General features: G+C 58.2%; 41 protein-coding genes and 4 pseudogenes. 38 read left to right on the forward strand and 7 right to left on the reverse strand.

What is annotated here, in order from left to right; all coding sequences use genetic code 11:
• Positions 1 to 95: 95 nt before the first annotated feature.
• From WMO64_RS14675 to WMO64_RS14690, 4 genes are all read left to right on the forward strand, one after another.
• A complete protein-coding gene (locus tag WMO64_RS14675; protein ID WP_349232471.1) occupies positions 96 to 1,097 on the forward strand; it encodes an AAA family ATPase in 1,002 nt (333 codons plus the stop codon).
• A 482-nt stretch (positions 1,098 to 1,579) separates the two neighbouring features.
• The gene (locus WMO64_RS14680; RefSeq protein ID WP_349232446.1) at positions 1,580 to 2,854 is read left to right on the forward strand and encodes a vWA domain-containing protein; all 1,275 of its coding nucleotides are present in this window, start codon (positions 1,580 to 1,582) and stop codon (positions 2,852 to 2,854) included.
• 188 nt (positions 2,855 to 3,042) lie between these two features.
• On the forward strand, positions 3,043 to 3,330 hold the full coding sequence (locus tag WMO64_RS14685; RefSeq protein WP_349232447.1) for a hypothetical protein: 288 nt from the start codon (positions 3,043 to 3,045) through the stop codon (positions 3,328 to 3,330).
• Positions 3,331 to 3,394: 64 nt separating this feature from the next.
• On the forward strand, positions 3,395 to 4,099 hold the full coding sequence (locus WMO64_RS14690; RefSeq protein WP_349232448.1) for a hypothetical protein: 705 nt from the start codon (positions 3,395 to 3,397) through the stop codon (positions 4,097 to 4,099).
• Between the two features lie 152 nt (positions 4,100 to 4,251).
• Here the strand turns inward: WMO64_RS14690 and WMO64_RS14695 are convergent, their stop codons facing one another.
• Positions 4,252 to 4,548: a hypothetical protein gene (locus WMO64_RS14695; RefSeq protein WP_349232449.1), complete on the reverse strand. Its 297-nt coding sequence runs from the start codon at positions 4,546 to 4,548 to the stop codon at positions 4,252 to 4,254.
• 36 nt (positions 4,549 to 4,584) lie between these two features.
• Between WMO64_RS14695 and WMO64_RS14700 the strand changes: the two genes are divergently transcribed.
• The 12 genes and pseudogenes from WMO64_RS14700 to WMO64_RS14755 form a co-directional block, all read left to right on the forward strand.
• Positions 4,585 to 5,229: an amidoligase family protein gene (locus WMO64_RS14700; RefSeq protein WP_349232450.1), complete on the forward strand. Its 645-nt coding sequence runs from the start codon at positions 4,585 to 4,587 to the stop codon at positions 5,227 to 5,229.
• Positions 5,230 to 5,261: 32 nt separating this feature from the next.
• Positions 5,262 to 6,197 carry a DUF932 domain-containing protein gene (locus WMO64_RS14705; RefSeq protein ID WP_349232451.1) on the forward strand — a complete coding sequence of 312 codons (936 nt, stop codon included), beginning with the start codon at positions 5,262 to 5,264 and terminating at the stop codon, positions 6,195 to 6,197.
• Between the two features lie 70 nt (positions 6,198 to 6,267).
• Positions 6,268 to 7,212, forward strand: a pseudogene (locus WMO64_RS14710) (YqaJ viral recombinase family nuclease).
• Positions 7,213 to 7,225: 13 nt separating this feature from the next.
• On the forward strand, positions 7,226 to 8,002 hold the full coding sequence (locus WMO64_RS14715; protein WP_349232452.1) for a hypothetical protein: 777 nt from the start codon (positions 7,226 to 7,228) through the stop codon (positions 8,000 to 8,002).
• Between the two features lie 85 nt (positions 8,003 to 8,087).
• The gene (locus tag WMO64_RS14720) at positions 8,088 to 8,477 is read left to right on the forward strand and encodes a hypothetical protein (protein ID WP_349232453.1); all 390 of its coding nucleotides are present in this window, start codon (positions 8,088 to 8,090) and stop codon (positions 8,475 to 8,477) included.
• Positions 8,478 to 8,516: 39 nt separating this feature from the next.
• A complete protein-coding gene (locus tag WMO64_RS14725; RefSeq protein ID WP_349232454.1) occupies positions 8,517 to 8,891 on the forward strand; it encodes a hypothetical protein in 375 nt (124 codons plus the stop codon).
• 513 nt (positions 8,892 to 9,404) lie between these two features.
• A complete protein-coding gene (locus WMO64_RS14730; protein ID WP_349232455.1) occupies positions 9,405 to 9,713 on the forward strand; it encodes a DUF6788 family protein in 309 nt (102 codons plus the stop codon).
• The gene (locus WMO64_RS14735) at positions 9,710 to 10,201 is read left to right on the forward strand and encodes a DUF3990 domain-containing protein (RefSeq protein WP_349232456.1); all 492 of its coding nucleotides are present in this window, start codon (positions 9,710 to 9,712) and stop codon (positions 10,199 to 10,201) included. Before WMO64_RS14730 ends, WMO64_RS14735 begins: the two co-directional genes overlap by 4 nt.
• Complete coding sequence (locus WMO64_RS14740; protein WP_294547321.1) at positions 10,201 to 10,440, forward strand: hypothetical protein; 240 nt, start codon at positions 10,201 to 10,203, stop codon at positions 10,438 to 10,440. Before WMO64_RS14735 ends, WMO64_RS14740 begins: the two co-directional genes overlap by 1 nt.
• Before the next feature lie 2 nt (positions 10,441 to 10,442).
• Positions 10,443 to 10,655 (forward strand): DUF3791 domain-containing protein, encoded by a 213-nt coding sequence (locus WMO64_RS14745; RefSeq protein ID WP_206424065.1) that lies wholly within the window; start codon positions 10,443 to 10,445, stop codon positions 10,653 to 10,655.
• A 265-nt stretch (positions 10,656 to 10,920) separates the two neighbouring features.
• Positions 10,921 to 12,576: a recombinase family protein gene (locus WMO64_RS14750; protein ID WP_349232457.1), complete on the forward strand. Its 1,656-nt coding sequence runs from the start codon at positions 10,921 to 10,923 to the stop codon at positions 12,574 to 12,576.
• A pseudogene (locus tag WMO64_RS14755) lies at positions 12,564 to 12,848 on the forward strand (sporulation stage IV protein A); the annotation flags it as partial. The gene WMO64_RS14750 and the pseudogene WMO64_RS14755, both read left to right, overlap by 13 nt.
• A gap of 43 nt (positions 12,849 to 12,891) precedes the next feature.
• Here WMO64_RS14755 and WMO64_RS14760 read toward each other — a convergent pair.
• Positions 12,892 to 13,521 (reverse strand): Crp/Fnr family transcriptional regulator, encoded by a 630-nt coding sequence (locus WMO64_RS14760; protein ID WP_349232458.1) that lies wholly within the window; start codon positions 13,519 to 13,521, stop codon positions 12,892 to 12,894.
• 147 nt (positions 13,522 to 13,668) lie between these two features.
• Here WMO64_RS14760 and leuC point away from each other — a divergent pair, with 147 nt between their 5' ends.
• The 8 genes from leuC to pfkA all read left to right on the forward strand — a co-directional run bounded on the left by leuC (position 13,669) and on the right by pfkA (position 21,919).
• On the forward strand, positions 13,669 to 14,937 hold the full coding sequence (gene leuC, locus WMO64_RS14765) for a 3-isopropylmalate dehydratase large subunit (protein WP_349232459.1): 1,269 nt from the start codon (positions 13,669 to 13,671) through the stop codon (positions 14,935 to 14,937).
• Positions 14,938 to 14,987: 50 nt separating this feature from the next.
• Positions 14,988 to 15,473: a 3-isopropylmalate dehydratase small subunit gene (locus WMO64_RS14770; protein ID WP_294518300.1), complete on the forward strand. Its 486-nt coding sequence runs from the start codon at positions 14,988 to 14,990 to the stop codon at positions 15,471 to 15,473.
• Positions 15,470 to 16,546 (forward strand): 3-isopropylmalate dehydrogenase, encoded by a 1,077-nt coding sequence (gene leuB, locus WMO64_RS14775; protein ID WP_294518302.1) that lies wholly within the window; start codon positions 15,470 to 15,472, stop codon positions 16,544 to 16,546. Before WMO64_RS14770 ends, leuB begins: the two co-directional genes overlap by 4 nt.
• A 78-nt stretch (positions 16,547 to 16,624) precedes the next feature.
• Entirely contained in the window at positions 16,625 to 17,122 is a 498-nt protein-coding gene (locus WMO64_RS14780; RefSeq protein WP_294518304.1) for a GNAT family N-acetyltransferase, read from the forward strand.
• Positions 17,123 to 17,287: 165 nt separating this feature from the next.
• Entirely contained in the window at positions 17,288 to 17,929 is a 642-nt protein-coding gene (locus WMO64_RS14785; RefSeq protein ID WP_294518306.1) for an ECF transporter S component, read from the forward strand.
• A 165-nt stretch (positions 17,930 to 18,094) separates the two neighbouring features.
• Entirely contained in the window at positions 18,095 to 19,285 is a 1,191-nt protein-coding gene (locus WMO64_RS14790) for a pyridoxal phosphate-dependent aminotransferase (protein ID WP_494338272.1), read from the forward strand.
• A 145-nt stretch (positions 19,286 to 19,430) separates the two neighbouring features.
• The gene (purB, locus tag WMO64_RS14795; RefSeq protein WP_349232460.1) at positions 19,431 to 20,870 is read left to right on the forward strand and encodes an adenylosuccinate lyase; all 1,440 of its coding nucleotides are present in this window, start codon (positions 19,431 to 19,433) and stop codon (positions 20,868 to 20,870) included.
• 50 nt (positions 20,871 to 20,920) lie between these two features.
• Positions 20,921 to 21,919, forward strand: a complete 999-nt coding sequence (gene pfkA / locus WMO64_RS14800) for a 6-phosphofructokinase (RefSeq protein ID WP_349232461.1) — start codon at positions 20,921 to 20,923, stop codon at positions 21,917 to 21,919.
• A 127-nt stretch (positions 21,920 to 22,046) separates the two neighbouring features.
• Here the strand turns inward: pfkA and WMO64_RS14805 are convergent, their stop codons facing one another.
• Entirely contained in the window at positions 22,047 to 23,291 is a 1,245-nt protein-coding gene (locus tag WMO64_RS14805) for a 6-phosphofructokinase (protein ID WP_294518312.1), read from the reverse strand.
• 151 nt (positions 23,292 to 23,442) lie between these two features.
• On the opposite strand from WMO64_RS14805, the gene fba reads away from it, so the two are divergent.
• Both fba and WMO64_RS14815 read left to right on the forward strand, forming a co-directional pair.
• The gene (fba, locus tag WMO64_RS14810) at positions 23,443 to 24,411 is read left to right on the forward strand and encodes a class II fructose-1,6-bisphosphate aldolase (protein WP_294518314.1); all 969 of its coding nucleotides are present in this window, start codon (positions 23,443 to 23,445) and stop codon (positions 24,409 to 24,411) included.
• A gap of 117 nt (positions 24,412 to 24,528) precedes the next feature.
• Positions 24,529 to 25,035 carry an amidase domain-containing protein gene (locus WMO64_RS14815; RefSeq protein ID WP_294518316.1) on the forward strand — a complete coding sequence of 169 codons (507 nt, stop codon included), beginning with the start codon at positions 24,529 to 24,531 and terminating at the stop codon, positions 25,033 to 25,035.
• Positions 25,036 to 25,086: 51 nt separating this feature from the next.
• On the opposite strand, the gene WMO64_RS14820 is transcribed toward WMO64_RS14815, so the two are convergent.
• The 3 genes from WMO64_RS14820 to WMO64_RS14830 form a co-directional block, all read right to left on the reverse strand.
• Entirely contained in the window at positions 25,087 to 26,124 is a 1,038-nt protein-coding gene (locus tag WMO64_RS14820) for a tyrosine-type recombinase/integrase (protein ID WP_349232462.1), read from the reverse strand.
• 439 nt (positions 26,125 to 26,563) lie between these two features.
• Positions 26,564 to 27,946 carry a DNA repair protein RadA gene (gene radA / locus WMO64_RS14825; RefSeq protein WP_294518320.1) on the reverse strand — a complete coding sequence of 461 codons (1,383 nt, stop codon included), beginning with the start codon at positions 27,944 to 27,946 and terminating at the stop codon, positions 26,564 to 26,566.
• Positions 27,947 to 28,678 carry an N-acetylmuramoyl-L-alanine amidase gene (locus tag WMO64_RS14830; RefSeq protein ID WP_349232463.1) on the reverse strand — a complete coding sequence of 244 codons (732 nt, stop codon included), beginning with the start codon at positions 28,676 to 28,678 and terminating at the stop codon, positions 27,947 to 27,949.
• Positions 28,679 to 28,863: 185 nt separating this feature from the next.
• Between WMO64_RS14830 and WMO64_RS14835 the strand changes: the two genes are divergently transcribed.
• The 12 genes and pseudogenes from WMO64_RS14835 to WMO64_RS14890 all read left to right on the forward strand — a co-directional run.
• The gene (locus WMO64_RS14835) at positions 28,864 to 29,340 is read left to right on the forward strand and encodes a spore coat protein CotJB (RefSeq protein WP_349232464.1); all 477 of its coding nucleotides are present in this window, start codon (positions 28,864 to 28,866) and stop codon (positions 29,338 to 29,340) included.
• Positions 29,341 to 29,748: pseudogene (locus WMO64_RS14840) on the forward strand (manganese catalase family protein); the annotation flags it as partial.
• Positions 29,749 to 29,837: 89 nt separating this feature from the next.
• Positions 29,838 to 29,990, forward strand: coding sequence for a hypothetical protein (locus tag WMO64_RS14845; RefSeq protein ID WP_294518326.1), 153 nt, complete (start codon positions 29,838 to 29,840; stop codon positions 29,988 to 29,990).
• Positions 29,977 to 31,536 (forward strand): recombinase family protein, encoded by a 1,560-nt coding sequence (locus WMO64_RS14850; RefSeq protein WP_349232465.1) that lies wholly within the window; start codon positions 29,977 to 29,979, stop codon positions 31,534 to 31,536. Before WMO64_RS14845 ends, WMO64_RS14850 begins: the two co-directional genes overlap by 14 nt.
• Positions 31,537 to 31,609: 73 nt before the next feature.
• A complete protein-coding gene (locus WMO64_RS14855) occupies positions 31,610 to 31,816 on the forward strand; it encodes a DUF4177 domain-containing protein (RefSeq protein WP_349232466.1) in 207 nt (68 codons plus the stop codon).
• Between the two features lie 559 nt (positions 31,817 to 32,375).
• A complete protein-coding gene (gene speD / locus WMO64_RS14860) occupies positions 32,376 to 33,134 on the forward strand; it encodes an adenosylmethionine decarboxylase (RefSeq protein WP_294518332.1) in 759 nt (252 codons plus the stop codon).
• A gap of 15 nt (positions 33,135 to 33,149) precedes the next feature.
• Positions 33,150 to 34,613: an aminotransferase class I/II-fold pyridoxal phosphate-dependent enzyme gene (locus WMO64_RS14865; protein WP_494338273.1), complete on the forward strand. Its 1,464-nt coding sequence runs from the start codon at positions 33,150 to 33,152 to the stop codon at positions 34,611 to 34,613.
• A gap of 4 nt (positions 34,614 to 34,617) precedes the next feature.
• Positions 34,618 to 35,478 (forward strand): polyamine aminopropyltransferase, encoded by an 861-nt coding sequence (gene speE / locus WMO64_RS14870; protein ID WP_349232468.1) that lies wholly within the window; start codon positions 34,618 to 34,620, stop codon positions 35,476 to 35,478.
• A complete protein-coding gene (gene speB, locus WMO64_RS14875) occupies positions 35,459 to 36,319 on the forward strand; it encodes an agmatinase (RefSeq protein WP_294518339.1) in 861 nt (286 codons plus the stop codon). The genes speE and speB overlap by 20 nt, the downstream gene beginning before the upstream one ends.
• A 37-nt stretch (positions 36,320 to 36,356) precedes the next feature.
• A complete protein-coding gene (locus WMO64_RS14880) occupies positions 36,357 to 37,616 on the forward strand; it encodes a saccharopine dehydrogenase family protein (protein WP_294518341.1) in 1,260 nt (419 codons plus the stop codon).
• Between the two features lie 3 nt (positions 37,617 to 37,619).
• The gene (gene nspC / locus WMO64_RS14885; protein WP_349232469.1) at positions 37,620 to 38,741 is read left to right on the forward strand and encodes a carboxynorspermidine decarboxylase; all 1,122 of its coding nucleotides are present in this window, start codon (positions 37,620 to 37,622) and stop codon (positions 38,739 to 38,741) included.
• 18 nt (positions 38,742 to 38,759) lie between these two features.
• A pseudogene (locus WMO64_RS14890) lies at positions 38,760 to 38,957 on the forward strand (manganese catalase family protein); the annotation flags it as partial.
• Between the two features lie 87 nt (positions 38,958 to 39,044).
• Here the strand turns inward: WMO64_RS14890 and WMO64_RS14895 are convergent.
• Positions 39,045 to 42,311 (reverse strand): S-layer homology domain-containing protein, encoded by a 3,267-nt coding sequence (locus WMO64_RS14895; RefSeq protein WP_349232470.1) that lies wholly within the window; start codon positions 42,309 to 42,311, stop codon positions 39,045 to 39,047.
• Positions 42,312 to 42,471 lie beyond the last annotated feature (160 nt).

Consider the following 42,471-nt stretch of genomic DNA (forward strand, 5'->3'; position numbering starts at 1 on the left):
TGTGTCGCGACTTCATTCTACCAGAGATCTGCAAACCATGTCTCTTTTTCTTTTTGCGAAACTTATTCTACCTTATCCTGGACGTCCTGCTGAACGTGGGCCTTGTGCGGCCGGTGTTCATTTGGGGGCCTCCCGGAATCGGCAAAAGCGCCATCGTGGAACAGTTTGCTCAGCAAGTGGGCCTGCCCTGTGTGTCCCTTTTGGGCAGTCAGCTGGCCCCGGAGGACATCATCGGCGTACCCCAAATCGTAAACGGGCGGAGCATGTTCTGCCCGCCCAGGATGATCGCCCAGGACGAGCCCTACTGCCTGTTCCTGGACGAGCTCAACGCCTGCTCCCAGGAGGTTCAGAAGGCGTTCTACTCCCTCATCCTGGAACGCCGGGTGGGGGAATATCACCTGCCACAAGGCTCTATGGTGATCGGGGCGGGCAACCGAGCCCAGGACAACGCCATCACCCGCCCCATCTCTTCAGCTCTGCTCAACCGCATGTTCCATGTGGAGCTGCGGGCGGATACCCGACTCTGGCTGGAGTGGGCGGCGCAGAACGGCATCCACCCATGGGTCTATGATTATATTTGTGCCCGCCCGGATCAGCTTTGGAGCCCGCCGCCCAAGACGGAAGCGCCCTTCTCCACGCCCCGGAGCTGGCACATGCTCAGTGACGCCATCACCAGCTACGGAAACGGAATCCAGGGCAAAGAACTGTCCGTTTTGGCAAATGGATGCCTGACCGCCGCACACGCCACACAGTTCTGCGCCTACGTCCGGCAGGTGCGGGGTCAGTATTCCCTCAACAAAATCATACACGGGGAGCAGAAGTGGCCGGACAAACCGGAGGATTGGGACATTCTGTACTTCCTGGCGCAAAGTCTCCGGGCACGGCTGTTAAAGGAACTCCCCCGGAACCGGGGCCAGTTGAGCGGAGAAGCGGGTCAGTTGGCCGCCCGCGCCAAGGAGCTGCTGCTGGAACTGTCCAATCTTAGCCTGGAGATGGCGCAAATGGCGGTGACGCCGGAGGGGGATGATACACTCCCCGCCTGGTTCCTGGCGGAGCTGGTGCGGGAACTGCCCGCCCTGGCGAAAAGGCAGGGGTGACGATGGGCAAGCATCAGAAGGGCCGGCAGGCGGAGCGGCCAGCGTATGAGGCGGCCTGGGAAAGAGTCCGGGACGGGATGCTGGGCCGTCTGGCTTGGGGCGTCCACCTTCACCCAGGTAAACAGGGCCAGATGGCAAAGGATGACTGGGCCTGGGTGACGAACCAGGGAGAAGTTGTTCTAAATACTTCTCACTTGGGCACAGTGGGAGAGTGGGAGTATGTGCTTACCCACTGCCTGCTCCACCTCGGCATGGGCCATTTCCAAAAAGAGCGGATGGACGATCCGTCTTGGACCACGGCCTGCGACCTAATCGTTACAGATTTCCTTCGGAGCAGTCACCTGGGCGCCCCGCCGCCGGAGTTTCAGCAGCTGCCGCCTGTTCCGGTCAAAAGCGAGGAGCAGATATATCGTTTATTGAAAGAGCAGCCGGAATTGTTGTCGAAGTGTGTCTTCAGTACAATGGCCCATGGCCGTCCTGACATGCGGTGGACCGGAGAGCCGCCCAAAGCCTCCTTCCCTGACCTGTTCGCCCAGTCTATCCAGGCAGCGATCCAGGAGGCGCTGTGCAGTTCCAGCCGGTTAGGGAGCCGCAGTGGACGGTGGAGGCCGGACTATGTTCTGGCCCGGGACTGGTTCCTGTCCAGCTACCCACTGCTGGGGGCGCTGGCCGCCTCCTTTCGGATCGTGGATGACCGGGAGGCCGTGCGCCGCACGGGTATCCCCGTGGCGGCGGTGAATTGCCAGCTTCGGGAGCTCTACATCAATGCAGACCTCCGCCTGAACCTGGAAATATGGAAGTTCATCTTGGCCCATGAATTTCTCCATGCCGCCCTCCGGCACGATATACGCCGCCAGGACCGGAACCCCATCCTCTGGAATGTAGCCTGCGATTTCGTGGTCAACGGCTGGCTTCTGGAGATGAATCTTGGGATCATGCCCGATTTCGCTCTCCACGACATCGCATTTCGGGGGATGTCTGTGGAGAGTGTCTATGACCAGCTTTGCCGGGACATCCGCTACTATACCACGTTAGACCCTAAAGACTTACTCTACGGGGACGAGGCATGGTGGGACACTCTGGAGGGCGGAGAACTGGACGGGTACTACCGTTCTGCGCTCTACCAAGGGTTGGAGTATCACACCAGTCAGGGACGGGGCTTCCTGCCCGTGGGTCTGGTGGAAGAGATCTACGCCGTCAGCCGTCCGCCCATCCCCTGGGACGTGGAGCTGGCGAAGTGGTTTGACGAACAGTTTGCCCCTATGGAGAAACACCGGAGTTACGCCCGCCTCAGCCGGAGGCAGAGCGCCACGCCGGAGATTCCCCGCCCAGCCTGGAGAGCGGAACCGGATATAGAACGCCAGCGCATCTTCGGTGTTGTGCTGGATACCTCCGGTTCCATGGACCGGCGCCTGTTGGCCGCCGTCCTGGGCTCTATCGCCAGTTACGGCCATGCCAGGGATGTATCCCATGTTCGGGTCGTGTTCTGCGATGCTGTCCCCTACGACCAAGGCATAATGCACCCGGAGGATATTGCCGGGGCGGTGCAGGTTCGGGGGCGAGGCGGTACCCGGCTCCAGCCCGGCATCGACCTACTGGAGCACGACGCAGCCTTTCCGAAAAACGCCCCCGTTCTGATTATCACAGACGGGGCCTGCGACATGCTTCAGCTCCACGGCCGGGAGCACGCCTATCTGGTGCCCTGGGGAAAGCGATTGCCATTCCGAGCGAAAGGGCCGGTATTCAAGCTGAAATAGCGTGTTTCCGGTTTCCAGAAAAGAACGAATATAAATTATACCTATGAAGCCCCATGGAGCAAACCGCTCCATGGGGCTATCTCTATTTTGGGAGGAATTTCTATGAAGATCTCACTTACTCGACGATGGAGGGAGGAACGACAAACGAATGGGATGGGCAGTAAGCAGGTTGAGCTGGTGGCAGAGCGATGATTGAACGACTGCTTAGAGATGGCCAGTTTCTTGGCGGCGAGGGCTATCACAATGCCACGAGCCACATTCTGGAGGTCAGCGATGCCTTGGCAAGACGCTTAGGAAAAGGCTCGCAGTGGCTGGATGAACTGGAGGATGCTTATATCCAGAGGGAACAGATCGTAATGGAGGCCGCTTTCCGGGAAGGGTTCTGTCAGGCAGTTTTGCTCGCGTTGGAGGTCTGGTCACACGAAAGACAGATGCACTCACCGGAAGATGGAAAACAAAACTCCGAATCCCAATAGCGTAGCTCACTTGTAAAATTTTCAACCAATATATTTTAAGCGAATTCAAAACCGGAGGTGTTAAATGAACAAAGATTTTATAAAGGTGCATACTCTGTTGCGAGATTTGGAGCACACCGTTCCCAGCCATGTCAACCCATATCTTCATTTGGAGTATGGGCGGTGGTGGCGCTCTGCTTTCGTGTGGGATGAGAGTTTTCACAGCGAGCCGGCCGCCCGGCGAAATGCGGAACGGGAATTGTCGGCACTGTACCAGCAGGCGGAGCAGAAGTTTCACGCCTGTACCGACGGGCGTGCGCCGGACGGCTTCTTGCTCCGCTCTAAAGCCGAGTATGACCGCCGCCTGTCGGACTTACGGGAGGCGGTGGGGTGCTGCCGCACGGAAGCCACCTCGCCCATCGTCAACCGCATCGGCCTTCTCCTGGTATCGGATCATCTGTTTCAAGAGCTGGACCGTATTTATGCGGAATTGTGTGCGTCCTACGCATTGCCCAGCCTGGAGCATTATTGTCAGCACATCGTTTATGAGAGAAACGACCCTTCCGAAAACGAAGAAGGCTTCCTCTGGCTGCTCTCTAAGGCGTTGATACGCTGGGGCTATGACCTGATGCCGGCGATCCAGCAGCTGGAAGCGGACGCCAATGAACGCCTGGAAACCATTCATAAATCGTTTACCGCTCAGGCATCCCTCAGTGTCAGGAAGCACATAATCGCCCCGGTACAGGCGAAGCTTCCCATCCTGCGGGAACTCCTGGACCGGGCCGCCTGAAGGGAGCGCATGATGTGCAGATTCGTACCTTTGTTTGTGACATCTGTGGACAGGCGCGGCCGCTGGAAGAACGCACGAGATTTGACGGCCAGGAGTTGTGCGCGTGTTGTCTGGATGAACACACCGTACACTGCCGGGAGTGCGGCTCCCTCTTATGGCGGGATGACAACGCTGGGGACGCTGGTACCCCGCTGTGCCAGAATTGCTACGAAAGGAGATACACCATATGCTGTCAGTGCGGCGGCGTACTCCGGGAAAGCGAGGCTTGCTATGAGAACACAGACGAACACAACGAACACCCTTACTGCGCCCACTGCTTCCACGCCGTGGATCAGGAGCAGCTTATCCATAGCCATTCCTACAAACCGGAGCCCATCTTCTACGGGAAAGAGCCCCGGTTCTTCGGTCTGGAGCTTGAAATGGACGGTGGAGGTGAGTGTTCCGCACATGCTTCTGTCCTTCTGGCCGTTGCCAATCAGGAGAAGGTGAGAGCCTACATCAAGCATGACGGGTCATTGACCAATGGCTTTGAACTGGTCACCCACCCCATGAGTCTGGATACCCAGCTCCATAAGATGCCCTGGAGGGAACTTTGCCGCAAGGCGATTTCCTTGGGCTACCGCAGTCATCAGGCTTCCACATGCGGTCTCCACATCCATGTGAGCCGCAGGGCCTTTGGTTCCACAGAGCCGGAACAAGACGCCGCCATTGCCCGGGTACTCTACTTCTTCGAGAAGTACTGGGACAAACTGCTGAGATTCAGCAGGAGAACACCCAGGCAGTTAGACCGTTGGGCCTCCCGGTATGGCTATCAGGAACAGCCCATGGAGATCCTGGATTATGCCAAGAAGGGCTATCGCGGCGGCCGCTATGCCTGCGTCAACCTTCAAAATGCGGATACGGTGGAGTTCCGCATATTCCGTGGAACGCTGAAGCCAAACACCATCCTTGCCGCCTTGGAGCTGGTGGATTGCATCTGTAATTTAGCGGTCAATTTGTCCGACCAGGAGTTGAAAGCCATTTCCTGGAACGATTTTGTTTCCGCTATCAATACGGGCAGTTTCCCAGAACTGATCCAATATCTAAAGGACAGAGGACTCTACGGCAGTGAGGCCAGTGAAAATGACTGATAAAGATGAAATTGGGAAAGGAGTATCAATTTATGCCTGCTAATGTTGAAACCATGTTTTATGTCCGTGAAAAGCCCTGGCACGGCCTGGGTACGGAAGTCCAGGAGGCCCCCGCGTCCATTGACGCCTTGATTTACGCCGGCCTTGACTGGCGCGTGGAGCAGAGGGACGTTTACACGGGCGACGGAGCCCTGATTCCTGGCTACAAGGCGAATATTCGTAATACCGACAACGCCGTGCTGGGTATCGTGTCTGACCGCTACAAGGTGGTGCAGAACGAGGACGCCTTTCAATTCACCGATGACCTGCTGGGCGAGGGCGTGACCTACGAAACTGCCGGGGCGTTGCAGGGCGGCAAAAAGGTCTGGATGCTGGCGAAGATGCCTCACCGCTATATCATTGCCGGGGACGAGATCGCCCCTTATCTGGTGGTGATGAACTCCCACGACGGGAGCAGCGGCATCAAGGTCGCCATGACCCCTATCCGGGTCGTCTGCCAGAACACCCTCAATCTGGCCCTGAACAGCGCCAAGCGTATCTGGACGACCAAGCACACGGAAAACGTCATGAGCCGTGTCCATGAGGCCAGGGAGACCCTGATGCTGGCCGAGACCTACATGGGCGAGCTGGGCCGCAGTATTGATGATCTGTCCAAAATCAAGCTGACGGATAAGAAGGTCATGGAGTTCATGCAGGAGTTCTTTCCCATCATGGAGGACATGCCGGAGGTGCAGAGGAAAAACAACCTCCGCCTGCTGAACGATATGAAGCGGCGGTATTTCGACGCTCCCGACCTCTCTCACGTCAGCCGGAATGGGTATCGCTTTGTCAACGCAGTCAGCGACTTTGCCACCCACGCCGAGCCCATCCGCAGAACCCGGAATTACAATGAGAACCTGTTCCTCCGCACCGTTGAGGGCAATCCGATGATCGACAAAGCCTACAAGATGGTGCTGGCGGCAGCATAAGAGAGGGCGCAATACAGGGGCAGGGAGTATGTTCCCCGCCCCTCCTTTTCCGGAAAGATGAGGTCAAATGATGTCAGTCAAAATTGTAACGTCAACCGAGAACCTTCCCTATGAGGATTGGCTGGAGTACCGGAAGCTGGGCATTGGCGGGTCGGACGCCTCTGTGGTGTGCGGTATTAGCCGTTATAAGTCCCCTGTGGAACTGTGGATGGAAAAGACAGATCAGATCCCCGCGCAGGAGGCCGGGGAAGCCGCGTATTAGGGGACGCAGCTGGAATCCCTTGTCCGGGCTGAGTTTACCAAGCGGACGGGCTTGAAAGTCGAACTGGTCAGGCAGCTTCTCCAGAGCGAGGAGCACCCGTTCATGCTGGCGAATCTGGATGGGGTATGCGAGCACCCCGATCTTGGGCCCTGCGTATTCGAGGCCAAGACCGCCTCCGCTTACAAGGCGGGGGAGTGGGAAGACTCCGTTCCCGCCGAATATATGCTCCAAGTCCAGCACTATCTGGAAGTCACCGGGTACAAAGCGGCCTATATCGCAGTGCTGATTGGCGGCAATACCTTCCGCTGGAAACTGGTCGAACGCGACGAGGAATTGATCGCCATGCTGATTGAACTGGAATCCGCCTTTTGGCCGCATGTACAAGACCTTACGGTCCCGCCGCTGGACGGTTCCTCTGCATCGGCAAGGTTCCTCTCCGAGCGATTCCCCAGCAGCGTGCCGAAGTCCGAAATCGCTCTTCCGGATACCGCCGCTGAACTGCTGCTCCAATATGACGAAGCCTGTGAGCAGCTGGAGGCCGTCATCCAGCAGAAGCAGCAGGCCGAAAACCGGTTGAAACAGATGATGGGGGAGCATGAGGTCGGCACTTCCGGGAATCGGATCATCACCTGGAAGAACGTTTCTCAGGAGCGGCTGGACAGCAAGACCCTGAAGGCCGAGCACCCCGCACTCTATCAGAAATACGCGAACAAAACATCGTACCGCCGCTTCTTCATCAGAGAGGCGGTCTAATGGAGGTTTTCTTATGGACAACACGAAACTCAAAAGCCGCATGAGCGAGAAAGTACAGGCTTTGCAGGACATCCAGACGCAGACGGGCAGCGCGGCGGACGCCGCCCCGGTCCTGGTGGATTCCAGCTACCTTGCGCTGACCAACAACGCCATGAGCATTATCCGGGACAATTTGAAGAGCCAGCCCCTGTCCCTGGATCTCTTCGATGTGGTCAAGTCTCCCTCGGGCGGAGCCACGGTATTCTCGGTGCCGGGGCTGGCCGGGGAAGAGGCGGAAAAGGAACTGACCGGGATTATTCTGGACTATATGACGCCCCGGGCCTACTGGGATACGCCCGATCCGGTAGAGGGGACTCCGCCCGTATGCCTGAGCCAGAACAGCATCATCTCCCACGATGGGAAAGCCTGCGCCCGCTGTCCCTACAATGACTTTGGTAGCAAGGACGGGGAGAGCAACGCCAAAGCCTGCAAGGAATCCGTATTGCTCTTCCTTCTGCGCCCCAACAATATCATCCCTCTGCTGGTTCGGGTGCCAGTGACCAGCAAGCCCCGTTTCCTGAAATACTCCACCCGGCTGCTCAGTACCCTGACGCCCATCAGCAGCGTTGTTACCCGGATCACCTTGGAGAAGGCCACCAGCAAGCAGGGCAAGCCCTATGCGTTGTTCAACTTCCAGACCATCGGGACGCTTACCCCGGAGGAGGCAGCCCAGGCGAAGGTGTTTGGCCAGCAGTTCATGGCGCTGGTCAATGCCGCCGACCTGGTGCCGGAACTTGATGCGGCAAGCTAAATAGAATCAATGGTGACGGCCCGGTATTCATGTCTTAGAGCAAGGATACCGGGCCACCTAATTTTTATGAAGCTGGTAGTGAATTTTGAGAATAGATGATTTTATAACGGGGTTTTCTCTCATTTCGGGGTATTTACTTCTTTTAGGAATCAGTGGATTAGTAGCAGACTTTTTACTTCCCCGTGTTCCCTTTATAAAACGATATTTAGAAAATCTTCCCGACTGGGACGAAGAAATTAACAGGAAAGATATGGGGGAGGAATCTTTTGAAATTCAACAGGTCAGCGTAAAGCGACTGCGAGAGATCATCCATCAGATGGCCCCGAGTGGACGATTCCTCGCAAAAGAGGGCCGTACATGGATTGCCGTGGATAACTCCACCAATCACGCATGGACAGAGGAATTTCGCAAAAAGCGCCAGGCTGTCCGTTGGCTGAGAGGAGAATTTGAGGTCAGCGATATTTCCCAAAAGTAGGATCATATCTGCAATAACGCGAAAGAAGAGGCGATTGTGATGCGTATTGATTCAAAAGTCAATATGTCCGTCGAAGAACGAAACGAACTGGTAACATCTTATCTCTGGTGCATTGATTGCGTAATCCGTCAAAATTACAGCTTGGTACAGGCCGCTCACTTAGATAAAGACGATGTATATCAGAATCTTGCTTTGCGGCTGATACAGGCGGTAGAACGGTATCGCCCTGGAAGCAGGAGTTTAAAAGGATACATCTTCGCACAGTTGAAGTATGAGCTGCTGAACTGCAAAAGTGCCAGGGCCCGATATGGCTTCTGCTCGGCCCCATATGATCTGCGGGGTGCCGTAGTACCGCTGGAAACATTAGATAGAAGGGATCAATACCAAGAAACTTTACGCTATGGCATAGCATAAAAATGCGGAAATTGGGCTTCCCGTTGAGTATGTTAATAAAAATCAATCATGTCTCATTTTCGGCTATTTTGCGTTGGAGCATAGACACATGGAAAGAATTGAGGAAGCATATAGTTGTCCCATGGAGGGGATGGGATGTTAGAACAAGCGAGAAGTGAGCTAATCCGAGAAATTATGCTGCAAATAAATGAAAATCTGTACATAAAGGGAGAAATCAGTCGAGAACTATACGAACAGGCAAGATTAAAGATTGTAGAGAAAAGATTGTAGTAGCAGAAGAGATAGGGCGGGAGTTACCGACTCCGCGAAGCCTCAGGAGGAAATAAAAACTGAATCGTGTGTAAAGCATACTTTGATAGTTTTTGAAGTAGATCGGCACTTTCAAAATGGAATAGCACCCTGAAACGGTGCGGAGCGATCCGCACCGTTTTTACATACTAAGAAATGGATCTCATTGGGATACACAACCTGACATTGATTTTTTGATTTTGTTGTGTATAATAGAGGTGGGTGATGAGATTGAATTTGATTTTGAGCACTATATTGCAGGAGAAAGAACGCATTGACCGTATGCTGGCAAAATACCAGGAGGAATTGGGAACGCTTCCCAAAGGCACCATTTCTGAAAAAAAGGCCGGGAAGTCCACCTACTTTTATCTAAAGTACCGTGAGGGGAAACGGGTAATTTCCAAGTATATTCCACAAAAAGATGTGGAGGCGGTGCGGGAGCAAGTAGAAAAACGAAGGCATATCGAAACAATGATCCGGTCTTTGCGGGAGGAACGTGCGATTGCCGAGAAAGCATTGGAGGGACAATTATGATTTTATATCATGGTAGCAATCTGGTTGTATCGAAACCCAAGCTGATCCAGCAAAATCGATTTTTAGATTTTGGATTTGGCTTTTATACTACAACCAATAAGGCTCAGGCAATCAGCTTTGCGGATAAGGTGACGAAGCGCAGGAAAGACGGCCAAAGGGAAGTCAGCATTTATGAGATTGACGAGAATATCGCTTTTTCAGAGTGCTCTGTCCTGCGTTTTGATGAGCCGGGAGAAGCATGGCTGGATTTTGTATCGGATAACCGATCTGGCAATTATGAAGGTGAAGCCTATGATTTCATCTTTGGGCCAGTTGCCAATGATGATGTATACCGCACATTTACCCTCTATACCGCTGGCGTGTTAACCAAGGAACAGACCCTGGAACAGCTCAAAATCAAGAAGCTATATAATCAGTTGGTGTTGACAACGGAAAAAGCGCTGTCCTATCTGCGGTTTGTCGGTACAGTACCAGAGGAGGAATTTTGATGGCGGATAAAAAGTTTGAAGCAATTTTAACTTTATTGGTTCCCCAGGTTGTTCAGTTGATTTGTGAGAACTACCCCATGGATGAAGTGGCTGCGTCCAGAGAATTTTATGAATCCAAGGTATATTCTTTGCTGGAGCAAGAGGACACCAAACTGTGGCATTTCAGCCCACTTACCTTATTCAACATGTATGACGAAGAAAAAAAGACGGGAAACTTTGAGATACCGGAGGAGGTATGAAGATGAGCAGGCAAGGAGACTTCCTCATTTATTGCGTGGAAACCTATAAAAACGCCAAGCATTTGACGGGTAGGCAGGTGGCGGAGCTCTTTACCCGTTACCGTGTATGGGACTATGTGTATTCCTGCTTTGAAGCTTTGCACACCACGGGAGCCAATTATATTGTGGAGGACATAGACCTCTATATTGAGGCAAGGAAACCCGCTATGGCTTAATACTGTGCCTGAAACGGCACATTTCCCATTCATATCTGCACATAAAACAAAAAGTACATGCTGCAAAGGCCGATTGGAGTAAGCAATCCAGTCGGCTTTTTTCATGATGTAGAGGAACTGTATTTTTTATATCTTTTTACGATAGTCAACATAATTGAAAAACCAGTTGGTCTTTTTATAGCTTCTTCTAAAATTGAAAACGCCTATTGACTACCGCATAAATTGATTTTATAATGGAACAAACAGAAGTTAAGGAGGGAGTTCCTTGGACTTATATGATATTCGTACTGCGCTCAACTCAGGAAAAAGCATTTATGATCTTCCTCTGAGAGTTACCTACTATGCCCGCGTATCTACAGATAAGGACGAGCAGCTTCATTCTCTGGCGGCTCAGGTCCGCTATTATACGGAGTATATCCAGCGAAACCCTCAATGGATATTTGTGGAAGGCTATGTTGACGAGGGTATCAGCGGTACAACGGTCGGAAAACGGGAAAATTTTCTCCGGATGATACAAGATGCGGAAGCCGGCCATTTTGACTTCATTGTAACAAAGGAGATTTCACGTTTCTCCCGCAACACTTTGGACAGTATTAAATATACGCAGGATCTACTTCGCTATGGCGTGGGAGTCCTGTTTGAATCGGATAACATCAATACCCTCATGCCTGATGCGGAACTCCGATTAACGATCATGTCCAGCATTGCGCAGGATGAAGTACGTAAAATCTCAGAGCGTGTGAAATTCGGCTTTAAGCGCGCCATTGAAAACGGTGTTGTGCTGGGAAACAATAAAATCTGGGGCTATGAAAAGAAAGACGGCCGCTTAGTCATCAATGAGGAAGAGGCCGAGGTAGTCCGCATCATTTTTAACCTCTATGCCAATGAGCGTTTGGGTATCCGCGGAATTGCGCAGCACCTCTCTAGCATGGGATATAAAAACACCCGGGGCAACGATTTCTCGTTCAGCACGATTCGGGGAATTCTGTCAAACCCCAAGTATAAAGGGTATTATTGCGGCAGAAAGAGCAGTAAACTGGACTACCGAACAAAGGACATTAAGGTGTTCGACCCGGAAGACTGGGTTATGTACAAAGACGAAAGCGGGCAGGTTGTCCCGGCTATTGTCTCAGAAGAGCTGTGGGACAAGGCAAACTGGATTCTGGAGAAGCGTTCCGCCAAGCAGAGCGCAGAGGATAAGACAGGCTATCAAAACCGTTACCCATACAGCGGAAAGATTATCTGCGGCATTCACAAATTGCCCTACTACCGCTCTCTCTACCGGTATAAGAGTGGAAACAAGGAGATCTGGCAGTGCCAGGAGTACAGCCGAAAGGGGAGGGAGGGGTGTTCAGCCCCTGTCCTCTATACGTCCGAGTTAGACACTATCATGCGTCAGGTGCTGGAAGATCTGTCGCTTAATAAGGCAGATGTCATCCATGACTTAATTCAGCTTTATACTTCCATTGGAAACGGGAGTAAAACCGAAGAGGACATTGCCAAATGCAAGGTCAACATTGAGGGGATATTAAAAAGAAAGGACAAGCTCCTGGATCTGAGTATCGGAGGACACATTTCCGACAACGAGTTTACCCAACGCAACAGCCGTTTTAACGAGGAAATTGACAGGCTGCGTCTCCGGCTCGACGAGCTGGAACAGGAGCGGTCAAAGAATCGGGAGATGCTGCAATCCATCGATGTGCTGCGGCAGGCCATTACGAAGGAATTGGATTTCACCGAGGGGTTCTCCATCGGGGTGATTGATACGCTTTTGGATCATATTGAAGTACACCCCCAAGAAGGGGATAAGAAAAACGAGATTCATGTTTCCGTTTATTTGAAAGCAATCTCTGGGGAAGAGCGATTTACGATCCAAAGGGGGCGTGGACGGACTTCTGTTTGTACCAGACAATACACATGATCCGGGCCGACATCGAGACCGAGGTCTCTCCCATTGTAGGCAATGAGAAGCAGTCGGAGGAGATGGTCAACTTCCTGCTCCAGGAGTTCGAGGGGGACACCAGCGCCATCTGGCAGTCCAACATCTTCGGCAAGTCCTTCCACGAGTTGGTCAGCGAGGACCTGCACACCAAGCTGCTCCGCATGCCGGAGGACGCCCGGAGCAAGCTCCAGGAGACCCTGACCCGCATCATCAACGAGGGCTCCGGAGGGCTCATCTGCATCATTCTGTAACAAAAAAGCGCTGGACGGAAATCCGTCCAGCGCTTTTGCGCCGTTACCGGCCATCTGCCTCCGCCATGCGATGGAGGGTAGCCTTGTCTATGATCTTCAGGGTGCGGTAGCCGGTGGACACTGCGCCGGTTTTGGCCAGATCCCCCAGCACCCGGCTCACCGTCACCCGGCTGACACCAACCGCCTCGCCGATCTCCTCGTGGGTGCAGTGGATGGTGCCGTCCGCCTCCGGTGTCAGGCGGAGCAGGTAGCGGGCAATGCGCTGATCCGCCTGGAGCAGGGTGCCGTCCACATGGACGGAGAGCAGCCGGACCGTGCGGGCCAGATACTCCAGCATGGACACGGCCAGATCCGGGTGGCGGGAGAACACATCTGAGAGGTGCTGCCGGTCCACTGACACCAGCTCGCACCTGGTCACCGCCACGGCGGAGGACACCCGGGGCTGCCGGTCAAAAAAGGCAGCCTCGCCGATCAGCTCGCCGCTGTGGTGGAGGGTCAGGGTCCGCTCGCTGCCCGCCCCCGAGCTGAGGAAGCACTTCACCGTCCCCGAGAGGATGTAGTAGAACTGTTCCGCCTGGGTATCCTGGAGGTAGATCAGTCGCCCGGGCTCATAGATCTGGGGTGGTCTCCCCTCGGCAAGGGGACGCCAAATATCCCGTTTGTTCTCGCCCATACGCCGTCGCCTCCCAGAGCCCTTTCGGCCGGAATCGTCTGTCTCTGAGAATTGTATCACGTGTTACATTCTTTTTGCAAGGGTTCTGTCATACTAACTTCATAAAACATCGCAAAACTTCCACTACATATCAGGAGGGAATCTAGAATGGGAATGACCATGACCCAGAAGATCCTGGCCAAGCACGCCGGACTGGCATCCGTGGAGGCCGGACAGCTGATCGAGGCCAAATTGGACATGGTGCTGGGCAACGACATCACCACCCCTGTGGCCATTACGGAGTTCAACAAAGCGGGGCTGACCCGTATCTTTGATAAGGACAAGATCTCTATCGTGCTGGACCACTCCACCCCCTGCAAGGACATCAAGTCCGCCCAGCTGTGCGCCCAGGCCAGAGAGTTTGCCAAGCGCTTCGATATCACCAACTTCTACGACGTGGGCCAGATGGGCGTGGAACACGCTCTGCTCCCTGAAAAGGGCCTGGTGGCCCCCGGCGAGGTGGTCATCGGCGCCGACTCCCACACCTGCACCTACGGCGCGCTGGGCGCTTTCTCCACCGGCGTGGGCTCCACCGATATGGCCGCGGGCATGGCCACCGGTCTGGCCTGGTTCAAGGTGCCCTCCGCCATCAAGGTCACCCTGAAGGGCAAGTTCCAGCCCTATGTATCCGGCAAGGACGTGATGCTCCACCTCATCGGTGAGATCGGCGTGGACGGCGCCCTGTACAAGTCCCTGGAGTTCGGCGGCGAGGGCGTGAAAGAGCTGGCCATGGACGACCGCTTCACCATCTCCAACATGGCCATTGAGGCCGGCGGCAAGAACGGCATTTTCCCTGTGGACGACGTGACCAGAGCCTATCTCAACGGCCGCGTCACCAGGGAGTGGGAGGCCTTTGAGCCCGATCCCGACGCTGTGTATGAGCGCGAGGTGGTCATTGACCTGGACCAGCTGCGTCCCACTGTGGCTCTGCCCCATCTGCCCTCCAACACCCGCACCGTGGACCAGGTGGAGGGCATGCCCATCCAGCAGGTGATCATCGGCTCCTGCACCAACGGCCGGCTGAAGGACATCAAGGAGGCGGCAGAAATCCTCAAGGGCCGCAAGGTGGCCAAGGGCGTACGCTGCATCGTGTTCCCCGCCACCCAGCAGATCATGCTGGACGCCATGAAGGCGGGCTACATTCAGGCTCTGGTAGAGGCCGGCTGCGCTGTGTCCACCCCCACCTGCGGTCCATGCCTGGGCGGCCACATGGGCGTTCTGTCCGACGGTGAGCGGGCCATCAGCACCACCAACCGGAACTTCGTGGGCCGGATGGGCCCTGTGAGCTCCGAGATTATCCTGTCCAGCCCCGCTGTTGCCGCCGCCTCCGCGGTCACCGGCTGCGTCACCGACCCGGCCAAGCTGGAAAAGCTCTGATTTTACCGCGGCAGACCTCTATTTCTCACTGAACAGAAAGGAACTTTGCCATGAAGGTTTATAAATACGGCGACAACGTGGACACCGACGTCATCATCCCCGCCCGTCACCTGAACAACCCCGACCCCAAGGCGCTTGCCTCCCACTGCATGGAGGATATCGACGCCAACTTCGCCTCCACTGTGGAAGAGGGGGATATCATCGTGGCCGGCGCCAACTTCGGCTGCGGCTCTTCCCGCGAGCACGCGCCCCTGTCCATCAAAGCCTGCGGCGTCAAGTGCGTCATCGCCAAGAGCTTTGCCCGCATCTTCTACCGCAACTCCATCAACATCGGCTTCCCCATCATGGAGTGTGCCGAGGCCGCCGAGGCCATCCAGCCCGGCGACAAGGTGACCGTGGACTTCCAGAGCGGCGTCATCACCGACGAGACCCAGGGCAAGACCTGGCAGGCGGCGCCCTTCCCTGAGTTCATCAACGGCATCATCCAGAGCGGCGGACTGCTCAACTCCCTGAAGGCGAGAGGTGTGGCGAAATGAATTACAAGATTGCCCTCATCCGGGGCGACGGCATCGGTCCCGAGGTGGTAAACGAAGCGGTACACGTGCTGGATGCCGTAGGGAAGAAGTTCGGCCACAGCTTCACCTATGTGGACGTGCTTATGGGCGGCTGCGCCACCGACGCGGTGGGGAAGAGCTACCCCGACGGCACCGCCGAGCTGTGCAAGACCTGTGATGCGGTGCTCCTGGGCGCCGTGGGCGGTCCCAAGTGGGGTTCCGACAAGCCCGCCGAGCAGCGGCCCGAGACCGCCCTGCTGGCTCTTCGGAAGGACCTGGGGCTGTATGCCAATCTGCGTCCCGCCGCCCTGCGCCCCGCCCTGGCGGACGCCTGCCCCCTGAAGAAGGAGACCGCCGAGAAGGGGATCGACCTGATGATGGTCCGGGAGCTGACCGGAGGCATCTACTTCGGCAAGCGGGGCCGCTACGAGACAGAGGACCGGGGCGTGGAGTGCACCGATCTGATGGCCTACTCCGAGATGGAGATCGAGCGCATCGGCCGCCGCGCCTTTGAGCTGGCCCGGCTCCGCCGGAAGAAGGTGGCCAGCGTGGACAAGGCCAACGTGCTGGAGACCTCCCGCCTGTGGCGGAGCGTGATGCACCGCCTGGCCCAGGAGTACCCCGACGTGGAGTACTCCGACGTGCTGGTGGACAACTGTGCCATGCAGCTGGTCCGTGACCCCAGCCAGTTCGACGTGGTGGCCACGGAGAACATGTTCGGCGACATCCTGTCCGACGAGGCGTCCATGATCACCGGGTCTATCGGCCTGCTGCCCTCCGCCTCCATCGGCGACAGCGCCCCCGGGCTCTACGAGCCCATCCACGGCTCCGCACCCGACATTGCGGGCCAGGACAAGGCCAACCCCATCGCCACCATTCTCTCCGCCGCCATGATGATGCGCTACTCCTTCCATCTGGCCGACGAGGCTGCCGCCATTGAGAACGCGGTGGACGCGGTGCTGGCGGAAGGCTGGCGCACGCCTGACATCGCCGAGCCGGGCACCCAGGCCGTGGGCACCAAAAAAATGGGCGAGCTGATCGCCGCCAAAATCTGAGCAAGTGAACTGACAGAAAGACCGGATACAGAAAACTGTATCCGGTCTTTTCTGGGCAGACAGGGAAGGAGAGATTCCATGGCAGAGGAATTGACGTTCCGGTTCGCCGAGGAGGCGGACGCGGGGACCATTCTGTCGTTTATCAAAGGGCTGGCGGAGTATGAAAAGATGTCCGACCAGGTGGTGGCCACAGAGGAGCTGCTCCGGGAATGGATCTTCCAGAAGGGAAAGGCGGAGGTCCTTTTTGCCGTCAAGGACGGCGGGGAGATCGGCTTCGCCCTGTTCTTCCATAACTTCTCCACCTTTCTGGGCCGGGCGGGACTCTATCTGGAGGACCTGTTCATTCTCCCGAAGTATCGGGGCAGGGGATACGGCCGCCGTTTTCTGAGCGAACTGGCCCGTATCGCAGTGGAACGGGGCTGCGGGAGACTGGAGTGGTACTGTCTGGACTGGAACCAGCCCAGCATCGCGTTTTACCGCTCTCTGGGGGCGGTGCCCCTGGATGAGTGGACCACCTATCGTCTTACAGGGGATACCCTGAAGAACCTGGCCAGGCAGAGCATGCCGGAGGAGTGAGGGCGTCTTGCGCTTGCCAAATAAATCTGGTAAACTCTGAGTGGGAAGACCGGAATCCCCGTCGGTGGATACCGGCCCCGCAGCGCTGCGGCGGAACACACTGCCGCAGCAAATAGATTGCCCTGCATCCCCTGACGTGGGGAGCGGGAGCAGGAGGTTTTTGATATGTCAAGTGGAAAGAAAACCAACACCAGCCGCAGTGTGCGGTACCTTGTCCAGCTGGCCGTCCTGGTGGCCATCCTGCTGCTATTGGAATTTACCGGAATCGGGATGATCAAGACCCCGTTTCTGGAATTTACCATTATGCAGGTGCCCGTCATCATTGGTGCAATTGTGCTGGGCCCGGCAGCGGGCGCCACGCTGGGCGGCGTGTTCGGGCTGCTGTCCTTCTGGGAGTGCTTCGGCAAGAGCGCCTTCGGCGTTACTCTGATGGGCATCAGTCCGGTGGGCACCTTCCTGACCTGCGTGCCCACCCGGATCCTGATGGGCCTGTTCTGCGGCCTCATCTTCAAGGGCCTGAGCAGGGTGGACAGGACCCGGCCCCAGCTGATCGCCTTCGGCGGCTCCAGCCTGGCCGGTTCACTGCTGAATACCGCGTTGTTTACCGGCGTACTCACTGCTGCTTTCTATAACACCGACTACATTCAGGGCATTGCCCAGGGGTTTGCCGACAGCACCGGCCTGGAGATGAATCCCTTCCTGTTTGTGGCCCTGTTTGTAGGTGTCCAGGGGGTACTGGAGGCGCTGATCTCCACTGTCGCAGGTACCGCCATCTCCCGTGCTCTGTACCGCACGCTGAACCACTGAGCGCAAAAGGTCCGCGCCCTGTATCCCAGGGTGCGGGCCTTTTTGGCAAATTACCGTTTTGCGTGGGAAAAGCGATGAACGGATTGATGCAATTCTGGTCTTGCAATATTGCATATTGCCGCCTATAATAACTCTAGTTAAGCCTGAATTGGGAGGAGATCCACTGTGAAAGAACTGTCCCGTATTGCAAGCGCCGTCCAGGCGTCTACCACCATGGCGATCGACAGCATGTTCAAGCAGATGAAGGCGGACGGCATTGACGTCATCGGCTTTGCCGCCGGTGAGCCGGACTTCAACACCCCGGATGAGATCAAGGCCGCAGGCATCGCCGCCATTGAGAACAACAACACTCGGTACACCCCCGCCCGCGGCACTGTGGAGCTGCGTCAGGCCGTGTGCGACCGGATGAAGGCGGACTGCGGTGTGGAATACACCCCCAGCCAGGTGGTGGTGGCCAGCGGCGCCAAGCACGCCGTCTATATCGCGCTGAGAGCGGTCATCAACCCCGGCGATGAGGTCATCCTCCCCGGGCCCTACTGGGTCAGCTATCTGGAGCTGATCAAGATCATGGGCGGCGTCCCTGTGGTGGTCACCGCCACGGAGGAGGAGCACTTCAAGCTCTCCGCAGACAAGCTGGCCGCCGCCATCACCCCCAAGACCAAGGCGCTCATCCTCAACAACCCCTCCAACCCCACCGGCATGCTGTACGGCAGGGAGGAGCTGCAGGCCATCGCTGACCTGTGCGTCAAGCACGACCTCTATGTGATCGACGATGAGATCTACTACAGCCTGGTCTATGATAACCGGAAGTTCGTCAGTCTGGCCTCTCTGGGCGATGAGATCAAGGAGCGCACCATTCTGGTCAACGGCGTCTCCAAGTCTTACGCCATGACCGGCTGGCGTATCGGCTACGCCTGCGCCAGCGAGCCTGTGGCCACCGTAATGGCCAACTACATCAGCCACTCCACCGGCTCTCCCTGCGCCATCTCTCAGAAGGCCGCCCTGGCCGCGCTGAACGGCCCCCAGGAGAAGGTGGAGACCATGCGTCAGGCCTTTGAGGCCCGCCGCAACGCCATGGTGGAGGGCATCAACGCCATTCCCGGCGTGAGCTGCATTACCCCCGAGGGCGCCTTCTACGTGATGATGAACCTGAAGGACATCCTGGGCAAGACCCTCCACGGCGTCAAGGTGGAGACTGCCGATGATTTTGCCGCGCTCTTCCTGAAGGAGGGCCTGGTGGCGGTGGTGCCTGGCACCGGGTTCGGCGCGCCCGGCTTTGTCCGCTGGTCCTATGCCGCCTCTATGGAGAGCATCCAGGAGGGCCTGCGCCGTCTGCGCAAGTTCCTGACGGAATAAACATATTTCTGCTGCGGGGAGAGGCCCTGCTCCACACCGGATTTCCTCGGTTCGCCGGCGGAGCGGGACTTGTCCCCGCTGCTTTTTTGTGGTATCCTAAAGGTACTTTGAGTCTGTCCCAAAAACCAAGAAAAAGAGGTCGCATATGAGTAACAAAGCTGTTTACGAGAGCCCGCTCTCTTCCCGCTATGCCAGCGATGAGATGCAGTATATCTTCTCGCCGGACAAGAAATTCTCCACCTGGCGCCGCCTGTGGGTGGCCCTGGCCAGAGCCGAGATGGAGCTGGGCCTGCCTGTGACCCAGGACCAGATCGACGAGATGGAGGCCCATCTCACGGATATCGACTACGACTCCGCCGCCCGGTGGGAGAGCAAGCTCCGCCACGACGTGATGGCTCATATCCACGCCTGGGGCGAGCAGTGCCCCAAGGCCATGCCCATCATCCACCTGGGCGCCACCAGCTGCTACGTGGGCGACAACACCGATGTGATCCTGATGCGGGAGGCCCTGGAGTTGGTGCGGGACAAGCTGGTGCGGGTGCTGCATGCTCTCGCCCTGTTTGCCGACAAGTATAAGGCCCTGCCCACCCTGGGCTTCACCCACTTCCAGCCCGCCCAGCTGGTGACGGTAGGGAAGCGGGCCACCCTGTGGATGAACGAGCTGCTGATGGACCTGGAGGAGGTGGAGCACCGGATTGGCAGTCTGAAGCTGCTGGGCTCCAAGGGCACCACCGGCACCCAGGCTAGCTTCCTGGAGCTCTTTGAGGGCGACCACGAGAAGGTCAAGGAGCTGGAGCGCAAGATTGCCCGGGAAATGGGCTTTGAGGCGGTGACGCCCGTCTCCGGCCAGACCTATTCCAGAAAGATGGACTATATGGTGCTCTCCACTCTGTCCGGCATTGCCCAGTCCGCCAGCAAGTTTGCCACCGACATGCGCCTGCTCTGCCACCTGAAAGAGGTGGAGGAGCCCTTTGAGAAGAACCAGATCGGCTCTTCCGCCATGCCCTACAAGCGCAACCCCATGCGCTGTGAGCGCATCTGCTCTCTGGCCCGCTATGTGATGGCCGACGCCCTCAATCCCTCCATTACCGCCGCCACCCAGTGGTTTGAGCGTACCCTGGACGACTCCGCCAACAAGCGGCTCTCGGTGCCCGAGGCCTTCCTGGCGGTGGACGCCATCCTGAATATCTATGTCAACGTGGCCTCCGGCCTGGTGGTCCATGAGAAGGTGATCGAGCGCCATGTAATGGAGGAGCTGCCCTTCATGGCCAGCGAGAACATCATGATGGACGCGGTGAAGCGGGGCGGCAACCGTCAGGATCTCCACGAGCGCATCCGCGTGCTCTCCCAGGAGGCCGGACGGAATGTGAAGGACCGGGGCCTGCCCAACAACCTGATCGACCTCATTTCCGAGGACCCCATGTTCGGCATGAGCAAGGAGGAGCTAACCGTCCATCTGGAGCCCGCCCGTTATATCGGCCGCTGCCCCCAGCAGGTGGACGAGTTCCTGGCAGAGTACGTGCAGCCTGTGTTTGAGCGCTATGCTTCCGCGCTGGAAGGCAAGGATACGGAACTGAAGGTATAAAACCGGGGAAACAGATTCCCCACACTTACAAGTAACAGGAGGTCTTTCCTATGAAAAGTGCAGTGAAACGCATCGGTGTCCTCACCAGCGGCGGCGACGCCCCGGGCATGAACGCCGCAATCCGCTCTGTTGTCCGCGCCTCGATGCACATGGGAATCGAGTGCCTGGGTATCCGCCGGGGCTTCAACGGCCTCATTACCGGAGACATCACCTCTATGGACTTTGTCCAGACCAGCGGTCTGATCGGCCGGGGCGGCACGGTGCTCTACACCGCCCGCAGCGAGGAGTTCAAGACGGATGAGGGCCGCAAGAAGGCCGCCAACACCTGCAAGCTCTTCGGCCTGGAGGGCATCGTGGGCATCGGCGGCGACGGCACTTACCGGGGCCTGCTGGAGTTCTCCAACCAGGAGGGCGTGGCCGTTGTCGGCGTTCCCGGCACCATTGACAACGACATCGCCTGCACAGAGTACACCATCGGCTACGATACCGCCTGCAATACCGCGCTGGAGGCCATTGACCGCCTGAAGGACACCATGCAGTCCCATGAGCGCTGCTCCGTGGTAGAGGTCATGGGCCGCCATGCCGGTCACCTGGCGCTCTACGTAGGCGTGGCCTGCGGCGCCACCGCTGTGCTGATCCCTGAGAAGAAGATCGACTTTGAGCGTGACGTGGTGGAGCCCATCCGTGCCGCCCGTCTGGCCGGCCGTACTCACTTCATGGTGATCGTGGCCGAGGGCGTGGGAAGCTCCTATGATGTAGCCGCAAAGATCAAGGAATACACCGGCCTGGACCCCCGCGTGACTGTTCTTGGCCATGTCCAGCGCGGCGGCTCGCCCTCTGCCCGCGACCGGATGGAGGCAACTTACATGGGCTACAACGCAGTGGAACTGCTGGCCCAGGGCAAGACCAACCGGGTGGTTGCCATGCAGAAGGGCGCCTATGTGGACTACGACATCAACGAGGCGTTGGCCATGAAGAAGGGCATTGACGAGCGTGTTTACACCGTCCTGCGTGCCCTGATCGGCGCTGAGGATAAGCTCAATATCTGATATACATAAAAAATCCGGGAGGCCGCATGCCTCCCGGATTTTTTATGCAGAGAAAAAGATATCTAAAAAGCGCGCCCCGCCGCAGCAATGCGGCGGGGCGCGCTTTTGCACTGAATGAAATCAGCGATTACATCTCGGTGGTGAGAACCTTCTTCAGCTTGGCGAAGCGGGGGAGGGAGTTCTCCTGGGGCACCTTCAGCTCGCCCTGAATGAGGGGCAGAACATAGTCGATGAAGGGCTGCTCAATGCCGTTGCCCTCGGCGTTGATCCACTCACGGGGCACCTTCTTCTCGAAGTTGGCGCAGATGTCCAGGGGCTCCAGGACGGTCTCGCAGGTGTAGTTGTTGCCGTCGCGGGTGCACTTGAAGGCAACCATCTTGTCGGTCTCACCGGCAACAGCGGCCTCAACAGCGGCCTTACCGGCCATATAGGCCTCCTCGATGTCGCGGGCGGAAGCGCCGTGAGAAGCGCAGCGCTGGAGCAGAGAGAGCTCGATGCCACGGACCTTGGCGCCGGTCTTCTCCTTGATGATCTGGGCCAGCATGGCAGCCAGACCGCCCAGCTGAGCGTGACCGAAACCGTCGGTAGCGGAGGTCTTGGCCTCGGAGACGAAGCTGCCGTCAGCATAGTGAATGCCCTCGGACACGGCCACCATGCACTTGCCGGTCTTGTTGTAGATGGCGGTCACGTCAGCGATGAACTTGTCCATGTCGAAGTCCACCTCGGGGAGGTAGATGAGGTCGGGACCATAGCCAGCCCAGGTAGCCAGGGCGGCGGAGCCGGCCAGCCAGCCGGCGTGACGGCCCATGATCTCCACCACGGTCACCATGCCGGTGTCGTACACGTGGGCATCGCGGTGGACCTCCATGCAGGAGGTGGCGATGAACTTGGCGGCAGAGGCGAAGCCGGGGCAGTGGTCAGTGCCGTTGAGGTCGTTGTCGATGGTCTTGGGCACGCCCATCACGCGGCACTCATAGCCCACCTTCTGCATGTACTTGGAGATCTTGTTGCAGGTGTCCATGGAGTCGTTGCCGCCGTTATAGAAGAAATAGCGGACGTCATACTTCTTGAAGATCTCAAGAATGCGCTTGTAGTCGGTGTCGTCCACATCGGGATCGGCCAGCTTGTAGCGGCAGGAACCCAGAGCGGAGGAGGGGGTGTACCGCATGAGCTTCAGCTCCTCGCGGTCCTCCTGAGCCATGTCGTACAGCTTGTCGTCCAGAACGCCCTTGATGCCGTGAGCGGCACCCAGCACCCGAGTGATGGAGCCGGAATCCAGGGCGGTCTCAATTACGCCCAGAGCGCTGGAGTTGATAACCGCGGTGGGGCCACCAGACTGGCCAATGATGCAAGCGCCTTTCAGTTCGCTCATAACTTTTCTCTTCCTTTCATAATAACGGGATTTTTTTCGCTAAGGATTTGGTTAATTTTTAATTCCGCGGAAATATTCTAGCATATACTCTTGCAATTATCAATCAGAACTGATAGAATCATGGTGCAAAATTTGAAAGGAGATGTTTCCTATGGCTTTGGTCACATCTACGGAAATGTTTAAGAAGGCTTATGCCGGCGGTTACGCCATCGGCGCCTTCAACGTCAACAACATGGAGATCGTCCAGGGCATCACCGAGGCTGCCCAGGAGCTGAAGGCTCCCGTCATCCTCCAGGTGTCCAAGGGCGCCCGCGCCTATGCCAACCACACCTACCTGGTGAAGCTGGTGGAGGCCGCTGTCATCGAGTGCCCCGACATTCCCATCGTGCTCCACCTGGACCACGGCGACAGCTTCGAGACCTGCAAGAGCTGCATCGACGGCGGCTTTACCTCCGTCATGATCGACGCCAGCTCCAAGCCCTTCGCTGAGAACATCGAGATCACCCGCAAGGTCGTCGAGTACGCCCACGACCACGGCGTGGTGGTCGAGGCTGAGCTGGGCGCTCTGGCCGGCGTGGAGGACGAGGTCAACGTCTCTGCCGAGGATTCTCACTACACTCACCCCGACGAGGTGGAGGAGTTCGTGACCAAGACCGGCTGCGACTCCCTGGCCATCGCCATCGGCACCAGCCACGGCGCTTACAAGTTCACTGCCGCTCAGTGCACCCGCAATGAGAAGGGCGAGCTTGTTCCCCCTCCGCTGCGCTTTGACATCCTGGACGAGGTCGTCCGCCGTCTGCCCGGCTTCCCCATCGTGCTCCACGGCTCTTCTTCCGTGCCCCAGGAGTACGTGAAGATGGTCAACCAGTACGGCGGCAAGATGCCCGACGCTGTGGGCATCCCCGAGGAGCAGCTGCGTCAGGCTGCCCGCGGCGCTGTCTGCAAGATCAACATCGACTCCGACCTGCGTCTGGCCATGACCGGTACCATCCGCAAGTTCTTTGCTGAGCACCCCGACAAGTTCGATCCCCGCGAGTACCTCAAGCCCGCCCGCGCCAACATCAAGGAGCTGGTCAAGCACAAGATCGTCAACGTGCTGGGCTGCGACGGTAAGGCCTAATCCGGGCTCTGCCACATTTCCATACACAAAAAAACAGGAGAGGGATTTCCCTCTCCTGTTTTTTTGTGCCTCCCGGCCTGTCCACCGGCATAGAATGGCAGGAAAGGGGAGTAGCACATGCTGATTCGGATACCATATGACCGCCGTGCTGCGGTGGCCTATGCCCATAAGTGGGCCTTCGGGCGCAATCCCGCCTATTACGACTACGAGGAGATTGGGGGCGACTGCACCAATTTTGCCTCACAATGTCTCTTCGCCGGGACCGGCGTCATGAATTATGAGCCAGTTTACGGCTGGTATTATATCAACGCCAACCAGAAGTCGCCGTCCTGGACAGGGGTAGAGTACTTCTTTGATTTTCTGACCAGAGCAGGGAAGAGCCCCGGACCTTTGGGGGAACTGACAACGCTGGATGGACTGATGCCGGGTGACATGGTCCAGCTCCGCTTCGGAAAGGATGTTTTCAGCCACACCCCCGTGGTGGTGGACGTAGGCGATCCGGTCACTATGGAGAATGTTCTGGTGGCCGCCCACTCCTATGATGCGGACCGGCGGCCGCTGAGTACTTACTTCTTCCAGGAAATTCGGTTCATTCATATTCTGGGCGCGTATCAGGACATCTGATAAAAGAGGCTGGCAGTCAAAAGACTGCCAGCCTCAGCCCGCGTTTTTATCTCATCCCTTGTTTTCACTGTCCGACGGGGGAGAGGGAGGACTCTTTTTTCGCCTGACCCGCCCCAAGGGGTTGGCCTTTGCAGCGGTGCGCAGGTCGTCACTGTCCACGTGGGTGTAGATCTGAGTCGTATTCAGATGGTCGTGTCCCAGTACCTCCTGCAAGGTCCGCACGTCAACGCCGTTTTGCAGCATCAGCGTGGCGGCTGTGTGGCGGAGCTTGTGGGCAGAATACATACTGGCGTCCAGTCCGGCGGCGGTCAGCCGCTTTTTTATCATGTAGTGCACCGCATCCGTTGTCATACGGGTGTGCCGCCTGGTGATAAAAAGGGCGTTCTTGTCAATGATGCCCTGTGTGCCCCGGACAGCCAGCCAGTCGTCAATGGCCTGGCGACAGGCCTCGTTGAGGAACAGGATCCGCTCTTTGTTGCCCTTGCCTAACACCCTGAGCTGATCGTTTCGGATATCTGTCAGATTCAGGCCTACCAGCTCGGAGATCCGAAGGCCACAATTGAGAAAAAGTTCCAGAATACAGTAATCCCGCTCCTTGTTTTCTCCATCAACGGATTCCAGAAGCTGGATGCTCTCGTCCAGGCTAAGATAATGAGGCAGTGCCTTTTTCAGCCTGGGCGAATCCAGGTCCTGCATGGGATTTTCATCCATCAGCTTGGCCTTGCTGGTGATGTACTTGTAGAAGGAACGGATGGCAGCGATTTTCCGGGCCCGGGCAGCCGGCGTGAGCCCGTAGCCGGTATCCGGGCTGTTGGCGTGCTTGGCCCGGTCACGGCTCAGGTAGTTCATGTAGGAATAGACGTCGCTGAGCTTGACGGAGCGGACCAAGTCCAGATCCAGATCATCAATGGAGATCTGGTCCAAATCTGTGCTGCGCGGCACACAGCCGCGTTCAACCTTGATGTAGCGGAAAAAATTCCGCAGGTCCAGGAAATACTCATCCACGGTTTTGCGGGAGTGTCCCTGGATGGTCTCGTGGTAGGACAGAAAATCACGAATAATTGCAGGTGCTTCAGTACGATAATCCATAAATAATCTCGGAAACGCCGGCAGCCGCTTGGCCGGCCAGGAGCGGTCCAAAACGCCGAAATCCCGTCCTCAGCGGAGAGACCCCTCCCCTCAACTCAACAAAATTTTTATTTTGTTGAGTTGACTGTGTGCCCGAAAACCTCCTCCCGACTGCCAGCCCCAGCAAATAAAACCGCTCTGGCTGGACAGACTAAACTCTGTGTTGTATGCCTGCGGCAATCCGCAGATATTTTTGTGTGAGGTGTCTGCTGATGAGTCTGATCAACTGTACCAGCGACTGCGTCTACCAGTACGATGGATACTGCGGACTGGCACGCGCCGGTTCCTGCGGTGCACCCAGCATTGCGGAACCCTGCGTGAACTATGTCCCCAGACACGGAATACTGAACTCAAACTCCCAGCCTTCCTATACAGCCGACGGCTCCCCTGACAAATCTGATTAAAGAATGGCAGCCAACGCCTCTCTTATATTTCGTACACGAATCAGTTGGAGCCCCTCCGGCTCTATTATCTTCCCGCTGTTGCGGGCTGGGATCAGGCACTTGGTGAACCCGATACGCCGCACCTCACTCAGACGCTGTCCCAGGCCGTTGACCGCTCGCAGCTCTCCGGTCAGGCCCACCTCGCCGATGGCCACCAGATCGCTGGGAATGGGCTTGTCCCGGAAGCTGGACGCCAGCGCCATCACCATGGCCAGGTCGGCGGCGGGCTCGTCCAGGTTCAATCCGCCGATGACATTGATATATGCATCACAGGAATTGACCAGCAGCCCGCCCCGCTTTTCCAGCACGGCCAGCAAAAGCATGGCCCGGTTGTAGTCAAAGCCGTTGCTGGTGCGTCTGGGCACGTTGAAGCTGGTGGGCGCCAGCAGCGCCTGTACTTCCGCCAGCACAGGACGCACGCCCTCCATCACGCAGGTGACACAGGTGCCAGGTGTGTTCTCCGGGCGGCCGGAGAGCAGCATCTCAGACGGATTTGGAACCTCTGTCAGCCCTGTGTCAGCCATCTCAAACACACCGATCTCATTGGTTGCGCCAAACCGGTTCTTGGCCGCACGGAGAATCCGGTAGGCCAGGTTCTGCTCGCCCTCGAAGTAGAGCACACAGTCAACCATGTGCTCCAGCACCTTGGGTCCGGCAATGGAGCCCTCTTTGTTGACGTGGCCGATGACAAAGACCGTGATCCCCTGCCCTTTTGCCAACTGCATCAGAGTCATGGTACAGTCCTTCACCTGGCCCACACTGCCCGGCGCAGTGGTCAGTTCGCCGTTATAGAGGGTCTGGATGGAGTCCACGATCAGAATATCCGGCTGAAGCTCGTTGACCGCCTCCACAATGTCGTCCAGGTTAGTCTCGGAGAGCAGATACAGCCCTTCCCCGCTGACATGCAGCCGCTCGGCGCGCAGTTTGATCTGCCGCTCGGATTCCTCGCCGGATACATAGAGCACCTTGGCAAACCGGCAGAGATTGTCACAGATCTGGAGCATCAGCGTGGATTTTCCGATGCCGGGCGCGCCGCCCACCAGCACCAGCGAACCCTTTACCGCGCCGCCGCCCAGAACCCGGTCCAGCTCGCTCATGCCGGTCTCAAAACGCAGCTCATGGGTGGACGACACCTCGCTGATGGGCCGGGGACGGTTGATCCCTCCCCCAGTCCGCCGCTGTCCCGCGGCACTGGCAGAGAGGACGGAGGCGGTTTTTTTCTTTGTCTCGGCGGGCTGCTCCACCAGCGTATTCCACGCCCGGCAGGCGGGGCACTGGCCGGACCACTTGGGTGTCTCGTTGCCGCACTCCGTACAGTAAAAAACAGTTTTTGCTTTCATTCAAAGAACTCCTTGCTGGGAATCTTGATATTGCAGGTAAGCCCCGCACAGTGCCCCGGCCAGCTTCAGCTGATACGCCGGGCTCTGGAGCAGCAGGTCCTCCTCCGGATTGGAGAGAAAACCGCACTCCACCAGAATGGCCCGACAGGTAATATGGTTCATCAGGTAGACGCTTTCACTGATCTTGGCGGGCTTGCGGGTATTGTCCGGGTCCACCAGCCTGAGGGCATCCTGGGCGGCCTGGGCCAGCGGCAGAGACGTCTCACTGTCCGCATAGAACACCTGAGCACCGCGGTACCGGGCACTCTGATAGATGTTCTGATGGATGCTGATGAGCGTGGCGTTTTCCACTGATTCAATCCGCGCCACCCGGTTTTTGAGGTCGGAGGTCTTCTTCTCCCGAAGGGTCTCCGCGCTGCTGTCGTGAAGGGAGATATCCTCTGTCCGCAGGAGCTCCGTGCGCACGCCGTAGAGGCCAAAGAGCAGGTCCAGCTTTTGGGCAATAGCCAGGTTGATACCACTCTCCGGTACGCCGGTGACCGACACTGCACCGCCGTCCTCCCCACCATGTCCGGCGTCTATGACAACGGTCTCTGTGTCAAATCGGGCGGCTGAGAGCGCGGAACAAGCCTCCCCATCTCCCCTGCTCAGCAGAAAAAGAGCACCTCCGCCCAGTAGGACCAGGAGCGCCAGGGTACGGGAAAAAAATTTTTGCCAGGCTGCATTTTTCACGGTAGACACCTCCTCCCGAGAGTTTATGAGGAGATTCTTTCCGCTATGCGGCCACACCGGAATTATAGCACAAAAGTACGAGGATGAGAAGCGGTTTCTCCGCCCTTGCGGATGGCATAAGATGGGGTGAAGGGCGGTCCTCTCGGCTGTCCTTCGCTGTGAAACCTGTGAAGGAGGAAATCTGTTTGTATCCCGATCATAATACACCCGCCCCCACTCCGCCCTCCGCCGGGTGCGGAGACAGCTGTGGTACTCTCCCAGAGTGTGCGCCGCTGGCCGTGCCCTATGTGCCCTTCCAGCAGACGGGCGCCAAGCGCTATAACCAGACGGACGCTCTGAACAACGGCACCCTCTACCCCGGGCTGAATCTCCCCTTCCATATCAAGTCCGACGGTCGGAATGTGGTCAGCGGCCATCTGGCTGAGCTCCAGGCCCTGGAGTTCGTGTTGGTGGAGCTGAGTCTCTACCTGGACACCCACCAGGATGACGGAGAGGCCTTTGAGCTCTACCGGCAGTACGCGGCCATGGAGAAGGCCGCCCGGGAGCAGTACGAGGCCGCCCACGGTCCGCTGCTCCAGCGCTCCGCCGCCGGCGAGAAGACCTGGGCCTCCTGGCTCAAAGATCCGTGGCCCTGGAATTACGTCGAGGGAGGGACCAAGTAAATGTTTGTCTATGAGAAAAAGCTCCAGTACCCGGTGAAGATCTCCACCCCCAACCCCAGACTGGCCTCGTTTATCATCAGCCAGTATGGTGGACCTGACGGCGAGCTGGGCGCCTCCCTCCGGTACCTGAGCCAGCGGTACTCCATGCCCTATCCGGAACTGAAGGGCCTGCTGACCGATATCGGCACGGAAGAGTTAGGCCACCTGGAGATGATCGGCGCCATCGTCCACCAGCTCACCCGTGGTCTCAACGACCAGCAGGTGCGGGAGGGCGGTTTCGCTCCCTACTTTGTGGACCACACCACGGGCATTTACCCCACTGCTGCCTCCGGCTCTCCCTGGAACGCCGCTGGAATCGGTGTGAAGGGCGACGTCATCTGCGATCTGACAGAGGACCTGGCAGCAGATGGTACGCTGGTATAAGCGCAAATCTTCTTCTCTCCCCTTCTAAGCGCAGCGCCGCGGCTCATATGCTGTCAGCGAAAGGGGGCTTTTCTATGGAAGAGGCCGCAATCTGCAAAAACATCTTTCAGGATAAAAGCGGTACGCCGAATAGGGATACCTATACCCGCATCTGGCTGGAACTGGTTAGGCGCGCCGCTAAACAAGAGCTATACGAGAAAGTACAGGCGCCGGATGGGAACGAATAAGGCAGCTATATACTGCCGTCTGTCGGAAGAGGACCGGGATAAGCGGCTGTCCAGCGACGACAGCGGCAGCATTCAGAACCAGAAAGCCATGCTGGTCCAATATGCAGCAGAGCAGGGGTGGGAGATCTATCGCATTTACAGCGATGACGACTATGCGGGCTCAGACCGCAGCCGGCCGGCCTTTCAACAGCTGCTCCAGGATGCTCGAACCGGGCGGTTCAATATTGTCCTGTGCAAAACCCAGTCCCGCTTTACGCGAGAGCTGGAGCTGGTGGAAAAGTACATTCATGGACTGTTTCCTCTCTGGGGCATCCGCTTTGTCAGCATTGTAGACAACGCCGACACCAACAACAGAGGAAACAAAAAGTCCAGGCAGATTAACGGTCTGGTCAACGAGTGGTATCTGGAGGATATGTCAGAAAATATCCGGAGTGTGCTGGACAACCGCCGGAAAAATGGGCTCCATATCGGTGCCTTCGCCCTTTATGGCTATCGGAAGGACCCGGAGCGCAAGGGCCATCTGCTTGTGGATGAGGAGGCTGCAGCCACCGTGCGCCAAGTATTCTCCCTGTTTGCTCAGGGGTACGGCAAGACTGCCATTGCCCGGCTGCTGAATGTCCAAGGTATTCCTACCCCTGGAGAGTACAAGCGCCTTCACGGCCTGGCCTACCGCAACCCGAAGGAAAGTAGCGGGACACGGTGGACCTATTCCGCCGTCTCATCCATGCTGTGCAATGAGATTTACATAGGCAACATGGTGCAAGGAAAGTATGGAAGTGTGTCCTATAAGAGCAGAAAAAACCGACCGCGTCCCAAGTCCGCCTGGTTCGTGGCCGAGGGCACCCATGAGGCCATCATTGACCGCCCCTTGTGGGACAGAGCACAGGCGCTGCTGTTGGAGCGGAGCCGTCCCTTCGCCTCCGGCCAGGTCGGTATCTTCGCCCGAAAGGTGCGCTGCATGTCCTGTGGAGGAACCATGCGCACTTCCAAAAGCCGGGGAAAGCACTACCTCCAATGCCGGAACCGGTATGTGGACCGTGACGCCTGCCCAGGGGCCTTTGTACCGGTCCAGCAGCTGGAGTATGTTGTTCTAGAGGAGATCAATCGTCTCTCAGCGGAATATCTGGACCGGGATATGCTGATAAGTGCCATCGAATTGGATAACCCGCTCGATATTCAACGAAAACAGCTGGAGGAAGCCGTTACAGCCAGGAAGAGACGGTTGGCAGAGTATGCCTCTGCCCTACGAAGTCTCTATCTGGACAGAGCCCGTGGGCTGGTGGACGAGCAGAGCTTTCTAACACTTTTAGAGGAGATGAATCAGGACAAGGCTCAAACGGAATTTACGCTTCAGGCAGACCAGGACCGGATAGAGCAGTTGTGTGCCCAGACTAATACGGAACCCGCCTCAGAACGGCTGGCGCGGTATTTCAGCCCGGAGCATCTCACACGGGATATGGTGGAGTCGCTGATTGACTACATTGCGGTGGGACGGCGGAGCCCAGGCGCCAAGGCGCCGCCCATTGAAATCCACTGGAAATTCTGAATTTACAGGGGTTACAACACGTTGACGCCCATGTGCGGCGGCAGTATAATACCCTAAAAAGGGGGTAAAAACCGTGAAAAAAGTGGAATTCGTAAGAGTGAAATCTGAGCTGTGTGGCTACGGCTTCGGCAAGGGCAGCAAGTACGGTTTTGACGGCGTGGAGGACATTATCCGGGAGCGGATCTCCCAGGGCTGGACTTACTGCGGCTATGTTCCCATCGAAACCAGAGGCACCGGTGATATTGAGACCATGTCCCTGGTGTTCCAGCGGGAGGAATGACCCCTTTTTCCTGCGCACAGGCCGGGCGAAAAATGTCGGACACGATGGAAAATCATTGACAAACCCCGTTTTTTTCGATATACTGACCTTTGCCATGTGATATGAGTTTTTACAGAGTATCCATGCAAATATTTCTTCTGACCACCCGCTCGGGTTAAGGCCATACGGACAGCCGGGTCAACTGCCGAAGGCAACTGAAATGTTGCCATTATTGATTGAGTTAAAAGCTCAATTTTATAAGTTGGTTCTATCAGGTACCGCCGCGTGATTCCGCGCATCAACTTGTAAAACGGTCAATAAGAGTAGTAAAAGTAAGTATTTGCTATATAGACTCTGTATGAAGCTGTATCAACCGACTTCTCAGGACTCAGCGGGGCTTTGCCGCCTGTTTGGCAGCGGTCCCCTCTTGCGTCGCGCTGTGGACTGGATGGTTTGGCTTTATGAAAAAGGACTGTTTTACAGGTAATGTGGTTTATCACATTACCTGTTTTTCTTTTCTGCGGCGGACTTAGAGGAAGTATCGCAGGCCCTGGCGTGGCCTGGACAGGAGTGTTGGGAAATGGGAGAAAAAATGAGGCTTTACGGCTTCAACAATTTGACCAAGGCGCTGAGCTTCAACATCTACGATGTGTGCTACGCCAAGACCCCCCGGGAACAGAAGGACTATATCGCCTATATCGACGAGCAGTACAACTCGGAGCGTCTGACCAATATCCTCACTTCCCTGACCGACATGATCGGGGCCAAGGTGCTCAACATCGCCAAACAGGACTATGAGCCTCAGGGCGCGTCTGTGACCATTCTCATCGCCGAGGGCTCCATGATCCCGGCGGGCAAGACCCAGCTGGCCCACCTGGACAAGAGCCATGTGACGGTGCACACCTACCCGGAGTACCACCCGGAGACCTGTCTGGCTACCTTCCGGGTGGATATAGACGTGGCCACCTGCGGCGAGATCACGCCTCTGTCCACCCTGGACTACCTGATCGGCTCCTTTGACTCGGATATCATCACCATGGACTACCGGGTCCGAGGTTTCACCCGGGACGTGAACGGCAAGAAGCTCTTTATGGACCACACGGTCCGTTCCATCCAGGACTATATCGACCCCGCCACCCTCCGCCGCTACGACGCGGTGGACGTGAACGTATACAGCGCCAACCTCTACCACACCAAGATGATGCTGAAGGATATCAACCTGCAGAACTATCTGTTCAAGACCGACGTCTATGAGCTTCCTCCCCAGGTGCGGCTTGAGATTATGGACAACATCCGCCGTGAGATGATTGAGATCTTCAGCGGCCGCAATATCTACTGATAGGAGATGAGAAGCATGCCGGTACTGGACCAGACCAGCGCGCCCATCTATGAGGCGCTGGAGCGATTCCGCAGCATGCGTGTGGTTCCCTTTGACGTCCCCGGCCACAAGCGGGGCCGGGGCAACCCGGAGCTGACCCGCCTGCTGGGTGAGACCTGCGTGAGCATGGACGTCAACTCCATGAAGCCCCTGGACAACCTGTGTCACCCCGTCTCGGTCATCCGGGACGCGGAGAAGCTGGCCGCCGACGCCTTTGGTGCGGCTCACGCCTTCCTCATGGTGGGCGGCACCACCAGCGCTGTCCAGAGCATGGTGCTCTCGGCGGTGAAGGGCGGAGAGAAGATCATCCTGCCCCGGAACGTACACCGCAGCGTCATGGGCGCCATGGTGCTGTGCGGCGCCGTACCCGTGTACGTCAACCCGGAGTGCGACGACCGCCTGGGCATCCCTCTGGGTATGAAGGTCAGCGAGGTGGAGCGGGCCATCCGGGAAAACCCGGACGCCAAGGCGGTGCTGGTGAACAACCCCACCTACTACGGCATCTGCTCCGACCTGAAATCCATCGTGGAGCTGGCCCACGCCCACGGCATGCTCTGCCTGGCCGATGAGGCCCACGGCACCCATTTCTACTTCCACGAGGACCTGCCCATGTCCGCCATGGAGGCGGGCGCGGACATGGCCGCTGTGTCCATGCACAAGTCGGGCGGCAGCCTGACCCAGAGCAGCCTGCTGCTCACCGGCCCCAACATGTCCCCCGGCCATGTGCGGCAGATCATCAACCTGACCCAGACCACCAGCGCCTCCTATCTGCTCCTCAGCAGTCTGGATATCGCCCGGCGGAACCTGGCCCTCCGGGGCCGGGAGGAGTTCGGCCGGGTGATGCAGATGGCGGACTATGCCCGGCAGGAGATCAACGCCATCGGCGGGTACTACGCCTTCAGCAAGGAGCTCATCAACGGCGACAGTGTGTACGACTTTGATATCACCAAGCTGTCGGTCAACACGCTGAACATTGGCCTGGCCGGTATCGAGGTCTATGACCTGCTGCGGGATGAGTACGACATTCAGATCGAATTCGGCGACCTGGGCAACATCCTGGCCTACCTCTCCATCGGCGACCGGCCCCGGGAGATCGAGCGGCTGGTGAGCTCTCTCAGCGAGGTGCGCCGCCGCTTCGGCAAGAGCAGCAGCGCCGGGCTGATGAAGCAGGAGTACATCGACCCGGAGGTGGTGGTGTCCCCCCAGAAGGCCTTCTACGCCCCCAAGGAGAGTCTTCCGCTGGAGGAGACTGTGGGCCGGGTGTGCAGCGAGTTCGTCATGTGCTATCCCCCCGGAATCCCCATTCTCACCCCGGGTGAGCGCATTACGCAGGATATCATCGCCTACATCCTCTATGCCAAGGAAAAGGGCTGCTCCATGACCGGCCCGGAGGACCCCGATATCACCTGCCTGAATGTTTTGGACTTAAAGGAGGACTGACGGTATGGAGCTTTGGTTTCGTGAGGCCCACACCCCCAATGTAAAGCTGTCCATCCGGGTGGACAAGCAGCTCTACAGCGGCCAGAGCGAGTTCCAGCGGATCGACGTGTTCGACTCCCAGGAGTTCGGCCGCTTTCTCACCCTGGACGGGTACATGATGCTCACCGAAAAGGACGAGTTCATCTATCACGAGATGATGGTGCACATCCCCATGGCAGTCCACCCCAACGTGAAGGACGTGCTGGTCATCGGCGGCGGCGACGGCGGCGTGGTACGGGAGCTGTGCCGCTATCCGGAGATTGAGCACATCGACCTGGTGGAGATCGACCCCCAGGTGGTGGAGGTGTGCAGGCGGTATCTCCCCTTTACAACCTGCTGCCTGGACGACCCCCGGGTATCCATCCACTACGAGGACGGCCTGCGGTATGTCCGCACCCCTGTGGAGCAGTACGACCTCATCATCGTGGACTCCACCGACCCCTTCGGCCCCGGCGAGGGCCTGTTCACCCGGGAGTTCTACGGCAACTGTTCCAAGGCCCTGCGGCCGGACGGAATCATGGTCAATCAGCATGAGAGCCCCTTCTACCAGGAGGACGCCATCGCCTGCCAGCGGGCCCACAAGCGGATCGTGGAGTCCTTCCCCATCGCCAAGGTGTACCAGGCCCACATCCCCACATACCCCTCCGGCCACTGGCTCTTCGGCTTTGCCAGCAAGAAATACCACCCCCTTCGGGACCTGGACGAGGTCCGCTGGAACGCCCGGAAGCTCAGCTGCAAGTACTACACCACCATGCTGCACAAGGGCGCGTTCTATATCCCCGCCTACGTAGAGGAGCTGCTGAAAAATGTTGAATCCGCAGATTGACGTATATATGGGCTGCGACTGCCCCTTTGAGCAGGCGGAGACCGTGCTCTTCGGCGCACCCTTTGACTCCACCACCTCCAACCGGCCCGGCACCCGCTTCGGCCCCTCCGCCCTGCGGCGGGAGTCCTACGGGCTGGAGCTGTACAGCCCCTATCAGGACAGGGACCTGTCCGACTGCGCCGTGCTGGACAGCGGCGACCTGGAGCTGTCCATGGGCAGCTCCGAGCTGGCTCTGGCCGACATCGAGGCCAGAGCGGAGGAGATCCTCTCCGCCGGCAAGCGGCCCTTCCTCATCGGCGGCGAGCACCTGGTGACCCTGGGCGCCTTCCGGGCGGTGCACCGGAAATATCCCGACGTGGCCATCATCCACTTCGACGCCCACACCGACCTGCGGGAGGACTATCTGGGCGTGCCCCTGTCCCACGCCTGCGTCATCCGCCGCTGCTGGGAGCTCACCGGAGACGGCAAGATTTTTCAGTTTGGCATCCGCTCCGGTGACCGGGCGGAGTGGCGCTGGGGCAAGGACCATGTGACCTGCCACCCTTTTGACCTGGAAGGTCTGGAGGACGTGGTGAAGCGGCTGGGCGACGCCCCGGTCTATTTCACTGTGGACCTGGACGTGATGGACCCGTCGGTGTTCCCCGGCACCGGCACCCCCGAGCCCGGCGGCGTGTCCTTTGACGCCCTGCGCCGGGCGGTGACTCTGGTGTGCAGTCGCTGCAACGTGGTGGGCTGCGACGTCAATGAGCTCTGCCCTCCCTTCGACCAGAGCGGCGTGTCCAACGCGGTGGCCGCCAAGGTGGTGCGCGAGATGCTGCTGGCCCTCAGCGGCGGAAATTGAATGTCTGTTATTTTTCAACATACAGGAGGAATGAAACATGGCAAAGGTTCTGATTATCGGCTGCGGCGGCGTGGCCGGGGTGGCCATTCACAAGTGCTGCCAGAACAGCGAGGTTTTTGAGGAGATCTGCATCGCCAGCCGTACCGTCAGCAAGTGCGAGGCCGTGAAGGCCCAGCTGGAGGGCAAGACCAAGACCAAGATCACCACCGCCCAGGTGGACGCCGACAAGGTGGACGAGGTGATCGCCCTCATCAAGAAGGTCCAGCCCGACCTGGTGATGAACATCGCCCTCCCCTATCAGGATCTCACCATCATGGACGCCTGCCTGGCCTGCGGCGTCAACTACATGGACACCGCCAACTACGAGCCCGAGGACATTGACGACCCCGAGTGGCGCGCCGTCTACGACAAGCGCTGCAAGGAGGAGGGCTTTTCCGCCTACTTCGATTACTCCTGGCAGTGGGCCTACAAGGAGAAGTTTGAGAAGGCCGGCCTCACCGCCCTGCTGGGCTCCGGCTTCGACCCCGGCGTGACCCAGGCCTACTGTGCCTACGCCCAGAAGCACCTCTTTGACCAGATCGACACCATCGACATTCTGGACTGCAACGGCGGCGACCACGGCTACCCCTTCGCCACCAACTTCAATCCCGAGATCAACCTCCGGGAGGTGTCCGCTCCCGGCTCCTACTGGGAGAACGGCCACTGGGTTGAAATCCCCGCCATGTCCATCAAGCGGGAGTACAACTTCGACCAGGTGGGTCAGAAGGACATGTACCTCCTCCACCATGAGGAGATCGAGTCCCTGGCCAAGAACATCCCCGGCGTCAAGCGCATCCGCTTCTTCATGACCTTCGGCCAGAGCTACCTGACCCACATGAAGTGTCTGGAGAACGTGGGCATGCTGTCCACCACTCCCGTGGAGTTTGAGGGCCACCAGATCGTGCCCATCCAGTTCCTCAAGGCCCTCCTGCCCGACCCCGCCTCCCTGGGCCCCCGCACCGTGGGCAAGACCAACATCGGATGCATCTTCACCGGCAAGAAGGACGGCAAGGAGAAGACCGCCTACATCTACAACGTCTGCGACCACCAGGAGTGCTACAAGGAGGTAGGCTCCCAGGCCATCAGCTACACCACCGGCGTGCCCGCTATGATCGGCGCCATGATGCTCCTGACCGGCAAGTGGAACAAGCCCGGCGTGTACACTGTGGAGGAGTTTGATCCCGATCCCTACATGGACGCCCTGAACAAGTGGGGCCTGCCCTGGCAGATCAACGACAACCCCGCCCTGGTGGACTGAGCCATGACGGAGCTGCACACCCCCTATTTTCTGGTGGATGAGGAGCGGCTGGTCCGCAACCTGGAGATCCTGAAGGACGTGGCCCAGCGCTCCGGCGCCAAGATCCTGCTGGCACAGAAGGCCTTCTCCATGTTCGCCTGCTATCCCCTGCTGGCACAGTATCTCTCCGGCAGCACGGCCAGCGGCCTCTACGAGGCCCGGCTGGGCAGGGAGCACTTTCCCGGCGAGGTCCACGTGTTCTCCCCCGCCTACCGGGAGGACGAGTTTGAAGCGCTGCTGGAGTACGCCGACCACTTTGTCTTCAACTCCCCCCGCCAACTGGAGAAGTACGCCCTGCGGGCCAGAGAAGCGGGCAAGCAGGTGGGCCTGCGTGTCAATCCCGAGTGCTCCACCCAGGAGGGCCACGCCATCTACGATCCCTGCGCCCCCGGCTCCCGGCTGGGCACCACCCTGGCCAATTTCAACCCCGACCAGCTGCCTCTGCTGGACGGGCTCCACTTCCACACCCTCTGCGAGCAGAACTCCGACGACCTGGAGACCACGCTGGACGCCTTTGAGGCCAAGTTCGGCCCCTATCTGAAGGGACTGAAGTGGCTCAATCTGGGCGGCGGACACCACATCACCCGTGCCGACTACGACCGGAAACGGCTCATCCGGCTGGTGCGCCGTGTGAAAGACCGCTACGGTGTGGAGGTTTATCTGGAGCCGGGCGAGGCGGTGGTGCTCAACGCCGGATTTCTGGTGACCAGCGTGCTGGATACCCTCCACAACGGTATGGACATCGCCATTCTGGACACCTCCGCCGCCTGCCACATGCCCGACGTACTGGAGATGCCCTACCGGCCTCCCCTTCAGAACAGCGGGCAGCCCGGCGAGAAGCCCTACACCTACCGTCTGGGCGGCCCAACCTGTCTGGCGGGCGACATCATCGGGGACTACTCCTTTGACAATCCTCTCCATGAGGGAGACCGGCTGATCTTTGAGGACATGGCCCTGTACACCATGGTCAAGACCAACACCTTCAACGGCATGCCTCTCCCCGCCATCGTCTGGCGGGACAAGGACGGTAACCAGCGGGTGGTCCGGCAGTTCGGCTATGAGGACTTCAAGGGTCGGCTCTCCTAAAGTTGTTCTTATACAAACGCAGCAGAGCAGAAAGCACGCGTGACCTACGACAATATTCTGCGCATGTCTGATGACCCCGATGTCAACGACGTGATCCGCTTCCTCCGCGAGCGGGAGATCGTCCATTTTCAGCGCTTCGGCGAGGCCATCCGTCTGGCTAAAGAGAAGATGGACCAGAAAAACGTCTACTTTACCAACCCTGCTTTTGATAAATAAAAACGGAGGGCCTCCGGCATATGCCGGAGGCCCTCCCTCTATGCAGCAGGCGGCCCGGAACATTCCGGGCCGCCTGCTTGTTTTTTGTTACAGGGTGGTCAGAGCCACAAACCGGGTCAGCATGGTCGCAACCTCGGCACGGGTGCTGTTGTCCTGGGGCCGCAGCTGTCCGTTGGCGTCGCCGCCCAGGATGCCGTTGGCACAGGCCCACTCCATGGCCTCACGGGCCCAGGCGGAGGTCTGCTCACCGTCCTGGAAGCCTTCCACCTTCCCGGTAGAGGCAACCGCAGGGCTGCCGGCACAGCGGTAGAGCATCAGGGCCAGGGTCTCCCGGGTAATGGGGGCATCGGGATCAAATCGGCCGGAAGCCGTGCCGCTGGTGATACCCTGCTCCGCCGCCCAATCGGCCGCGGCGCTGTACCAGCAGCCCTTGGGCACGTCCTGGAAGCCGCTCGCCCCACCAGGCGCGGGGCTGCCCTCCAGCCGGTGGAGAACTGTGACCAGCATGGAACGGGTCATGGCCTCATAGGGGGCAAAGTCGCCGTTGCCCACGCCGGAGAACAGCTCACGGCTGGCGACAAACTGGACGGAACCGGCGAACCAGTCCCCGGTGACCACGTCGGTAAAGTTCTTGCTGCCGTCCACCAGTTCAATGGTAGCGGAGCTGTCCAGGCGGACGGCCAGTACGCCGTCCTGGTACACCGAACGGGGCAGCACCTGGCGGCTTCCGTCCGCCAGGACCCGCACCGCCACAGTGCCGGAGCCGCTCTTGCAGGGGATGCGGAGCGTGGCGTGGGCCACGCCCTCGGGAATGGTCACCTCAGCAGTCACCTTTCCGTCCACGCCGGTGGTGACCTTCGCGGTAGCTCCAGTCTTCTCATCGGTCACAGTGACAGACTCCGCGGGCTTTTCGGCGGCAGAATCACCACTGCCGCCAGCAGAACCTCCGCCAATGCTTCCACCTCCGGCAGAACCTCCACCAATGCTTCCGCCGCCGGAGCCGGAACCACCTCCAGAGCCGCCGCCGGTACCGCCCTCGGTGGGCGGTGTGGTGGTCTCTTTATCCGCAGTGGGCACCTGGCTGATCTTGGTCCAGGCGTTAATGCCGGCTGTCCGCACAGACTCCACCGAGTCGGCGGAACGAATGGCGGCCAGGCCCTCCTTCAGCGCACTGGCCAGCGCCTGCTGGCCCTTGGCGGAATACGCGCCCTGATCCAGGCCCTTGTACTCGTTCTGAAGGATCTGGGTCTCAGTACCCTTCCGCTCGGCCAGCTTGCAGCGCTGGTCCAGGCTGCTGGACACGCTCTCGCTGATGCAGTTCTTCAGCTTGGCATCCAGGCTCTCATAGCGGGAGACCGCGCTCTGGTAATCCGCCAGGTGCTCTTCCTGCACCTGGGCCATGGCCTGAAGCGTCAGGCCGTTCAGGGACTCCACCCACTCAGCGGCCTCCTTCACGGTCATCAGTCCGTCGGCAGTGGTCTGGAGCTGCTCGGCGGCTTTGCCCACCACCTGCTTCCGGTCGGCCTCGTTGCTCAGCGTGGTGCGGCTCTCCAGCCGGTCCTGGGCCAGATCCTCCAGGGCGGACTTGACCAGCGCGGCTGTATTCTGGGCATTGGACTCGGTCAGCTCCTTGGCGGACAGGCTGTCAAGCGCAGCTCTGTGGTCCGCTGTCCAGGAGGCGGTGATCTCCTCCACCCGGCGCTCCGCCGTGGGAACGGCGCTCATGGCCGCTTTGGCGCTCTTCACCGCCCGATCCATGGCAGAGGTGGTCTCGGCCGCCTGGATCTGGCGCATGGCCTCCCCATAGGCGTTGGAGATGGTGCTCCAGTCCTCGGAGGTGTAGGATATCTCGCTGTACGCCTGGAACACTGTCTCCAGCTGCTCCAGGTAGGGCTTCTGGATCTCGCTGAGGGGAGTCCGCCACACGGCGTAGAGGGTCACGGTCCCGTTGGCCTCAGCGGTCAGATTCTGGACCTGAGCCTGGTCGATGTAGCGCACAATCCCCTCCTGGGTAGTGGCCCAACCGGCGAACTCCTTGCCCTCCTTGTGGAAGGTGTTGGCCTCCAGGGTCACGGTCTGACCGTAAGAGGCAGGCTGGGTCTTGACCTCGCCCTCGCCCCCGTTGGGGTCCAGCCGGATGGTGTACTGGTTGGGCGTCCACTGGGCATAGAGGGTGATCCGGTCTCCGTCGGTCTTGGCTCCGGCCAGGTTGCGGACAGTGGCCTCATCCTCATAGGTCTCGCCGTCGCCCTTGGGCTGGGTGTTCCACTTGGAGAAGGTGTAGCCATACCGCTTGAGGGTGGCGGCAGTGGGCAGCTGAGCCTCGCTGTTCCACTGGGTGGACACACTGGCCACAGAGCCGTTTCCGCCGTTTGCGGAGAAGTAGATGGTATAGCGGTTGGGAATCCGCTGGCTGTACAGCGTCTGACCATCCGCCTCCAGCTCAGCGGGCGCAGGGGTCTTGAAGTCCGGGTCCAGGAACCAGGCCGCCTGGTCATAGCCTTCGATGGGGTCCTGCTCCGCATAGTCGTCCCGGTCGATCATGAGGCCGGGCTGTTTGGGCAGATAGATCTTCTCCATCAGGTTGTTCCGGGCCACAAAGCCGCCGCCCTTCAGGTCGGTGTTGTGGCTCATATCCAGCTCGGTGAGCCGGTTGTGGTCGATGTGAAGGAATTGGAGCTTCGGGAGCATGCTCACATCGATGGACGTCAGCCGGTTGTCAAAAGTCTCGATAAACTCCAGCTTGGTGTTATCAGCCAGGTCCAGCTTGGTGAGTTCGTTGTTCCGGCAGTACAAAGTCTTCAGTTCAGTGCAGCCGGACAGTGTCAGACTGGACATCTGGTTCATCTCACAGTACAGGGCAATCAGCTTGTTGTGTCCGGTGAGATCCAGCTGCCCGATCTTGTTGAAGTTGCAGTTCAGGCTCTCCAGATTCAGGTTCGCCGCCAGATCCAGGGCCGTCAGCTGGTTATTGGCGCAGTGCAGCTGAACCAGCGCGGGGTTGTGGGACACGTCCAGCTGGGTCAGGCTGTTCCGGGAGCAATCCAGGATCTGAAGATTGGGGAACGCCTCCAGGCCCTCCAGGCTGGTCAGCCCCAGGCCGGAGAGGTTCAGCTCCGTCACCGTCTGACGCTCTACCTCTGTCAGGATGCCATCCTCACCAATGCCGTTCAGGTTGCTTCTATCCAGCAGCCAGGCCTGGAGCTTTTGATCCCGGAATACCTCTGTGATATTGACGTCTCCATCAAGGGTGCGGGGCTGAACCACCACAAGTGCGGCAGCAGGCAGGGAGAGCTGACCAACCAGCGCGATCGTAGTCAGCGCAACAGGTATCTTTTTGATATTTGGTTTCATTTCCTTCTCCTGTTTTATAATCATTTCCTACTATGTTACTATTTATTGAGCGGCATCATTATAGAGCCTATGCTCTACCTTGTCTGTGTTTGTCAAACGAAAATGTGAGCAAAAGGGCCCCAAAAAAGTGAGCACCTTCAGCACCAGATTTCATGTCGTG

The organism is Pseudoflavonifractor intestinihominis, from assembly GCF_040096055.1.
In the GTDB taxonomy this organism is placed as follows: domain Bacteria; phylum Bacillota; class Clostridia; order Oscillospirales; family Oscillospiraceae; genus Pseudoflavonifractor; species Pseudoflavonifractor intestinihominis.

What these genes read in the sequence shown, in the direction of transcription:
- WMO64_RS14680 (WP_349232446.1), top strand. Translation starts at nt 1,580, where the DNA reads ATGCGGTGGACCGGAGAGCCGCCCAAAGCCTCCTTCCCTGACCTGTTC.
- WMO64_RS14685 (WP_349232447.1), top strand. Translation starts at nt 3,043, where the DNA reads ATGATTGAACGACTGCTTAGAGATGGCCAGTTTCTTGGCGGCGAGGGC.
- WMO64_RS14690 (WP_349232448.1), top strand. Translation starts at nt 3,395, where the DNA reads ATGAACAAAGATTTTATAAAGGTGCATACTCTGTTGCGAGATTTGGAG.
- WMO64_RS14695 (WP_349232449.1), bottom strand. Translation starts at nt 4,548, where the DNA reads ATGTGCGGAACACTCACCTCCACCGTCCATTTCAAGCTCCAGACCGAA.
- WMO64_RS14705 (WP_349232451.1), top strand. Translation starts at nt 5,262, where the DNA reads ATGCCTGCTAATGTTGAAACCATGTTTTATGTCCGTGAAAAGCCCTGG.
- WMO64_RS14715 (WP_349232452.1), top strand. Translation starts at nt 7,226, where the DNA reads ATGGACAACACGAAACTCAAAAGCCGCATGAGCGAGAAAGTACAGGCT.
- WMO64_RS14725 (WP_349232454.1), top strand. Translation starts at nt 8,517, where the DNA reads ATGCGTATTGATTCAAAAGTCAATATGTCCGTCGAAGAACGAAACGAA.
- WMO64_RS14730 (WP_349232455.1), top strand. Translation starts at nt 9,405, where the DNA reads ATGAGATTGAATTTGATTTTGAGCACTATATTGCAGGAGAAAGAACGC.
- WMO64_RS14735 (WP_349232456.1), top strand. Translation starts at nt 9,710, where the DNA reads ATGATTTTATATCATGGTAGCAATCTGGTTGTATCGAAACCCAAGCTG.
- WMO64_RS14740 (WP_294547321.1), top strand. Translation starts at nt 10,201, where the DNA reads ATGGCGGATAAAAAGTTTGAAGCAATTTTAACTTTATTGGTTCCCCAG.
- WMO64_RS14745 (WP_206424065.1), top strand. Translation starts at nt 10,443, where the DNA reads ATGAGCAGGCAAGGAGACTTCCTCATTTATTGCGTGGAAACCTATAAA.
- WMO64_RS14760 (WP_349232458.1), bottom strand. Translation starts at nt 13,521, where the DNA reads ATGGGCGAGAACAAACGGGATATTTGGCGTCCCCTTGCCGAGGGGAGA.
- leuC (WP_349232459.1), top strand. Translation starts at nt 13,669, where the DNA reads ATGGGAATGACCATGACCCAGAAGATCCTGGCCAAGCACGCCGGACTG.
- WMO64_RS14770 (WP_294518300.1), top strand. Translation starts at nt 14,988, where the DNA reads ATGAAGGTTTATAAATACGGCGACAACGTGGACACCGACGTCATCATC.
- leuB (WP_294518302.1), top strand. Translation starts at nt 15,470, where the DNA reads ATGAATTACAAGATTGCCCTCATCCGGGGCGACGGCATCGGTCCCGAG.
- WMO64_RS14780 (WP_294518304.1), top strand. Translation starts at nt 16,625, where the DNA reads ATGGCAGAGGAATTGACGTTCCGGTTCGCCGAGGAGGCGGACGCGGGG.
- WMO64_RS14785 (WP_294518306.1), top strand. Translation starts at nt 17,288, where the DNA reads ATGTCAAGTGGAAAGAAAACCAACACCAGCCGCAGTGTGCGGTACCTT.
- purB (WP_349232460.1), top strand. Translation starts at nt 19,431, where the DNA reads ATGAGTAACAAAGCTGTTTACGAGAGCCCGCTCTCTTCCCGCTATGCC.
- pfkA (WP_349232461.1), top strand. Translation starts at nt 20,921, where the DNA reads ATGAAAAGTGCAGTGAAACGCATCGGTGTCCTCACCAGCGGCGGCGAC.
- WMO64_RS14805 (WP_294518312.1), bottom strand. Translation starts at nt 23,291, where the DNA reads ATGAGCGAACTGAAAGGCGCTTGCATCATTGGCCAGTCTGGTGGCCCC.
- fba (WP_294518314.1), top strand. Translation starts at nt 23,443, where the DNA reads ATGGCTTTGGTCACATCTACGGAAATGTTTAAGAAGGCTTATGCCGGC.
- WMO64_RS14815 (WP_294518316.1), top strand. Translation starts at nt 24,529, where the DNA reads ATGCTGATTCGGATACCATATGACCGCCGTGCTGCGGTGGCCTATGCC.
- WMO64_RS14820 (WP_349232462.1), bottom strand. Translation starts at nt 26,124, where the DNA reads ATGGATTATCGTACTGAAGCACCTGCAATTATTCGTGATTTTCTGTCC.
- radA (WP_294518320.1), bottom strand. Translation starts at nt 27,946, where the DNA reads ATGAAAGCAAAAACTGTTTTTTACTGTACGGAGTGCGGCAACGAGACA.
- WMO64_RS14845 (WP_294518326.1), top strand. Translation starts at nt 29,838, where the DNA reads ATGGAAGAGGCCGCAATCTGCAAAAACATCTTTCAGGATAAAAGCGGT.
- WMO64_RS14850 (WP_349232465.1), top strand. Translation starts at nt 29,977, where the DNA reads ATGGGAACGAATAAGGCAGCTATATACTGCCGTCTGTCGGAAGAGGAC.
- speD (WP_294518332.1), top strand. Translation starts at nt 32,376, where the DNA reads ATGGGAGAAAAAATGAGGCTTTACGGCTTCAACAATTTGACCAAGGCG.
- WMO64_RS14865 (WP_494338273.1), top strand. Translation starts at nt 33,150, where the DNA reads ATGCCGGTACTGGACCAGACCAGCGCGCCCATCTATGAGGCGCTGGAG.
- speE (WP_349232468.1), top strand. Translation starts at nt 34,618, where the DNA reads ATGGAGCTTTGGTTTCGTGAGGCCCACACCCCCAATGTAAAGCTGTCC.
- speB (WP_294518339.1), top strand. Translation starts at nt 35,459, where the DNA reads ATGTTGAATCCGCAGATTGACGTATATATGGGCTGCGACTGCCCCTTT.
- WMO64_RS14880 (WP_294518341.1), top strand. Translation starts at nt 36,357, where the DNA reads ATGGCAAAGGTTCTGATTATCGGCTGCGGCGGCGTGGCCGGGGTGGCC.
- nspC (WP_349232469.1), top strand. Translation starts at nt 37,620, where the DNA reads ATGACGGAGCTGCACACCCCCTATTTTCTGGTGGATGAGGAGCGGCTG.
- WMO64_RS14895 (WP_349232470.1), bottom strand. Translation starts at nt 42,311, where the DNA reads ATGAAACCAAATATCAAAAAGATACCTGTTGCGCTGACTACGATCGCG.